Raw genomic sequence first — 56059 nt, 5'->3', positions numbered from 1 at the left:
TGGGCGCCCTGACGGAGACGGGGATGGGCTCGATCGTGTTCTCCCCCCTGGCCCAGGGCATGCTCACGGACCGGTACCTCCAGGGCATCCCGGAGGGCTCCCGGGCCGCGGCGGAGAAGTCCCTGGACCCGGAGTGGCTGACCGGCACGACCCTCGAGAAGGTCCGGGGCCTGCACGAGATCGCCGAGGCGCGCGGGCAGAGCCTGGCCCAGATGGCGATCGCGTGGGTGCTGCGGGAGCAGGCGGACGGCCAGGTCAGCACCGCGCTCGTGGGGGCCTCCTCGCCGCAGCAGCTCGAGGACAGCGTGGGCGCCGTGCACCGGCTCTCGTTCACGCCGGAGGAGCTGGAGGCCATCGACCGGCTGGCCACGGACTCCGACATCAACATCTGGGCGGGCGCCCGCGACTCCAAGACCGCGTGAGCGGCAGGGCGCGGTAGCCGTGGAGGCCTCGCAGTACCTCGCCCTCCTCGGGCTGTGGATCGCCGGGATCGTCGCCCCCGGCCCGGACGTCCTGGTCATCCTGCGCAACGCGTCCCTGGGCTCCCGGGCGGCCGGAGTGCTCACCGCCGTGGGGGTGATGACCGGCAACCTCGTGTGGATCACGCTCTCCCTCACCGGGGTGACCGTCCTGATCGGCCAGGCGGACACCGTCCAGCGGATCATCCAGGTGGCCGGGGCGCTGTTCCTCGGCTGGCTGGGCGTGAGCGGGATCCGGGCGGGGCTCGCCGCGCGGGCCGTTCCCGAGCGGGTGCCGAGCGCCGGGGCCGGCGGACGCGGGACGGTCCCGGAGGAGCCGCAGGTGCCGCCGGGCCGCACCGTCACCCCGGGGCGGGGCTTCGTGCTCGGTCTCGTCACGAACCTCTCGAACGCGAAGGCCATCATCTTCTTCGTGGCGCTCTTCGCCAACGTGGTCCCGGCGGGCGCGCTGTGGTGGGAGACGGCCCTGGTCTTCGCGCTGCTCGTGGCGGTGGGCCTCGCGTGGTTCACCGCGGTCGCGTGGGTCGGCTCGGTCCAGCGGCTGGCCGCGGGCTTCCGGCGGCACGGCGCCGCCGTGGAGCTCGCCGCCGGCGTGCTGTTCCTGGTGCTCGCCCTCGGCCTGCTCCTCAGCGCGGTGTGAGCCCGGCGGCGGGCCCGGCCCGCAGCCCGGCCGTCCCGGCCCCCGGCGGGCACTAGACTGGACCGCTGGGTCCTGCCCGGCGACGTGCCGGGAGCCCGTGCGGGTGTTCGCCCGGCCCGTGCCGGGGGCGGAACCCAGACGACCAGACAAAGGAGTCCCGTGTCCCACCATCCCATTCGCGTGGCCGTCGCCGGTGTCGGCAACTGCGCCTCCTCGCTGATCCAGGGCGTGCACTTCTACGCCGACGCCGATCCCACGGCTTCCGTGCCGGGTCTGATGCACGTGGTCTTCGGTGACTACCATGTGTCCGACATCGAGTTCGTGGCCGCCTTCGACGTCGACGCCGCCAAGGTCGGGACCGACCTGTGCGAGGCGATCGGCGCCGGCGAGAACAACACCCTGGTCTTCGCCTCCGTCCCGCACACCGGGGTGACGGTGCAGCGCGGGCCCACCCTGGACGGGCTGGGGGCCTACTACCGGGAGGCGGTCCAGGAGTCGGCGGAGCCCCCGGTGGACGTGGCCGCCGCCCTGCGCCAGGCGCAGGTGGACGTGCTGGTGTCCTATCTGCCGGTGGGCTCGGAGGCCGCCGACCGGTACTACGCCCAGGCGGCCCTGGAGGCCGGGGTGGCCTTCGTCAACGCGCTGCCGGTGTTCATCGCCTCCGACCCGGGGTGGGCGCAGAAGTTCACCGAGGCGGGGGTGCCGATCGTCGGGGACGACATCAAGTCCCAGATCGGGGCGACGATCACCCACCGGGTGCTGGCGAAGCTCATGGAGGACCGCGGCTACGTGCTGGACCGGACGTACCAGCTCAACGTGGGCGGGAACATGGACTTCATGAACATGCTGGAGCGGACCCGGCTGGAGTCGAAGAAGATCTCCAAGACCCAGGCGGTGACCTCCAACGTGGAGCGGGAGTTCGGCACGAAGGACGTGCACATCGGACCCTCGGATCACGTGCCGTGGCTGGAGGACCGGAAGTTCGCCTTCGTGCGCCTGGAGGGCCACGGCTTCGGCAACGCGCCGATCAGCCTGGAGTACAAGCTGGAGGTGTGGGACTCGCCGAACTCGGCCGGGGTGATCATCGACGCGATCCGGGCGGCGAAGATCGGGGCCGATCGCGGGGTCGGGGGTCCGTTGACCTCGGCCTCGGCGTACTTCATGAAGTCCCCGCACGTGCAGCTGCCCGACGACGTGGCGCGGGCGGACCTGGAGGCCTTCATCCGCGGCGAGCGCGAACGCTGAGCCCCGGCCGCCCGTCGCCGGCCCCCGCACCGTCCCCGGTGCGGGGGCCGGCGCCGTCCGGGGCCCTCAGACGTAGTCCGCCAGGCCGGCGCGGTGGAGCACGAACGCGGTGACGGGCTCGTAGACGCGCGGCGGGAGGTTGTCGTCGAGCGGCACGGCGACCTCGACCTGGCCCTGCGCCTCCGCCACGAACACTCCGGGGTCGTTGCAGTCCGCGACCGCGACGGTCCGCAGCCCCCGCGAGCCGGCCGCCCCGGCGAGGCCGTGGTCGGCGACCACGAGGTCGGGCGGGTTCTGCCCGTCGCGGCGCAGCTTCTCGAGGGTCAGGGACATGGGACCGGGGAAGTGGGTGTGCCGCAGCCCGCCGTACTGCTCCACCATCACCACGCTCTCGATCTGCCGGACGTCGCCGTCCTCGAAGGGGAAGCCGTCCGGGACGTGCACCACGTGCGCGCCCGCGCGGCGGACCACCCGGGCCAGCTGCGCGTAGACCGGGAACAGGCCGGCCGGGTGCCCGGTGGCGAAGAGCACGCGGCCCCCGCCGGCGACCACCTCGCCCAGGACCGCCGCGTAGCGCTCCAGCGCGGCGACGCAGAGCTCCGCGGAGATCGTGTCCTGGCCCTCGCGGTGCGCCCGGTCGGGGGAGATGCCGACCCGGTCCCGCATGAGCGCGAACACGTCCTCGAAGGTCCACTCCCGGGTGCGCAGCACCCCCATGTGCTGGTGCTGGTCGCCGTCGAGGAAGCCCTGGATGTTGCGCAGGTTCGCCTCACGGGGCGTGGCCACCGCTCCGGTGATGCGGTGGTGATCGAGGTGGCGGGCGAGGTCTGCGGGGGAGAGGGGGGGAGTCGTCACCGTTCGAGTGTATTCAGCCGCCGGCCCCTACCGTGGCGTACCCCCGCCCGGGCCCGCGTGCGGGCGTAGACCTCCGCCGTGGACCGGGCGGTGCGCTCCCAGGAGTGGCCCTGGGCGCGCCGGGCGGCCGCCGCACCCATGCGCTCCAGCGCGGCGGGGTCGGCGGCGAGCGCCAGCACGGCGCGGGCCCACGAACCGGGGTCTCGGTCGGGCACGAGCCGGCCGGTGAGCCCGTCGAGCACCGCGGTGCGCAGACCGTCGACGTCCGTGGCGAGCACCGGCGTGCCGCACGCCTGGGCCTCCAGCGCCACGAGCCCGAACGTCTCGGACGAGGACGGGACGGCCACGACGTCGGCCCGGCGCATCCGGGCCGCGAGCTGCGGGGCGGGCAGGGCGGGCCCGAAGCGCACGGCGTCCGCCAGGCCCAGCTCCCGCACGCGCTCCCGCAGCGCGGCCGTGAAGCCCCGGGTGCCGACCCCCACGACCTCCAGCTCCACGGCCACGTCCGGGGCGGTCTGCCGGATCCGTGCGAGCGCGTCGACGAGCACGTGCGGGCCCTTGAGCGCCTGCAGGCGGCCGGCGAACAGGATCCGCAGCGGGCGTCCGGGCGCACCGGGGGGCGCCCCGCCGGTGCGGCGGGGCTCCCCGGGAGCGGCGTCCGGGGTGAAGGCCGAGAGGTCGACGCCCGGGGTGATCACGGTCAGGCGTGCCGGGTCGGCGTCGTAGAGCTCGATCATCTGCAGCGCCTCGGTCCGGGTGTTCACCACCGTGGCCTCGGCCCGGGCGATCAGCCCGGCCTCGGCCTCGGCCCGGGAGGCGGGCTCGAGGCCCTCCCCGGTCCGGGTGCGCAGGTTCTTCCCGAGCGCCGTGGTGTGCAGGGTCAGCACGAGCGGGACCCCCCAGCCGTCGGCGAGCTCCCGGCCCGCGGCGCCGGAGAGCCAGTAGTGGGCGTGCACCACGTCGGGCCGGTCGGCCTCCGCGCGGAGCACGTCCGCGAAGGCGGAGGTGAACCCCGGCAGGTCCTCCTTGCTCGCCCCGGCGGCCCCGGGCAGGGCCACGGTGAGCAGCCGCAGCCCGCGGCGGATGGGGGTGGTGCGCACGCCCGCGGCGGCGGGGGCGCCGGCGCCGCGGTCGAGGGTGGCCATGTCCACGGTGTGGCCGGCGTCCACGAGGGCATCGGCGAGGTGGCGGACGTAGACGTTCATCCCGCCCGCATCCCCCGACCCCGGTTGCTCGAGGGGACAGGTGTGCAGGCTGATCAGCAGGACGTGGCGGGGCGCGGCGGACACGGCTCAACTCTAGCGTCCGGCCGCCGGGACCCCGGCGGCCCGGCCCCGGACCGGGTCCGCCCCTGCACCGGGCCCGCCCCTGCACCGGTCCGCCCCTGCGCCGGGCGCGACGGTGCCGGTGCGAGAATGGGACCCGTGAACCGTGCTGAACCCGTCCCGGCCGACCCGTCCGGCGGCGTCCTCCGCCCCCCGCCCCGCCCCGAGCGCAGCGCCGTGGTCGACCTCGCCGCGGTCCGCGCCAACGTGCGCCGGCTGCGGGCCCTCGCCGCCCCCGCCCGGCTGATGGCCGTGGTCAAGGCGGACGCCTACGGCCACGGCGCGGTCCCCGTGGCCCGCGCGGCGCTCGAGGCCGGCGCGGACGCCCTGGGCGTCGCCCACGTCGGCGAGGCCCTCGCGCTGCGGGCCGCGGGGATCGGCGCTCCCGTGCTCGCGTGGCTGCACACCGTGGACACGGACTTCGCGGCGGCGCTCGCCGCCGACGTCGAGCTGGGCGTGAGCGGGTGGGAGCTCGCCCCGATCGCGGAGGCCGCCCGCGCGCGCGGCGGCACCGCCCGCATCCACCTCAAGATCGACACCGGCCTGGGCCGCAACGGCGCGCCGGAGGCCCTCTGGCCCGCGCTCGTGCGGGCCGCCGCGCAGGCCGAGGCCGAGGGCCTCGTGCAGGTCGTGGGCGTCTTCACCCACCTGGCCGTCGCCGACGAGCCCGCCCGGCCCGAGACCCGGGAGCAGCTCGAGCGCTTCCGCGCGGCCGTGGCCACGGCCCGTGCCGCCGGGCTCCGGCCCGCCCTGCGGCACGCGGCGAACTCGCCCGGCCTGTTCGGCGCCGCCGGGCTCGAACGCCCCGGGGACATGCTCCTGGACATGGTCCGGGTGGGGGTCTGCCTCTACGGGCTCTCCCCGTTCGCCGACCGCACCCCGGAGCAGCTCGGCCTCGTGCCCGCCATGACCCTGCGCAGCACGGTCAGCGCGGTCAAGGAGGTCCCGGCGGGACAGGGCGTGTCCTACGGGCTGAGCTACGTCACCGACCGGCCCACCACCCTGGCGCTCGTCCCGCTGGGCTACGCCGACGGCGTCCCGCGCTCCGGCACCGGCGGGCCGGTGCGGATCCAGGGCCGCACCTACCCGGAGGTCGGCCGGGTCGCGATGGACCAGATCGTCGTGGACCTCGGCGCGCCGGGCCTGTCCGCCCCCGAGCACGGGCTGCTCGGGGCGGAGGCCGTGCTGTTCGGGGCGGGGGAGAACCCCTCGGCGAGCGCGTGGGCGGACGCCGCCGGCACCATCAACTACGAGATCGTCACCCGCGTCTCGCCCCGCGTGCCGCGGGTGCACCTGCACGCCGCGGAGGACCGGGGCGGCGCGGGCCCGGAGGGAGAACAGGCATGAGCGAGTGGACGCGGACCGTGACGGTGGACGGGCCCGGGCGGACCCAGGCCCTGGCCGAGCGGCTGGGCGGGCAGCTGCGCGCCGGGGACCTGCTGGTCCTCACCGGCGAGCTCGGTGCGGGCAAGACCACGTTCACCCAGGGCCTGGGACGGGGCCTGGGGGTGCGCGAGGGGATCATCTCGCCCACGTTCGTGCTGGTGCGCCGCCACCCCAGCGTCCCGGACGGGCCCCGGCCCGGCGGCCCGGACCTGGTGCACGTCGACGCCTACCGGCTGGGCTCCGCGGCGGAGGTCGACGACATCGACCTGGAGGACACCGTGGACACGGCCGTCACCGTGGTCGAGTGGGGCGCCGGGAAGGTGGAGCACCTGGCGGAGTCCCGCCTCGAGATCGTGCTGGAGCGCGCCGTGGGCGCCGACCCGCTCGGCCCCGGCGCCCCGTCCGGGACGGGTGCGGGCCCGGAGGACCCGGGCCGCACGGACGAGGACTCGGACGAGGATCCGAGCGACCCGGACGAGGACCCCGACGATGAGCCCCGCCGCATCACGCTCACCGGGATCGGCCCGCGCTGGGCGGGCGGGCCGCCGCGGCTCGACTGATCGCCCCGGCCGGCCCGGCCGGCCCGGCGGCGGACCGGGCGGGCCGGGCGGGGCAGGACGGGGCGGGCACTACACTGGTCGGGTGCTCCTCCTGTGCCTGGACTCCTCCGCCGTCGCCTCCGCCGCCCTCGTGACCGGCGCGGGCGAGGTGCTCGGCTCCTTCGCGAGCCCGGACACCCGCTCCCACGCCGAGGTCCTGGCCCCCGCGGTCCGGGACCTGCTGGCCGGCCACGGCGTTCCGGGCGGCGACCTCGACGGGATCCTCGTGGGCACCGGTCCCGGGCCGTTCACCGGCCTGCGCGCGGGGATCGCGACGGCGCGGGCCCTCGCCTTCGCGTGGGACGTCCCGCTGCACGGGCTCATGAGCCTCGAGGCCCTCGCCCAGGACGCGGCCGCGCACGCCCGGACGGCCGGGCACGAGGAGTTCCTCGTGCTCACCGACGCCCGGCGCAAGGAGGTCTACTGGGCGCGCTACACCCTGGCCGAGGACGGACCGCGGCCGGCCGGGGGCCCCGGCGTGGCCGCCGCCGAGCAGCTGCCGGCGCTGCCCGCCTACGGCCGCGGCGCGGGGATCTACGCGGACCGCCTGGCCCGTCCCGTGCCGGAGTTCGCCGCGGCGCAGCCCACGGCGTCGTCCCTGGGCCTCGCCGCCGCGCGCTGCGCAGCCCGCGGGGAGGCGCCGTCCCCGGACACGACCCCGCTGTACCTGCGCGAGTCCGACGCGAAGGTGCCCGGCCCCCGGAAGCGGGCGGGCGCGTGAGCGCCGCGCCCGGGCGCGCCCCCTGGACGCTGCGCCGGATGGTGCCCGCGGACCTCGCGGCGGTGCACGCGCTCGAGCGGCGGCTCTTCCCCGTGGACGCCTGGCCGCTGGAGATGTTCTCCGCGGAGCTGGCCCAGCCCGTGTGCTGGTACTGGGTGGCGGAGCAGGACGGCGAGATCGTCGGCTACGCAGGACTGATGTGCATCCGCCCCGTGGGCGACGTGCAGACCATCGCCGTGGTCCCCGAGCACGAGGGCCGCGGGATCGGCTCCGCCCTGCTGCGCACCCTGCACGCGCAGGCCCGGGAGCTCGGCGCCACCGAGGTGCTGCTCGAGGTCCGCGCCGACAACCCGCGCGCCCAGCGGCTCTACCGCCGCTTCGGCTACGAGCAGATCCACGTCCGCCCCCGCTACTACCGGGACGGCGCCGACGCGCTGATCATGCGGCTCGACCTCGCCGCGCCGAGCGCCCCCGGCACCCCGGGCGCACCGGACGCCCCCACGGAACCGGACACCCCCACGGAGGAGACCCCATGACCGACGGACCGCTCGTGCTGGGCATCGAGTCCTCGTGCGACGAGACCGGCGTGGGGATCGTGCGGGGGCGCACCCTGCTCGCCAACGTCGTGTCCTCCTCCATGGACGAGCACGCACGCTTCGGCGGCGTGATCCCCGAGATCGCCTCCCGCGCCCACCTCGACGCGATCGTGCCCGCCCTCCGCGAGGCCCTGGACCGGGCGGGCGTGGGCCTCGAGGACCTCGACGCCCTCGCGGTGACCTCCGGTCCCGGACTGGCCGGGGCCCTCATGGTGGGCGTGGCCGCAGCCAAGGCCCTCGCCGTGGCCACGGGCAAGCCCCTCTACGCCGTCAACCACCTCGTGGCGCACGTCAGCGTGGGCCTGCTCGAGGACGCCGGGGTCGAGGGCTTCCAGGGCGCCTTCGACGACGGCCTGCCCCGCGACCTCGGGGCGCTGCTGGTCTCCGGCGGGCACACCGAGATCCTCGCCGTCGAGGACCTCGGCCGGGACGTGCGCCTGCTCGGGGCCACGATCGACGACGCGGCCGGCGAGGCCTACGACAAGGTGGCCCGGGTCCTGGGCCTGGACTACCCCGGCGGCCCGGCCATCGACGCCGCCGCCCGGGACGGGGACCCCACCGCCTTCCGCCTGCCGCGCGGGCTCACCGCGGGCAAGTACATGGGCTCCGCCGAGCGGCCCGGGCCGCACCGCTACGACTTCTCCTTCTCCGGGCTCAAGACCGCCGTGGCCCGGGTCGTGGAGGGCTGCGAGGCCCGGGGCGAGACGGTGCCGGTGGCCGACGTCGCGGCGTCCTTCCAGGAGTCGGTGGCCGACGTCGTCACCCGCAAGGCCGTGCTCGCCTGCACCGAGCAGGGGCTCGGGACGCTGCTGCTGGGCGGGGGAGTGGCCGCGAACTCCCGGCTGCGGGAGCTCACGGCCGAGCGCTGCGCCGAGCACGGGATCGAGCTGGTGATCCCCCGGCTCCCGCTGTGCACCGACAACGGGGCCATGGTCGCGGCGCTCGCCGCCCGGGTCGTGGCCGAGGGCCGGGCGCCCTCCGGACTGGACTTCGCCGCGGACTCGTCCCTGCCGGTCACCACCGTGTCCGTGTGAGCGGGCGCGCCGGGCGGGCGCACCCGCCCGGTCAGTCGTTCTCGCGGGTGCGGCGGACGATGTCGAGGGCGACCGCGTGCAGGTCCCCGTCGTGGGCCCGGGCGACCGCGCGCTGGCGCTGGTAGCCGGCGCCCTCCTGCATGATCCGCTCCACGTCGGCGAGCTCCCGCGAGCAGCCGAGCTCCGCGGCCACGGGCTCCAGCCGGTCGAGCAGCGCGCTCAGGTCCTCGCGCAGGTCCCGCTCGATGTTGCGGGGGTCGGTGATGACCTCGGCGTCCAGGCCGTAGCGGGCCGCCCGCCACTTGTTCTCCTGGATGTGCCACGGCTTGAGCCGCACCGGAGCGCGTCCCGCCTCCACGTCCCGGGAGAGGGACTCCGCGAGGCACTGGGTCAGCGCCGTGAGCGCCCCGACCTCCCAGAGGGTCGAGAGCCCGTCGCAGAAGCGGACCTCGTCGGTGCCCAGCCGGGGCACGGGGCGCACGTCCCAGCGGGCCTCGCTCATCTCCTCGATGATGCCGGTGGCGATCATGTCGGTGATGCACTGCTCGTACGCCGTCCAGGACGGGAAGTGGTACGGCAGCCCCGCCGTGGAGAGCTGCTGGAAGATCATGGAGCGCTGCGACGCGTAGCCGGTGTCCTCACCGGCCCAGAAGGGCGAGTTCGCGGACAGCGCGAGCAGGTGGGGGTAGTAGGTCAGCAGCCCGTCGAGCACCGGGAGGGCCTTCGCCCGCGAGTCGAGGCCCACGTGGACGTGCACCCCGTAGATGACCATCTGCCGGCCCCAGTACTGGGCGCGGTCCACGAGCTTGTGGTAGCGCTGCTTGTCGGTGACCTGCTGGTCCTGCCAGCGCGCGAAGGGGTGGGTGCCCGCGGCGAAGACCTCGAGGCCCTGCGGGTCGGTGACCCGGCGGATCTCGTCCATCATGGTGGACAGCTGCTCGGTGGAGTGGGCCACGTCCCGGCACACCCCGGTCACCAGCTCGATGGTGTTGAGCAGGAACTCCCCGGTGAGGTGCGGGTGGTCGCCGTCCGTGCCCCAGTCGGGGTGGGCGTCCAGGACGGCCTCGAACGTCTCCCGGCCGCGGGGCACGAGATCCCCCGTGCTGCCGTCCACGAGGGCGATCTCCCACTCGACGCCGAGCGTCGACTGCTGGGAGCGGGCGAACGAGATCTCCACGCGGCAGGTCCTCCGTGCTCTTGAGGGCGGGCGCCCGGTCGGGGGCGGGCCGGACGGCCCGCGGAGCCCTCAGTCTACGGTTTCCACGACGATCACGACGCGCTTCTCCGCTGGGCCCGCCCCGGTCCGTCCGGGGCCGCCCGGGGCGGGGTCCGCGGCCGTCCTGGTGACCACGAGCGTGGCCCGCCCGGGGCCCTTCGGCGCGAGCCGGCGGCGCAGCTCCTCCGGGGTCACGTCCGTGCCGCGCTTCTTGATCTCGAGCGTGCCGACCTCGTGCTCCCGCACCCACCGCCTGAGCACCTTGACGGTGTGCGGCAGCACCTCCCGCACGCGGTACGCGCGGGCCAGCGGGGTGCGCACGAGCTCGTCGGAGGTGAGGTAGGCGATCCGGGGGTGGATCAGCCGCGCCCCCAGCTGCCGGGCGAGGTCCGTGACGAGGCCCGCCCGGATCACCGCGCCGTCCGGTTCGTAGAGGTAGGCGCCCATGGGCCCGACCACCGCGTCGGCGTGGGCGGGGTCGTGGTCCTCCGGGCTGACGATCTCCGCGGACCCGTGCTCGGAGAGCACGAGCGCCGCCCGCCGCACGCCGGGGCGGGCCACCGCGTTGAACCACAGCACGGCCTCGACCACGTCGCCCCGGTCGGAGACCCACTGCGCCTCGCACCCGGCGGGGACGGCCTCGTGCGGGATCCCCGGCCCCAGCTTCACCCCGACGGGCAGGCCGCGCCCGGCCAGCGCCGCCACGAAGGACAGGGGCGGGGAGAACGCCTCGGGGTCGAAGATCCGCCGGGTGCCCGACGACGACGTCGTGCGCCGCGCGGGGTCCAGCCACACCCCGTCCGGCGGCCCGGCGGGCAGGGCGGCGAGGTCCAGCGACTCGGCGTCGGCGTGCAGGACCGTGACCTCGGGGAACGGCAGGAGGTTGAGGGTGGCGACCGCGGCCGTGGTCTCGTCGAGCTCCACGGCGGTGACCCTGCGGTCGAGGGAGGCCAGCGCGAGCGCGTCCGCGCCGATGCCGCAGCCGAGGTCGGCCACGTGCTCGGCGCCCGCGCCGGCGAAGCGCCGCGCGTGCAGGGCGGCCACCCGCAGCCGGGTGGCCTGCTCGAGACCGGCCCGGGTGAAGAGCATGCGGTCGGCGAATCCGCCGAACTTCTCCCGGGCCCGGGCGCGCAGCCTGGCCTGGGTGAGCACCGCGGCGACGAGCTGCGCCTCGTGCCCCTCGGCGCGCAGGCGGGTCGCCGTGCCCAGCGCGTCCTCGGCGTCGTAGGGGCCGACCGCCTCGAGCAGGCGCTGCCCCTCGGCCGTGAGCAGGGGTGCGATGTCGGCCGCCTCGTTCTGCATCGGTCCACCCTATCCGGGTCCGCCCGCCGGGGCGGGCGCCGGTCAGTAGAAGGCGGCCAGACGGCCCCGGGGGCCGTCGATGACCTGCACCGGCGTCTCGAAGACCCGGGTGAGGACCGCGCCGTCCATGATCTCGTGCGGAACGCCGAACTCGGCGATCCGGCCGTCCTTCACGGCGCAGATCCGGTCCGCGTAGTGGCTGGCGAAGTTGATGTCGTGGAGCACGATGACGATGGTCCGGCCCATCTCGTCGCACGCCCGCCGCAGGTGCTGCATCATCGACACGGCGTGGCGCATGTCCAGGTTGTTGAGGGGCTCGTCCAGGAGCACGTGGTCGGTCTCCTGGGCCAGCACCATGGCCACGTACGCGCGCTGGCGCTGCCCGCCCGAGAGCTGGTCGAGGTAGCGGTGCTCCAGCGGTCGCAGCCCGAGGAAGTCGATGTACCGGCCGATGATCTCCTCGTCCGCGGCGTTCAGCCGGCCGCGGCTGTGCGGGAAGCGGCCGAAGCCGACCAGCTGCCGCACCGTGAGCCGGGTGACGTAGTGGTTCTCCTGGCGCAGGACGGACACGATCCGGGCCAGGTCCTTGGACCGCGTCGTGGCCACGTCGTAGCCGGCGATGTCGATGCTGCCGTCGTCGAGGCCCAGCAGCCGGCCGATCATCGTCAGGAGCGTGGACTTGCCCGCCCCGTTGGGGCCGACCAGGGCGGTCATCCCGCCCGACGGGATCTCGAGGTCGACGGGCCCGATCGTCACCTCCCCGCCGTAGTCCTTGCGCACGTTGGTGAGGGTGATCACAGCCGGCCCTTTCGGAGGATGACGTACAGGAAGACGGAGCCGCCGACGAGCTCGATGATGATCGAGACGACGCCCTGGGCGTAGAAGACGTGGTTCAGCACGAAGTAGGCGCTCGTGAGGACGAGGAAGCCGGTGAGCACCGCGACGGGGAAGACACAGCGGTGGTCGTGCGTGCCGGCGAACTGGTACGCGAGCGTCGCGACCAGGAAGCCGAGGAACGTCATCGGGCCCACCAGGGCGGTGGAGACGGCCATGAGCACGGAGACGAAGAAGAGCGTGCGCATGATCTCGGCCCGGTGCCGCACGCCGAGGTTCACGCTCACGTCCCGCCCGAGGGCGACCACGTTCAGGCGGGCGGAGCGCAGCCACAGCGCACCCCCGGCCAGCACGCACAGGGGGACGGCCACGGGGAGGTAGTCGGCGTGCGCGTTCGTCACGGAGCCGAACAGTCGGGCGGAGAGCACGTCGAACTCGCTGGGGGACAGCAGGCGCTGCATGAAGGTGGAGACGGAGCCCAGCCCCCCGCCGATGACGATGCCCACGAGCAGCATCACCTGCAGGTTCCCGTACCGGCCGGAGAGCAGCCAGCCGTAGAGGGCGAGGGAGAGGGCCACCATGAGCGCGACCTGCAGGAGGAACTGCGGCACGCCCTGGAGGACGAGGATCCCCGCGGCGCCCAGGAAGTAGACCGTGGACGTCTGGATCGCCACGTAGAGGGACTCGAAGCCCATGATCGACGGGGTGATGATGCGGTTGTTCGTGGCCGTCTGGAAGCTCACCGTGGCCACGGCCTGGCAGAAGGCCACGACCGCCATGATGACGACGCCCGTCACCCGCCGGTCCGCGATCCGCCAGAACCCGTCCGAGCCGACCGGCATCGGGTTGTCCCACGCCAGCAGGCCGAAGGCGAAGCCGGCCGAGGCGAGGGCCAGCACGGCGACGACCGTCCAGTACCGCCGCCGGGCCCGCGGCGTGGGGAACGCGCCGGTGCCGCCCCGCGCGGGGCGGGCCCCCGCCGCCGGGGTCGCGGCCGGTGCCGCGGCGGGTGTCGTCGCGGGTGTCCCGAGCACGGCCTCAGACACGTCGACGCTGCCTGAGGAGCAGGTGGACGAACACCACGGCGCCGACGATCCCGAGGATCACGGACACCGGGATCTCGAACGGCATGATGACGATCCTCCCGATCAGGTCGCACACCGTCACGATGGCGACGCCGAGCAGGCACACCCAGGGCAGGTTGCTGCGCAGGTCGTCGCCGCGGACCATCGACACGATGTTGGGCACGATCAGGCCCAGGAACGGCAGGTTGCCGACGACGACGGTGACGACCCCGGTGGCCACCGCGATCAGGCCCGTCCCGAGCAGGACGGTCCGGTGGTAGTCCAGGCCGACGTTGGTGGCGACGTCCTCGCCGAGCCCGGCGACGGTGAGCCGGTCCGCCACGAGGAACACCGCGATCCCGACCAGCAGGACGAGCCACAGCACCTCGTACTGGCCGCGCAGGACCGAGGTGAAGCTGCCGGCGAACCAGACCCCCAGGTTCTGCAGCATGTCCGTCTGCAGCGCCAGGAACGTCGAGACGGAGCCGACCACCGCGCCCAGCATGATGCCGACGATGGGGACGACGAGGGAGGAGCGCAGGGAGACGCGGCGCAGGAAGAGGAAGAAGATCATGGTCCCGACGAAGGCCGCGGTCACGGCGCCGAGCATCCGGGTGAGGATCGTGGCGCCGGGCACGAGGAGCATGACGAGCAGCAGCCCCAGCCCCGCCCACTCGGTGGTGCCCGTCGTGGTGGGCTCCACGAAGCGGTTCTGCGTGAGCAGCTGCATCACCAGCCCGGACATGGCCATGGCCGCGCCGGCGAGCACCAGGGCGATGGTGCGGGGGATCCGCGTGATGGCGAACATCGCGTCGCCGTCGGCGGCGCCGAAGACGTCGTAGACGCCGGTGAACAGGGAGACGGCCAGCAGGGCCAGGACCCCGAGCACCCCGAGGAGGAGCTTGGGGTCGAACAGCGCCCCCGGGCTCCTGGTCCTGCCCCCGGTGCGGGGTCCGGACGAGATGGTTGTCATGGATCGGCCCTTCCTTCGGCCTCGTGTCCGGCGGCAGGGGAGCGGGGCCCGTCGCGGAGGGCCCCGCTCCCGCCGTCCGTCCGACAGGTCAGTTCTGCTCGCCCATGGCGTCGGCCAGGGTGTTGAAGAACTCCGTGTAGGTCTGGATGCCCTCGTTGGTGTAGGTGTCGCGGGGCATGTAGACGACGTTGCCCTCCTGCACCGCGGTGACGTTCTGCAGGGCCTCGGCGCCCTCGATGACCTCCTGCGCCGGGGTGAACTCGGGGTCGTCGGCGCTGATCGCGGCGTCCCGGTCCAGCACGAGGATCCAGTCGGGGTCCGAGTCGGCGATCGCCTCGACCGAGATGTCGTCGCCCTGGTGGTCGTCGCTGGCGCCGTCGACCTCGAGCGCCGGCTCGAAGCCGAAGATCTCGAACAGCGGGCCCAGGGTGCGTCCCTTGTCCGGGGCGATGAAGCCGATCTCGCCGCCGGAGACGGTGACGGCCATGACCGTGTCGCCGGGCCGGTAGCCGTCGGCCACGCGCTGCATCGCCGCGTCGAAGTCGCCGTTGATCTGCTCGGCCTCGTCCTCGCGGTCGAAGATCCGGCCCAGGACGGAGGTCTGCCGCTTCAGCTCCGCGTCGAAGGCCTGGTCCTCCCGCGGGTCCAGCTCCACGACGGTGGCCTCCGGCACGAGGTCGGCGAAGTCCTCGCGGTAGTCGGCGAAGCGCTGGCCGTTGACGATGAGGTCGGGGTCCGCGGCGACGACGGCCTCGAGGTCCGGCTCGCGGTGGTTGCCGAGGTCGACGACGGACTCGTCGTCGGCGTAGGCGATGGTGTCCGGCATGAGGGCGCGCGGGGCCGCGGCCAGTTCGACGTCCCACTCGGCGAGCGTCTCGAACGTGCGGTTGTCGGTGGCGACGACGGACCGCGGCGGGACGTCGACGGTCTGCGTGCCGAAGTTGTCCTCGACCTCGACCGTGGCGGTCGAGGCGGCGGAGGTCCCGGCGGAGGCGGGCTCGTCGCCCTGGGCCGTGCCGCAGGCGGTGAGGGCGAGGACGCCGGCGACGGCCAGGAGGGCGGCCGGGTGCTTGGAGCGGTTCATGGTCTTCCTTCGTGCAGAGGACGCCGGCGCGCTCCGGGAGGGAGGGCGCCGGCGGGGTCCGATGGGCGCGACGTACCCGCACACCGGTGTGCGGGGACGACGGGGAGGGCACCGTTGCTCGGCCGAGGTAAGGGTTGCCTTACCGCTCAACCTAGAGCGTCGGACGGGCGTGAGGCAAATCATTGGGGAACACCGGTGTGACCTAATTCCTCCCATCGGGGTCCGCGGGCACCGGCGCGCTGGCACTCGCCTTGACCGACTGCCAGCCCCCTCCTACAGTTGGCCTTGGCACTCTCCGGGTGAGGGTGCTAAGGGCCAGGCGATCGATCGGCACCGCGACGACGGTTGGTGCGCCAACCGGCCCGAAGCTCGACAGCGGGCTCCGCCCGCGGTCGCCCACCGTTTTCCACCCCTACAGACAAGGAGAGATCGTGTCGGTCTCCATCAAGCCTCTCGAGGATCGCATCGTCGTTCAGCCGCTCGCCGCTGAGCAGACCACCGCGTCCGGTCTCGTCATCCCGGACACCGCCAAGGAGAAGCCCCAGGAGGGCAAGGTCCTGGCCGTCGGCCCCGGTCGGGTCGACGACTCCGGCAACCGCATCCCGGTCGACGTCAAGGAGGGCGACGTCGTGATCTTCTCCAAGTACGGCGGCACCGAGGTCAAGTACAACGGCGAGGAGTACCTGGTGCTCCCGGCCCGCGACGTGCTCGCCGTCGTCGAGAAGTAGACCGGGCGGCACAGACCCGGCGCAGACCGCGCAGTCCGGACGAAGGGTGCCCGTCGCGCACGCCCCGCGGGGCCCGCGGCGGGCACCCTTCGCCGATCCCGATCCCCGAAACCGCTGGCGACCCCAGCCACCCAGAAGGAGCCATTGCCCATGGCCAAGCAGCTGGCATTCGACGATGCCGCCCGCAAGTCCCTCGAGAACGGCGTCAACAAGCTCGCCGACACCGTCAAGGTCACCCTCGGCCCGCGCGGGCGCAACGTGGTGCTCGACAAGAAGTGGGGCGCCCCCACGATCACCAACGACGGCGTGACCATCGCCCGCGAGGTCGAGCTCGACGACCCGTACGAGAACCTCGGGGCCCAGCTCGCCAAGGAGGTGGCGACCAAGACCAACGACGTCGCCGGCGACGGCACCACCACCGCCACCGTGCTCGCCCAGGCGCTCGTCAAGGAGGGCCTGCGCAACGTGGCCGCCGGCGCCGACCCGCTGAGCCTCAAGCGCGGCATCGAGAAGGCCGTCGAGGCGGTCACCGACCGCCTGCTGGAGAACGCCCGCCCCGTGGAGGGCGCCAACGTCGCCCACGTGGCCGCCATCTCGGCGCAGGACCCGGCGATCGGCGAGCTCATCGCCCGCGCCTTCGAGACCGTCGGCAAGGACGGCGTCATCACGATCGAGGACGGCTCGAGCACCGAGGTCGAGCTCGACGTCACCGAGGGCATGCAGTTCGACAAGGGCTACCTGTCCCCGTCCTTCGTGACCGACGCCGAGCGCCAGGAAGCGGTCATGGAGAACTCCCTGGTGCTGCTGTACCAGGGCAAGATCTCCTCGGTGCCGGAGCTCATGCCCGTGCTCGAGAAGGTCCTCCAGGCCAAGAAGCCGCTGACCATCATCGCCGAGGACGTCGAGGGCGAGGCCCTCTCCACCCTCGTGGTCAACAAGCTGCGCGGCACCCTCGACGTCGTGGCCCTCAAGGCCCCCGGCTTCGGCGACCGCCGCAAGGCGATCCTGCAGGACCTCGCCGTGCTCACCGGCGGCCAGCTCATCACCACCGAGCTGGGCATCAGCCTCGACCAGGTCACCCTCGAGCAGCTGGGCACCGCCCGCCGCGTGACGGTGACCAAGAACGAGACCACCCTCGTGGACGGCGGCGGGACCGAGGCCGAGATCCAGGACCGGGTCGCCACGATCCGCGCCGAGGCCGAGCGCACCGACTCCGAGTGGGACCGCGAGAAGCTGCAGGAGCGCCTCGCCCGCCTGGCCGGCGGCGTCTCCGTGATCAAGGTCGGCGCGGCCACCGAGGTGGAGGCCAAGGAGCGCAAGCACCGCATCGAGGACGCCGTGTCCTCGACGCGCGCGGCCCTCGAGCAGGGCATCGTCTCCGGCGGCGGCACCGCGCTCGTGCAGGCCGCGAAGGTCCTCGACGAGTCCGACCTCGGGCTCACCGGTGACGCCGCGACCGCCCTGGGCATCGTCCGCCGCGCCCTGCGGCAGCCGCTGTACTGGATCGCCCAGAACGCCGGCCAGGACGGGGCCGTGGTCGCCGCCCGGGTGGCCGAGCTCGAGCCCGGCCACGGCTACGACGCCGCCACCGGCGAGTACGTCGAGATGGTCGGCGCGGGCATCATCGACCCGGTCAAGGTCACCCGCTCGGCCCTGCAGAACGCCGCCTCCATCGCGGCGCTCGTGCTGACCACCGAGACGCTCGTGACGGACAAGCCCGCCGACGACGAGGGGCACGGCCACGGCCACCAGCACTGACGGCCGGCACTGACTGCCGGCGCCGAGCCGGCTCGCCCCGCGGACCCGTCCCACCACCGGTGGGGCGGGTCCGTCGCCGTCTCCGGGGGCCGCCCCGGCGCCTCCGGTAGAGTGCGGGGGTCCGCACGACCACTGCCGCGCCCCGGCGGCACGGTGTTCCCAGGAGGAGCCCATGACGAGCCTTCGTGAGCAGGACGCGCCCGTCGGCACGGACACGGCCCGGCGGGTGGCCCGGTACGCGGGGTTCCGCCCGGAGGTGCAGGGGCTGCGGTTCGTCGCGGTGCTGCTCGTGGTCGTCTACCACGTGTTCCTCGACCGGGTCTCGGGCGGCGTGGACATCTTCCTGCTGATCTCGGCGTTCTTCCTGACCCTGTCCTTCGTGCGCAAGCTCGAGGCCGGCCTGCCCCTGGCGCTGGGACGGTACTGGCTGCACGTGTTCAAGCGGCTGCTGCCCCTCGCGGTGCTCACGATCCTCGGCACCCTGCTGCTGGCGTGGTGGTTCTTCCCGGAGGCGCGGATCGACCGCGTGCGCACGGAGGCGCTGGCCTCCGTGCTCTACGTGGAGAACTGGGCGCTGGCCCTGGCCGAGGTGGACTACTACGCGGCCGACGACTCCACGGCCTCGCCGTTCCAGCACTTCTGGTCCCTGTCGGTGCAGGGCCAGGTGTTCCTGCTGTGGCCGCTGGTGTTCGGGGCGGCGTGGCTGGTGTGCCGCCGCGGCCGGTGGCGGCCGGTGCCGGTGCTGGCGGTGGCCTTCGGGCTGATCTTCGCGGCCTCCCTGGCCTGGTCCGTGCACGCGACCGCCACGAACCAGGCCTTCGCCTACTTCGACACCCGGGCCCGGCTGTGGGAGTTCGCGCTGGGCTCGCTGCTGGCCCTGGCGGTGCCGTACCTGCACCCGCCGCGGGCCGTGCGGGTGGTGCTGGGCTGGGCGGGGATGGCCAGCATGGTCTCGGTCGGGATGCTCGTCGACGTGCAGGGCGCGTTCCCGGGGTGGATCGCGCTGTGGCCGCTGCTGTCCGCCGCGGCGGTGATCGTGGCCGGGCAGTCCGGCTCGCCCCTCGGCCTGGACCGGGTGCTGGCCTCGCGGCCGCTGGTGCGGCTGGGGGACGCCTCCTACGCGCTGTACCTGGTGCACTGGCCGCTGCTGATCACGTACCTGGTGCTGCGGGACCGGCCGGTGGCCGGTCCGCGCTCCGGGGCGGCGATCATCGTGGTCTCGCTGGTCCTGGCGGTGCTCGCCACGAAGCTGGTGGAGCGCCCCTTCCAGCGGTGGGCGTGGCCGGAGCGGGACAAGCGGCGGCTGGCGGTGTCGGTGGCGGTGAGCCTGGCGCTGGTCGTCGTGCCGGTGCTGGCCTGGCAGCAGGCCGACGCCCGCCGGGAGGAGCGGCTGGCGCAGGAGGCCGCCCGCAACAGTCCCGGGGCCGCGGTGCTGGAGCCGGGCTTCGAGTTCCGCGGGGACCCGGACGCCCCCACCCTGCCGCTGGCCTCCGCCCTGGGCGACGAGTGGGTGGGACTGCCGGAGCCCTGCTCCGGGGAGTTCGCCCCCGAGCAGGAGGTCCTCGAGCAGTACTGCCGCCAGACCCCGGCCCTGTCCGACCCCTCGCGCACCGTCGCGGTGGTCGGCAACTCCCACATGGAGCAGTTCATGGGCGCGCTGATCCCCGTGGCGGAGGAGCACGGCTGGCAGCTCGTCGCCGTGCTGCAGCCGGGCTGCGCCTTCGCGGTGCGCCCGGAGGGGGACGCCTGCCACGCGGGCAACGACGCGGCGATCGAGTACGTGGAGCGGCTCGCGCCGGACGCGGTCATGACGACCTCGACCTACGCGGCCCGCATGGACGGTTCCGCCGAGGCCCTGGTCGGCGGGTTCCCCGAGCTGGTCGAGCGGCTGACGGGCCAGGGCATCGACGTCGTCGGCTTCCGGGACAACCCCCGGTTCGACTTCAACCCCTACGAGTGCGCCCAGCGCCACGGCCAGGACGCCGACCGCTGCCGCGTGCCCGTCGAGCAGGTGCTGGCCCCCGTCAACCCGGCCGACGCCCTCGCGGACCGGGCCGGGTTCACCTCCCTCGACCTCACCGACCTCATCTGCCCGGAGGGGCTGTGCCGTCCCGTGGTGGGCAACGCGTACGTCTTCTTCGACCCGCACCACCTCACGTGGACCTACGCCCGGACGATGGCGCCGGCCGTGGAGGCGCGGCTGCCCGGCCCGCTGCTCGCCGCGACGTCCCCCTGAGCGCGGCCCGCGCCCCGCGCCCGACCCCGGGGACAGCACCCCGGCGTGCGTGCACCGGCCCGGCACCGGCCGTGCGATAGGGTCACGACGGGCGCCCCCCGCCTGCCCCCCTGCTCTTCCCCCCCCCGCTCGTCCTCCCCCGTTCCCCCCCTCCCCGGTGCCGCCCGCGGCCGCGCCGGGGCCGCCCCCTGGAGGTGCCCCCGTGGCCACCGTGCACGCCACCGCCCCGCAGCCGTCCACCGGGACCGCCGAGAGCCCGGACGCGGCGCGGCGCGGCGCCGGCCGGTACTCGGGGTTCCGCCCCGAGGTGCAGGGCCTGCGCGCGGTCGCGGTGCTGCTCGTGGTCGTCTACCACGTGTTCCTCGGCCGGGTCTCCGGGGGCGTGGACGTCTTCCTGCTGATCTCGGCGTTCTTCCTGACCCTGTCCTTCGTGCGCAAGCTCGAGGCCGGCCGGCCCCTGGCGCTGGGACGGTACTGGCTGCACGTGTTCAAGCGGCTGCTGCCCCTCGCGGTGCTCACCATCCTGGCCACCCTGGTCCTCGTGGAGCTGTTCTACCCGGCCTACGACGCCGGGCGGTGGCGGGACGAGGCGCTCGCCTCGGTGTTCTACGCGGAGAACTGGGCGCTGGCGCTGAGCGCGGTGGACTACTACGCGGCCGACCACTCGACGGCCTCCCCGTTCCAGCACTTCTGGTCCCTGTCGGTGCAGGGCCAGGTGTTCCTGCTGTGGCCGCTGGTCTTCGCCGCGGCGTGGCTGGTCTCCCGGCGGAGCCGGTGGCGGCCGGTGCCGGTGCTGGCGGTGGCCTTCGGGCTGATCCTCGCGGCCTCCCTGGCCTGGTCCGTGCACGCCACCGCCACGCAGCAGGAGTTCGCCTACTTCGACACCCGCACCCGGCTGTGGGAGTTCGCCCTCGGGTCGCTGCTGGCGCTGGCCGTGCCCCACCTGCGGCCCGGGCGCCGACTGCGCGTGGTGCTCGGCTGGGCCGGGATGGTGAGCATGGTCTCGGTGGGCGTGCTGGTCGACGTGCAGGGCGCGTTCCCCGGGTGGATCGCGCTGTGGCCGCTGCTCTCCGCGGCGGCGGTGATCGTGGCCGGGCAGTCCGGATCGCGCTTCGGCCTGGACCGGCTCCTCGCCTCCCGCCCCCTGGTGCGGCTCGGCGACTCCGCCTACGCGCTGTACCTGATCCACTGGCCGGTGCTGATCACCTACCTCGTGCTCCGGGACCGGCCCATGGCCGGGCCCCGGTCGGGGGTGGCGATCGTGCTGGTCTGCCTGGTGCTGGCGGTGCTGGCCACCCGGCTGGTCGAGGACCCGCTCAAGCGCTGGTCCTGGCCCGAGCGGAGCCGGCTGCGGCTGGCCGCCGTGATCGTGGTGTGCCTCGCCGCGGTCGCGGTGCCCGTGACCGCGGACCGCGTGGCCGAGGACCGGCGGGCCCTCGAGATCGCCGCGTCCGCCGACCGCAACAACCCGGGAGCGGCGGTCCTGCTGCCGGGCTTCCGCCACCAGGGCGACCCGGCCGCCGAGACCATCCCCGTGATCACCGGGGAGCCGTACGCGAAGCCGGGGCTCGGCGAGCCCTGTCCGCCCGCCGCGGGGGTCGGCGAACGCTTCCGGCGGTGGTGCTTCGACACCGTCCCGAACCCCGACCCCTCCGCCACGATGCTGGTGATCGGCAACAGCCACGTGCACCAGTGGATCCCGGCCGTCGAGCACCTGGCACAGCGCAACGACTGGCGCGTGGTCACCTACATCCGCGGCAACTGCCTGTACGGGCTGCCCGAGGAGCAGGTCGCCGACCACGAGCCGTGCGCCCGCTGGCTCGAGGGCACCGACCCCGTGGTGGAGGCCGTGGACCCGGACCTGGTGCTCGTCCAGGGCACCCGCAGCACGGACGAGAACGAGGAGCAGTTCACCCCCGGGATGGAGCAGCGCATCCGCGGGCTGGCGCAGCGCGGCATCCAGGTCGTCGCGCTGCGGGACAACCCCCGGTTCGACTTCGTCCCCGCGCGCTGCGCCGCGGAGCACGGGGCCGACGCCGCCGAGTGCACCGCCTCCCACACGATCCTGGGCCCGGACAGCCCGCTGGCCCCGGTGGCCGAGCTGCCGCGGGTCTCCCTGGTCGACCTCGGGGACCTCATCTGCCCGGACGGCACCTGCACCCCCGTCGTCGGCAACGTCTTCACCTACTGGGACAACAACCACCTCACCGTCGAGTACGTGCGGACGCTGGCCCCCATGTTCGCGGAGCGGGTCGAGGCGGCGCTGCTCGCGGACCGGGCCGGGTTCCCCGCCGGGCCGTGAGCACGGCCACAGCCGTCCGACGGCCGGGACCCGGCCCGTAGAATGGTCGCGACTCCCTCGAAGCTGAAAGGCCCCACCGTGTCGGATACCGCCGTCCCCACCGCCCTGTCCGAGGACCCCTTCGGGTTCACCGGCCTGACCTACGACGACGTCCTGCTGCTGCCCGGCAACACCGACGTCATCCCGTCCGAGGCGTCCACGCGCACCCGCCTGTCCCGGCGCATCGACCTGGAGGTGCCGCTGCTGTCCGCCGCCATGGACACCGTCACCGAGTCCTCGATGGCGATCGCCATGGCCCGCCAGGGCGGCATCGGCGTGATCCACCGCAACCTCTCGATCCAGGACCAGGCCGAGCACGTGGACCGGGTGAAGCGCAGCGAGTCGGGGATGATCACCGACCCCGTGACCATCTCCCCGGAGGCGACCCTCGAGGACCTGGACCGGCTGTGCGGCTACTACCGGGTCTCCGGCCTGCCCGTCGTGGACGCCGAGCAGAAGCTGCTGGGCATCATCACCAACCGCGACACCCGGTACCTGCCGGAGAGCGAGTTCCCGCGGCGACGGGTGCACGAGGTCATGACGCCCATGCCGCTGATCACCGGCAAGGTCGGGATGGCGAAGGACGACGCGCACCAGCTGCTGGCGTCCAACAAGATCGAGAAGCTGCCGCTCGTCGACGACGCGGGCCGGCTCACGGGCCTGATCACGATCAAGGACTTCACCAAGGCGGAGCAGTACCCCCACGCCACCAAGGACGACGAGGGCCGGCTGCGCGTCGGCGCCGCCGTCGGCTTCTTCGGCGACGGCTTCGAGCGGGCCATGACCCTGGTCGAGGCCGGTGTGGACGCCCTGTTCATCGACACCGCCAACGGGCACTCCCAGGGCGTGCTGGACATGATCGCCCGGCTCAAGGCGGAGACCGCCGCCGCGCACGTGGACGTCATCGGCGGGCAGGCGGCCACCCGCCACGGCGCCCAGGCCATCGTCGACGCCGGCGCGGACGCCGTGAAGGTGGGCGTGGGCCCCGGCTCGATCTGCACCACCCGCATCATCGCCGGTGTGGGCGTCCCCCAGGTCACCGCCGTCAACGAGGCGGCGAAGGCGGCGATCCCGGCGGGCGTGCCCCTGATCGCCGACGGCGGTCTGCAGTACTCCGGCGACATCGGCAAGGCCCTCGTGGCCGGGGCGGACTCCGTGATGGTCGGGTCCCTGCTCGCGGGCTGCGACGAGTCCCCGGGCGAGCTGATCTTCGTCAACGGCAAGCAGTTCAAGACCTACCGGGGGATGGGCTCGCTGGGGGCCATGCAGTCCCGCGGCAAGAACACCTCCTACTCCAAGGACCGCTACTTCCAGGCCGACGTCGCCAGCGACGAGAAGCTCATCCCCGAGGGCATCGAGGGCCAGGTCCCGTACCGCGGCCCGCTCTCGGCCGTGGTCCACCAGCTCGACGGCGGCCTGCGCCAGACCATGTTCTACGTGGGCGCCCACAGCATCGAGGAGCTCAAGCACCAGGGCCGGTTCGTGCGCATCACCCCGGCCGGGCTCAAGGAGTCCCACCCGCACGACATCACGATGACCGTCGAGGCACCCAACTACCAGCGCTGAGCGAGCGTCCGCTGCACCGTTCGGAAAGGACACCATGAGCTACGACATCGAGATCGGCCGCTCCAAACGCGCCCGCCGCACCTTCTCCCTGGACGAGATCGCCCTCGTCCCGTCGCGCCGCACGCGCGACCCCCGGGACGTGTCCACGGACTGGCAGATCGACGCCTACCGGTTCTCCATCCCGTTCCTGGGCGCCCCGATGGACTCGGCGACGTCCCCGGAGACGGCCATCGCCCTCGGCCGGGCCGGGGGACTGGGGGTGCTGGACCTCGAGGGGCTGTGGACCCGCTACGAGGACCCGCAGCCCGTGCTCGACGAGATCGCGGAGCTCTCCGGGGAGGACGCCCCGGCGTCCACGCGCCGGATGCAGGAGCTCTACGAGGCCCCCGTGCAGCCGGAGCTGATCACGGCCCGGCTCGCGCAGATCCGGGAGTCGGGGGTCATCGTCGCGGGGTCCCTGACGCCGCAGCGCACGGTGGAGCACTACCGCACCGTCCTGGACGCCGGCGTGGACGTCTTCGTGATCCGCGGCACCACGGTGTCTGCGGAGCACGTCTCCCGCAACCAGGAGCCGCTGGACCTCAAGAAGTTCATCTACGACCTCGACGTCCCGGTCATCGTGGGCGGCGCCGCGGGCTACACGCCCGCGCTGCACCTCATGCGCACGGGCGCGGCCGGGGTGCTCGTGGGCTTCGGCGGCGGCGCGTCCATGCGCATCCAGAACACCCTGGGCATCCACGCGGCCATGGCCACGGCGATCTCCGACGTCGCGGCGGCCCGCCGCGACTACCTCGACGAGTCCGGCGGGCGCTACGTCCACGTCATCGCCGACGGCGGGGTGGGGGTCTCCGGGGACATCGTCAAGGCGCTCGCCATGGGCGCGGACGCCGTGATGCTCGGCACCGCGCTGGCCCGCACCGAGGAGGCGCCCGGCCGGGGCTGGCACTGGGGCGCGGAGGCCCACCACGGGCAGCTGCCGCGCGGGCTGCGCACCCGCGTGGGCACCGTGGGGCCCCTGCAGGAGGTCCTCTTCGGGCCGTCCCGCCACGTGGACGGCACCTCCAACCTCGTGGGCGCCCTGCGCCGCTCGATGGCCACCACCGGGTATCTGGAGCTCAAGGAGTTCCAGCGCGCCGAGGTGGTCATCCGCGGCTGACCCGCGCCCCGCCGGCGGGCCCGTGCCCCGTCCCGCCGGCGGGGCCGTGCCGCGTCCCGCCGGCGGGGCAGGGGCCCGCGCGCAACTGGCGAACGCCCAGGAACGCGCACTAGCCTTGACGGGTGCTCACGACCGCCCTGCGCCCCCGTTCGATCCTCGCCCTGATCGTGAGCCTCGGGCTGGCCGTGGGGTTCGTGCTGCTGAGCCAGTGGCAGCTGGAGTCCAGCGAGCAGTCCCGCACGGTCGCGGACCCCGCCAAGGACGTGGCCGTCCCGCTCGCCGAGGCCGCCGAGGCCGGCGCCCCGGTCACCGCCGCGCAGGCCGACCAGCTCGTCACCGTCACCGGCGAGTACCGGGACGGGTCCACCGTCCTGGTCCCGGGGCGCCTGCAGGACGGCGCGGAGGGCTGGTGGGCGGTCAGCGCCCTCACCGTCCCGGGCAGCGAGGACCTGTGGCCGGACGCCGGCGGCGAGCTGACCCTCGCGGTGGCCCGCGGCTGGAGCGCCGACCCCGCCGCGGTGCCGGAGGAGCCGGAGGGCGCCGTCGACGTCGTCGGCCGGTATCTGCCCGCGGAGGGCCCGGTGCCCGGCGACGGGCTGCCCGAGGGGCAGGTGCGCACGGTGTCCCCGGCCCAGCTGAGCAACCTCTGGGACGTCCCGCTGTGGTCCGGGTACGTGGCCGCCTTCGCCGAGACCCCCGCCACCGCGCCGCCGCCGCTCGCCGCGGACGGGACCCTCGCCCCGGACGCCGCGCTGCTGAGCCCGGAGCTGTCCCGGCTCGACATCGAGCAGCAGCCCACGGACGAGTCCGTGAACCTGCTCAACGTCTTCTACGCGGTCGAGTGGGTGGTCTTCGCCGGGTTCGCCCTCTACATCTGGTGGCGGTTCGTGCGCGACGAGTGGCAGCGCGAGCAGCACCCGGAGGAGTACTTCTACTTCGAGGGCGGGGCCTCCCGCGGCGGCCGCCCCGGCGACCACCACGGCAGCGACTACTACTACGACGAGGCCAGCGGACGCTACTACTACTACGACCCCGAGGCGGGGGAGTACTACTGGTTCGACGACCAGCCCGGCGACCGGGCGCGCGAGCCCAGGACCCACGACAGGACCCAGGACAGGACCGGAGCCCACCATGACTGAACCCACGCAGCCGACCCCCTCGCCGGCACCCGTGCCGAAGGAGCGCACCGACGGGGTGCGCGTCCCCCTGCCCCCGGACGCCCGCCCCTCGGAGGCGGCGTCCCCGGGCCGGGTCCCGCGCCGGGCGGCCGCCCTGCAGCCGCGCCGCCGCTTCGGGGGCACCGAGGCCCAGATCCGCGGCGCCCTGAGCTTCTACATGGTCTGCGCCTGGATCTCCGGGACCTTCCTGCTGTTGCTCGTGGCCGAGATGATCACCCGCTACGGACTGGGCTACGACCTGATCGCGGGCGGCACCGACCGGGCCACGGGACAGACCGTGGCCCTCGGCTGGCAGGACCTCGAGCTCGAGAACCTCGCGGGCGGGGTCAACATCTCCACGTGGATCCTCATCGTCCACGGCTGGTTCTACGTGGTCTACCTCATCTCCTGCTTCCGGATCTGGACGCTCATGCGCTGGCCCTTCCCGCAGCTCGTGGTCATGGCGCTGGGCGGCGTGGTGCCGTTCCTCTCCTTCGTGGTGGAGCGCAAGATCCACGCCTCCACCACCGCGGAGCTGCGCGCCCACCCGAAGGCCGCGAAGCGGTACTGAGCCGGTCCCGCGCCTGGCCTAGGATGGAGGGCGTGACCGAAACAGCTGAGACCCGCACCGATCTGGAGCAGCGCCCGGTCCTGGTGGTCGACTACGGCGCGCAGTACGCGCAGCTGATCGCCCGCCGGGTCCGCGAGGCCAGTGTCTATTCCGAGATCGTCCCCCACACCTGGTCGACCGAGCAGATCCTCGCCAAGAACCCCGCGGCGATCATCCTCTCGGGCGGCCCCTCCTCCGTCTACGCCGAGGACGCGCCGCAGCAGGACGCGGCGCTCTTCGAGGCCGGGGTGCCCGTCCTGGGCATCTGCTACGGCTTCCAGGCCATGGCGCAGGCCCTCGGGGGGACCGTCGCCCACACCGGCGCCCGGGAGTACGGGGCGACCACCGCCACCGCCGTGGGCGGGCCCACCGCCTCCATCCTGGAGGGCTCGCCGGGCACCCAGACCGTGTGGATGAGCCACGGCGACTCGGTCGTCGAGGCCCCCGCCGGCTTCGAGGTCCTCGCCTCCACGGAGACCACCCCCGTGGCCGCCTTCGCCGACGACGCCCGCCGGCTCTACGGCGTGCAGTGGCACCCGGAGGTCAAGCACTCCGTGCACGGGCAGCAGGTGCTCGAGCACTTCCTGTTCGACGGCGCGCAGGTCGAGCCCACCTGGTCGACCGGCAACATCATCGAGGAGCACGTCCAGCGGATCCGGGAGCAGGTCGGCACCGCGTCCGTGATCTGCGGGCTCTCCGGCGGCGTGGACTCCGCCGTGGCCGCCGCCCTGGTCCAGCGGGCCGTGGGCGACCAGCTCACGTGCGTGTTCGTGGACCACGGGCTGCTGCGCGAGGGCGAGGCCGAGCAGGTCGAGAAGGACTTCGTCGCGGCGACCGGCGTCAACCTCCACGTCGCCGAGGAGAAGGAGCGCTTCCTCACCGCGCTCGCCGGCGTCACCGACCCCGAGCAGAAGCGCAAGATCATCGGCCGGGAGTTCATCCGCTCCTTCGAGGCCGCCGCCGAGGAGGTCGCCCGGAACGCCGCCCAGGAGGGCGAGCCCGTGCGCTTCCTCGTCCAGGGCACCCTCTACCCCGACGTCGTGGAGTCCGGCGGCGGGGAGGGCGCCGCCAACATCAAGAGCCACCACAACGTGGGCGGGCTGCCCGAGGACCTGCAGTTCGAGCTGGTCGAGCCGCTGCGCACGCTGTTCAAGGACGAGGTCCGCGCCGTGGGCCGCGAGCTGGGCCTGCCCCACGAGATCGTCGGCCGCCAGCCGTTCCCCGGCCCCGGGCTCGGCATCCGCATCATCGGGGAGGTCAGCGAGGCGAACCTCGCGATCCTGCGCCGGGCGGACGCCATCGCCCGCGAGGAGCTCACCCGCGCCGGGCTCGACGACGAGGTGTGGCAGATGCCGGTCGTGCTCCTGGCGGACGTGCGCTCGGTGGGCGTGCAGGGCGACGGCCGCACGTACGGGCACCCCATCGTGCTGCGCCCCGTCTCGAGCGAGGACGCGATGACCGCCGACTGGTCCCGCCTGCCCTACGACCTGCTGGCCCGTGTCTCCAACCGCATCACCAACGAGGTCGAAGAGGTCAACCGGGTGGTCCTGGACGTCACGTCCAAGCCCCCCGGAACCATCGAGTGGGAGTAGGCCCGGGGGCGGGCCCGAGGCCCGCCCCGCACGGGCGCAGCACGAGCAGCCGGGGGGGGGGGGGGGGGCCCCGCCCCCCCCCCCCCCCCCCCGGGGGGGGCCGCCCCCCCGCCGCGGGGGGGGGGGGGGGGCCCCCAGGGAACCCCACCCCCCCCCCCCCCCCCCCCGCGGGGGGCGGGGGGGGGGGGGGGGGGGGGGGGGGCCGCCCCCCCGCCCCGCCCCGCCCCCCGCCGCCGGGGGGGGGGCCGCCCCCCCCCCCCCCCCCCCCCCCCCCGTCCGTGAGCGGTGCCCGGCCCGCGGGCCGTGGCGCAGGAGGAGAACCATGTCGAACGGAGCCGACCGCACCCCCCAGGAGTCGGACCCCTCCGGGGCGCAGCCCCCGCGCGTCTCGCTGCAGCCCTGGACCCGCCAGATGGACGCCTACACCGGCCCGGACACGCTGCTGGACTTCAACCAGGTCGACAACGTGTGCATCGACCTCACCGAGGCGAACTCCTCGGGGCAGGCGCAGCTGCTCATGGGCCGCCCCACCCGCCTGTCCACGATCGTGCACGAGCCAGAGGCGTACGGGCACGCCGTGCGCGCCGCCCGGGCCCTGCGCACCAAGACCCACGAGCTGTCGGTCAACCACGGGCTGGACGCCGCGTACCTCGCCGCCGGCACCGCGTCCTGGCTCGCCCGGCCCCGGGGCTCCGACCCGACCGGCGCCGGCCAGCGCCGATGGATCGCCCCGGTCCTGCTCGCCCCCCTCGCCCTGAAGCCGCGCCCGGACCTCGACGACTTCGAGCTCCAGCTCGTCGGCCCCGCCCGGCTCAACCCCGCCATGGTCCGCCGGCTGGCGGCGGAGCACGGCGTGGACCTGACCTCCGGGGAGCTCGCCCGGCTCGCCTACGGCACCCGGCGGCTCGACCCGGCCCCCGCCCTCGAGACGCTGCGCACCCTCGCCGGGACGGTGCCCGGGATGCACGTCCAGCACAAGTTGCTCGTCTCCACGTTCGCGGACCTGCACGACCGTCCCGCCGACCTCTCCGTCGTGGCCCGCACCGCCGTCGTGCGGGACCTCGCCCGGCTCAAGGACTCCGCGGTCGGACGGGTCCCCCAGGTCGAGGAGATCGTCGACGAGGCGCCCCCGCTCGACGAGCGCGACCCCGCCGACGAGCTGCTGCTGCTCGACGCCGACGGCCCCCAGCAGGAGGTCCTCGACCTCGCCGCGCAGGGGCACTCGTTCGTGGTGACCGCCGCCCCGGGCACCGGCCAGCTGGACACCGCGGTCAACACGGTGGGCACCCTCGTGGCCGCCGGCCGGACCGTGCTGGTCCTGGGGGAGCGGCGCACCACGCTCGCCGCCTTCGGGCGGCGGATGGACGGCCTGGGCCTGGGCACCGCCGTCCTGCCGCTGTCCTCCCAGCTCAGCGACGCCGACGTGGCCCAGCAGCTCATCCGGGCGGTCGCCCGCAACGAGCGCGCCGAGCGCCCGGAGCTCACCGAGCTGCACGATACGCTGCGCACCAGCCGCGACCAGCTCGCCGAGCACGTGCGGTCCCTGCACACGGTCCGGCCGCGGTGGTCCGTCTCCCCGTACCGGGCCGTGCAGGCGCTCGCCGAGCTGACCTCCCGCCGCCCGGCGCCCGCCACGTCCGTGCGCTTCCCGCGCTCGGTGCTCGACGCCGTCGGCGACCGGGGCGACGTGGTCGCCCGGCTCGAGCGCGCCGCCGAGCTCGGGGCCTTCGACGCCGGGACCCTGGCGGGGCCCTGGACCGGGGCGCGGCTGGTCAACGAGGACGAGGCCCGCCAGGCGCACCGGCTCGCCCAGTCCCTGCTGCTGGAGCTGACCACCCTCGAGACCGGGATGCGGCACGTGCTGGCCACGAGCGGGCTGCGCGGCGGCACGACCGTCCCCGAATGGGGCCGGCAGCTGCGGCTGCTGCAGGAGGTCCAGGACTCCCTGACCCGCTTCACCCCCGACATCTACGACCGCCCCGTGACCGACCTGGTCGCCGCGACCGCGGGGTCCGGCTGGCGGCGCGAGCACGGGATCGAGATGACCGGGCTGCAGCGCTCGCGGCTGCGCAAGGCCGCGAAGGAGTACATCCGGCACGGGGTGCACCTCACGGACCTGCACAGCGCGCTGCTGCGCGTGCAGTCGGAGCGGGAGCGGTGGCGCGAGTGGGCCACGTCGTCGAAGCACCCGGTCGTCTCCGAGCGGGTCGAGGAGCTCGCGGCGGTGCAGGCCCGCTTCGTGGAGGACCTCGAGGGACTGGCCATCGCCCTCGAGGGCTCGCCCACCGGCGACGACCTCCTCGGGCAGCCCATCGACCGGCTGCGGGAGACCCTGGACCGGCTCATCAACGACGAGGAGAACCTCGCCGTGCTGCCCGAGCGCACCGTCCTGCTCGACGAGCTGCGCGGCCAGGGCCTCGGCGAGCTCGTGGACGACCTGGTCCGGCGGACCGTGCCCCGGGCGGAGGTCCCCGGGGAGTTCGACCTCGCCTGGTGGCAGTCCACGCTCGAGGCCATGATCACCGGTGACGACTTCCTGGCCATGCCCGAGGGTCGCGCCCTGCGCCGGGCGGAGTCCGTGTTCCGCCGCGCCGACGCCGCCCACGTGGCCTCCGGCGCCGGCCGCCTCCTGTGGGAGCTCGCCGACCGCTGGCAGCGCACCGTCCGGCGCTCCCCGCGGGCCGCGGCCGCCCTGCGCCGGATGCTCCGCGCCGGCGCCGCGCCGCTCGAGGAGGTCGCCGCCTCCGCGGGCGAGCTGATCGGCTCCCTGGTGCCCGTCTGGACGGCCAGCCCGCTGGTGCTCTCCGCGGCGCTGCCCGAGGACCACGAGTTCGACGCCGTGGTGGTGCTCGACGCCGAGAGCTCCCCGCTCGCGGCGGTGCTGCCGGCCCTGACCCGGTGCCGGCAGGTCATCGCGTTCGGGGACCCGCACCTGGGCCGCCCGCAGCCGTTCACGGTGGCGCCCACCGCGGTCCCCGCACCGGGCACCCAGCCGGTGGTCGAGGTGGACAGCGCCTTCGACGCCCTGTCCCGGGTGGTGCCGGAGCGGGCGCTGCGGACCGTGTACCGGTCGATGGACGAGCAGGTCTTCCGCCACCTCAACGAGCAGTTCTACGGCGGGCGCCTGAGCAGGATCCCGCACGGCGAGTCCGTCACCGGGGCCACCCCCGTCCTCGACGTCGAGTACGTCCCGGACGGGGTGGGCGCCCTGACCGCCGGGATCGAGGGCATCCAGGCGCCCGCCGCCGAGGTGCGGCGCGTCGTGGAGCTCGTCTTCGAGCACGCGGCCCGGCACCCCCGCCGCTCCCTGGCCGTGGTGACCGCCAGCGCGGTGCACGCCGCGCGGATCGCCCAGGCCGTCCGGCAGCGGATGCGCGAGGAGCCCGGTGCCGCGGACTTCTTCGCCCCGGGGCCCGAGTCCTTCCGCGTGGTGGACCTGCACCGGGCGGCCGGGATCGTGCGGGACACCGTCATCTTCTCGCTGGGCTTCGGCAAGACCGCCAACGGCCGCACCGTGCCGTACCTCGGGGCGCTGTCCGAGCGGCACGGCCGCCAGCACTTCGTGCTCGGGATGACCCGGGCCCGCCACACCACCCGCATCGTGACCTCGCTGCACCCGGGCGAGATGGAGGGCAAGGGCCTCCAGCACGGGGCGCGCGACTTCGCCCGGGTGCTCGCCGCGCACCTCGGCGGCCCGCCCCCGGGGGAGGAGGGCGCGCGGGACACCCACGACGACGCCCTGGTGGTCGACCTGGCCCGCCGCCTCACCGAGCGCGGGGCCTCCGTGCGGCTGGACTACGCGGGGGTCCTCGACCTGGTCGCGTGGGCCGCCACGGAGTCGATGTCCGCGGGCGCCGCGCTGCCGGGCCGCGCCCGCGCCGAGGACCGGCCGCTGCGGATCCCCGTGGCCGGGCAGTCCGACGGCTCGGCGGAGAACGCCGCCCTGTCCGTGCGGGAGCGGTCCCGGCTGCGGCCCCAGCAGCTCGAGCGCAGCGGCTGGAACTACCTCACGCTGTGGACCATCGAGGTCTTCACCGACCCGGACACCGTCGCCGAGCTGATCCGGCGCTATCTCGGCCTGCCCGCCGGCGACCGTCGGGGCTCCCGTGCCGGCTGAGCCGGACCCGCCGCGCGGCGACGCCGCCGGGCCGGGGGAGCCGGATCCGCCGCCGCGGCAGGACGGGTCCGCGGCGCCGCGCCCGCGCCGGCGCGGGCCGCGGCGGGCCACCGGGGGCACGTTCACCGGTGCGGAGCCGCGCCTGCCCGGCCTCGAGGTCCCGCCGCGCGGGGCGCCCGGGACCGACGGGGAGCCCGCGGGGGCGGCCGGGGAACGGGCCCACGAGGAGTGGCTCAGGGCGCAGCGGCCTCCGCACTGGGGCTGACCGGCGCCGGGACGAGGACCACGGTGGTGCGCCCGGTGCCGCCGGCGCCGGCCAGCTGCGCGGCGTCCTCGTGCGGCGCCCCCACCACCAGCAGCCCCTCCTCCTCGGGCGCCGCGGGCCCGGCCAGCAGACCGCCGTCCCCGCCGGCGCCCCCGGCGGCGACCCACAGCACGGGCAGACCCCGGCCCAGGACGTGGCGGTCGCCCGGTGCGGCGCCGTCGGGCAGGTGCACGACGTCCACGTGGTCGCCCGCGCGCACGTGCCGCAGCACCCCGGGATCGTCGATGCGCAGGGTCACCGCCGTGACCCCCCGGGCCTGCCCGGTCAGCAGTCCCGGGCCCACGAGCGCGGTCTCCGTCAGCGGCTGCCCCGGGCCCGCGGCGCCCGCGAGGACGCGCCCGGAAAGCTCCGCGGGGTCGGCGACGGCGCCCTCCGGGGCCAGCCCGCGCGGATAGGCGGCCACCGTGAGCCGCTCCGGGGAGAGCACCGAGCCCGCCGGCAGCGCCCCGGCGGCGGTGACCACTGGCACGGTCCTGGCCTGGGGCGGGCCGAGCCGCAGCACCGCCAGGCCCACGGCGAGGCCGAGGAGCAGCGCGGCCACCAGCCGGCGGCGCCGGGACACGACCGAGCGCAGGTGCAGGGACAGCGGATAGCGGCGTCTGAGGGTCCGTCGGCGTCGGCTCATGCGCCGCACCCTACGGCGCGGACGCGCCGGAACCGGTCGTGCGGAGGCCGCCCGGGGGAGGGCGGGGGGGCCTCGCAGGGCAGGCGCGCTCCGTGCAGTCCGGACGCCGGGACGGCGTCCGGGAACGCCTCAGTCGGCGGATCCGCCCGTCGACGCGGCGGCGGACGCGGTGGCGGGCGAGGACGCGCCCGCGCCCGCCGTGGCCGCCGCGGGCGCGGTCTCCGCGGAGGAGCCGGACGCGGAGGAACCGGACGCGGCGGGCGTCGAGGCGCCGGAGTCCGCGCCGCCGGAGCGCGAGTCGTTGCGGTAGAAGCCGGAGCCCTTGAACACCACGCCCACCGTGTTGAACTTCTTGCGCAGGCCTCCGGCGCACTCCGGGCAGACGGTCAGGGCGTCCTCGCTGAACGACTGGCGGATGTCGAACGCGTGGCCGCAGTCCTTGCAGGCGTAGGCGTAGACGGGCATGGGTCCTCCTGGAAAGGGTCGACGAGCGCGCTCCCTGGCACTCGAAGGGGGCGACTGCTGATTCTACCGTGTTCCCCGGCCCGGACCGGCGGGCCCGTCCAGGGGCGTGGGCCCGTTCTCCGTGAGGGCCAGCGGCACGGGGGCGTCGAACTCCTCGACGGGCAGGACCCCGTCGGGGAGGACCTCGTCGGCGAAGACGCACACGGCGGTGCGCAGCTCCGGGTGGGCCGTGCGGGGCAGCGTGGCCAGGAAGCGGTCGTAGTAGCCGCCGCCGAAGCCCAGCCGGGCGCCGCCGGGCGCCACGGCCAGGGCGGGCACGAGCAGCAGGCCCACGGAGTGCATGACCTCGGCGCCGTGGCGGGCGCCGACGGGCTCCCGCAGACCGCCGGTGCCGCCGGAGCGCTCGGGGGTGCCCGGCGACCAGCGCGCCCACGAGAGCCTGCGCCCGGGCTCGCACACGGGGACCCAGATCCGGTGGCCGCGGTGGTGGGCGGTGACCAGGGCGGGCTCGAGGGGCGGCTCGGTGGGCAGGGGCAGGTACGCGGCGACGTCGAGGTGCGGCCGGTCGGCGAGCAGCTCCGCCAGGTGCCGGTCGAAGCCGACGGCGGCGTGCTCCCGGGCGGCCCGCGGGCGCCGCGAACGAGCGGCCCGCAGCTCGCGGCGCAGCCGGGCCTTCACCTCGGCGGGGCCCCCGGGATGGGTCATCGTCGTGTCCGCTCCTGTCCGGTGCTCGGGCCGGGGAGGCGCCCGGGACGCGCCGGCCCTCCCGGGCCGGTGGTGCGAGGCTAGCCGGGGCCGCCGCGGCGGGCAACCGTGCCGTGCCGGGAATCCGCTGGCCCGCCCGCCCGATCCGTTAGCCTGAGCCCATGAGTGGAAACAGCAACCCCCGGACGGTCCGGAAGGCCGTCATCCCCGCCGCCGGGCTCGGCACCCGGTTCCTGCCCGCGACGAAGGCCATGCCCAAGGAGATGCTGCCGGTCGTGGACCGCCCGGCCATCCAGTACGTGGTCCAGGAGGCGGTCGACGCCGGTCTCCAGGACGTCCTGATGATCACCGGCCGCTCGAAGCGGGCGCTGGAGGACCACTTCGACCGCGTGCCGGCCCTGGAGCACCAGCTCGAGGAGTCCGGCAAGACGGAGCTGCTCCGCGAGGTCGAGCACGCCTCCGAGCTCGGCGAGATCCACTACCTGCGCCAGGCGGACCCCAAGGGACTGGGGCACGCGGTGCTGCGCGCCAAGATCCACATCGGCGACGAGCCCTTCGCCGTGCTGCTGGGCGACGACCTCATCGACGCCAGGGACTCCCTGCTCACCGAGATGATCGCCGTCCAGGAGCGCACCGGCGGCTCCGTGGTCGCGCTCATGGAGGTCCCGCAGGAGCAGATCAGCTCCTACGGCTGTGCCGACGTCACCGCGGTCGAGGGCGAGGACTTCGTGCGGATCAACGGGCTCGTCGAGAAGCCCTCCCCGGCGGAGGCGCCCTCCAACCTGGCCATCATCGGCCGCTACGTCCTGCACCCCGACGTCTTCGAGGTGCTCGAGAACACCGCCCCCGGGCGCGGCAACGAGATCCAGCTCACCGACGCGCTGCAGACCCTCGCCGGCCGCGAGGGCCAGGGTGGCGGGGTCTACGGCGTGGTCTTCAAGGGCCGCCGCTACGACACCGGTGACAAGCTCAGCTACCTCAAGGCCAACATCATCCTGGCCTCGGAGCGGGAGGACCTCGGGCCCGAGCTGTGCGAGTGGCTCCGGGAGTACGCCCGGTCCCTGCCGGTCGGCTGAGAGGCCGCGCTCCCGTGGCCGGGCAGCTCCGCTGGCCCGTCACCGTCTCCTGGGGAGAGCTCAGGCTGCGCCCGCTGGTCCGGGGGGACCGCCGGGAGTGGGACGCCGTGCGGGCCCGCAACCGGGACTGGCTCGATCCGTGGGAGGCCACGAACCCCGCCCCCGGGGGGAAGCCGCCCACGTTCGGGCAGTTCGTGCGGTCCCTGGACCAGCAGGCGCGGCAGGGCACGGCGCTGCCCTTCCTGATCACGGAGCGGGTTCCCGGGACGGAGGGGTTCGGCCTGGTCGGCCAGCTGACGGTCTCCGGGATCTCGTGGGGGTCGTTCCTGTCCGCGTCCCTGGGCTACTGGGTGGACCGGGACCAGGCGGGCCGCGGCGTGGCCCCCATGGCCGTGGCCATGGCCACCGACTACTGCTTCCAGGGCCTCGGGCTGCACCGGATGGAGATCAACATCCGGCCGGAGAACACCAAGTCCCTGCGGGTGGTGGAGAAGCTCGGGTTCCGGGACGAGGGGCTGCGCAAGGACTTCCTGCACATCGACGGCCGCTGGACGGACCACCGCAGCTTCGCGCTCACCGCGCCCGAGGCGCCCGAGGGACTCGTCCGCCGGTTCACGGGGTCCGACCGGCCCGCCGTGTGGCAGTGACCGGACCGGCCGCGTCCACAGGGATACCCACAGGCGCGCCCGTGCGGTAGTAGGCTGTCCCTCACGGCCCGAGCCCGGGCCCCGGACACGCCGGCGCAGCGCGCCGGCGGCTCACGTCCGCTCGATCCAGCGACCACGAAGGCAGGACCGCGACCATGATCTGGGTGAGCAGCTCGGCCGTGCTGGCCGTCGTCTGCGCGCTCTCGCTGTTCTGGGTCGTGCCCCGGCTGCAGCGCCGCCGGGAGGACGCCGAGGAGGCGCAGCCCGGCGCCGATCCCGCCCCGGACCACCTCCCCGCGCCCATCGCGCAGCCCGCACCCGCGTCCCGCCGACGAAGGAACATCATGGCGACCACCGACACCGACCCCCGTCCCGCCGACGGCGGCCCCGGCCGCTCCGGCACCGGTGCCCTGCGCATCCGGCGGGACCGCGCCGGGATCCTGCTCGCCGGATGCGCCGCCCTCCTGGGCGGGCTCCTCACCGCCGTCGTCGCACCGTTCTCCGCCGCGGTCAGCTGGCCGTGGCCGGTGTTCCTGCTGCTGCTCGCCGTCGGCTCCGTCCTGGCCCTGCGCTACCTGGCCGTCCAGGACCGGGCCGCCCGCCGCGCCGCGCGCCCGGCGGTCCGGACCCCGGAGGAGCAGGAGGAGCCGCACGCGCCGCGCGAGGACGTCGCCCTGTTCGACAACGAGCACGCCGTGGCGGAGGAGGTCCGCGAGCAGTCGCGCCGGGCCGCCGAGGACCTCGACCTGCCCGCCGCCGAGGAGCAGCCCCGCACGCCCGCCCCGCCGGCCTTCACGGTCGAGGAGCTGCGCGCCGAGGCCCTGCGGGTGGCCCGCGAGTCCGCCCCGGCGGCCCCGGGCCGGACCTGGGAGCCCGTCCCCGTGCCGCGGCCGACGTACGCCGAGGCCCCCGTGGTCCAGCGGCCGGAACCGGAGCCCCTGCCGGTCCCGGAGCAGCCCACCTCCCGCTCCACGAGCCTGAAGGACGCCGTGCGCGCGGGCGAGGAGCAGGGACGCGCCGCCCTCGACCTCGACGACGTCCTCAAGCGCCGCCGCGCCTGACCGCACGCGCCGCGCAGCCCGGTGCGCCGGGCCGCCCGAACCGCCGCACGCTCCCTCCGGGACCGTGCGGCGGTTCGCGCTTCCGGGGGTGGCGCGCCGTCCCGGTATCATCGCCGCAACGGCCGGCCGCCGGGCCCGGCGGCCGGTGGCCCCGACGAGGAGGACACCCATGACCGCCGTCGCCCACCGCGAGGTCGAGCGCAAGTACGAGTTCCCGGAGGGCGCCGAGGCCCGTGTGGACTGGAGCGGACTGGAGGGGTGGACGGTCTCGGCGGACCCCGTGGAGCACCGCATGGAGGCCGTCTACCACGACACCCAGGACATGGCCCTCGGCCGGCGGCTGGTCGCGCTGCGCCGGCGCCGGGGCGGGGCCGACGACGGATGGCACGTGAAGTTCTCCGGCCCGGGCGGGCGCCACGAGTTCCAGGTGCCGCTGCTGCGCACGCCGGACCGGATGCCGGCGTCCGTGCGGAACCTGCTCGCGGGGCTGACCGGCGGTCAGGAGCTGCGCCCGGTCGCGACGCTCCGCACGGTCCGGCAGGTGCGCACGATCAGCGACAGCACGGGGGCGGAGGTCGCCGAGCTCGCCGCGGACGTCGTCGAGGCCGTCGACGAGCGCACCGGCACGGAGCGGTCCTGGTCGGAGTGGGAGGTCGAGCTCCTCGACGGCACGGTCCCCGAGGAGCGCCAGGAGCAGATCTTCGCCGCGGTCGAGGCCGTGGTCCGCGCGGCCGGCGGGACGCCGTCCACCTCCCGGGCGAAGATCGCGCGCGCCCTCGGCGAGGAGGACGGCGGCAGCCCGGTGGCGCCCGAGCAGGAGCAGCAGGCGGAGAGCACGGGGACGAAGGGGAAGCGGAAGAAGGACACGAAGGGCAAGAACCAGGACAAGAAGGGCAAGAAGGGCCAGGGCAAGAAGGGCCAGAAGGCGGGCAAGGAGCCCGGGCCGGACGTGCTCCGGGCCGTGCTCGGGGAGCTCGCGGAGCAGCTCGTGCTCTGGGACCTGCAGGTCCGCCTCGACGTGCCGGACGCGGTGCACCAGATGCGCGTGACGTCGCGCTCCCTGCGCAGCGTCCTCAAGGCCGCCGCGCCGCTGCTCGAGGGGGACGCGGCGGAGGAGCTCGACGCCGGGCTGCGCCGGCTCGCCCGTGCCCTGTCCGAGGCGCGGGACGCGGAGGTCACCGCGGAGCTGCTGGCCGGGCGCGTGGCCGAGCTCGACGGCCGGGTGGGGCCGGCCGAGGCGGAGGCCCTGCGGCGGCGGGCGGAGGAACAGGCACGGACGGCCGCCGCGAAGGTGCGGCGGCACGTGACGGGCCGGGAGCACCTGCGGCTCCTCGCGGATGTCCAGGACGTCGCGGCGGCTCCGCCCGTGACCGAGGAGGGCACCCGGCTCTTGGCCCGCGAGGTCTCCGACGTGCTGGTGCACCGGGCGCTGAGGAAGGTGGTGCGCGTCGCCGAGCGCGTCGCCGAGGCCGAGCAGGCCGGCGGGACGCAGCAGACCGGCGGGACGGAGCAGGCCGAGGGGCAGCAGCGGCTGGAGCACCTGCACGACGTCCGCAAGGCGGTCAAGCGCGTGCGCTACGTCGACGCCGTCCTGGGCCGGACCGGGATGCGGCCCGGCAAGCAGCTGCGGCGCGCGGCCCGGGACGCCGAGGACTACCAGGACGAGCTGGGCCGGATCATGGACGCCGCGGTGCTGGAGCGGTGGCTCGCGGACACGGCGGGCGCCCTCCGGCGCACGGGGGAGGACCGCTACGCCGTGGGGGCGCTGCACGGCGCGGAGGTCGTCCGGCTGCGTGCCGGGACGGCCGGCGGTGCGGACGTGGTGGGGGTGCTCCTGTCCCAGCTGCGCGAGGACCTCGGCTGAGGAGGCCCCCGGGGACACGGGGGAGGAGGCCCGGCAACGACGAAGCGGGACATCCCGGTGGGATGTCCCGCTTCCTCGATCCGTGGAGCTAAGGGGAATCGAACCCCTGACCTTTTCATTGCGAACGAAACGCTCTACCAACTGAGCTATAGCCCCGGAGCAACCGTTCCATCCTATACATCCCGCGCCGGTTTCGCATCCCGGGCGGCCGGCGCGTCCCGGACGGCGTCCGCCGGTGGCCGGGAGCGGGCCGGGCAGTGGGTAGATTGGCCGCCATGGACGACACGCCCGGACCCCAGGACCCCGCCGCCGAGCCGGCCGCCCCGCCGGCCGAGGGGACGGCCGACCTGGTGGTCGCCTTCGTCCCCGGCGTGATGCCCGGCAAGTGGTTCTTCCGGTGGCGGGACCGCAATCCGGGCCGTCTGCTCGCCGAGCGCCCGCTGGAGGCGGACGGGTGGCAGGAGGAGCTGGCGGCGGGGCGCGCCCACGCGTGCTTCGTGCGGCTGCCCGCGCACCCGCGGGCCGGGGTCGACGACCTCACCGCGCTGCGGGAGCGGTACCGGGCGGTGGAGCTGTACGCGGAGCAGCAGGTCGTGGTGCTGCCCCGGGACCACGAGCTGACCCTGCTCGACGAGGTGCCGGTCGCGGAGCTCGTGCACGAGGTGCTGCTGCAGGACTCCGCGACCCTGCCGGAGCGGCACCGGCTGCGCTCCCCGGAGGCGGTGGCCGCCGACGCGCCGCCCCCGGTGCGCCACGCCCGGGAGGCCGTCGAGCTCGTCGCCGCGGGGCTCGGCCTGGTGGTCGTGCCCATGTCCCTCGCGCGGCTGCACCACCGCAAGGACCTCGTCCACCGGGTGGTGCCCGATGCCGCCGAGGTCCCCGTGGCGCTGGTGTGGCCGCAGGACCTGCCGGCGGAGCAGGAGGAGCTCGTGCAGGACTTCGTGGGCGTGGTCCGCGGGCGGGGGCTCAACAGCTCCCGCGGCGGGGCCGCGGCCGCGTCCCGGTCCGCCGAGGACGGGCCCGCGTCCGGCGGGAAGCAGCCGCGGGCGTCGTCGTCGCGCCGTGGGGGGCAGCCCCCGCAGGGGGCGCGACGGGCGGGCGGGCCCCGGGGAGGCGCCCGCGGGGGTCGCGGCGGGCCCCAGGGCGGCCGCCGGACCGGCGGCCGCGGCCGGCGCTGAGCGCGGGCGGCCTACGGCTGCTCGACGGCCACCGTGTAGGACCACAGCTCCGAGGAGGTGCCCACGGGACGCGGTCGCTCGCCCTCCGCGGCGCCGCCGCCGTGGGAGCGGGCGAAGTCCTGCGAGGACCGCCAGGCGTCGTAGGACTGCTCGTCGGCCCACCGGGTGAGCACGAGCCACTGCGTGCGCCCGTCCGTGGGCTGCAGCAGCTCGAAGCCCTCGAAGCCGGCGACCCCGGCCATGGACCCGCTGTGGGCGGCGAAGCGCCGGCCCAGCTCGTCGCCGGAGTCGGCGGGAACGGTGATGGCGTTGATCTTGACGATGCTCATGCGTCCGATCCTGGCACATCGCGCCGGACGGCCCGGACCTGGCCCGTCTCCGGCGGGCCGGGGGCGGCGCCGGCATCGGCCTGCCGGATCACGGTCTGGTTCAGCAGGGGCACGTGCAGGCCCTCGCGGTCGAGCATCTTCTTGATCCGCAGCCGCAGCGCCCGCGCCACGTCCCACTGCTTGAGGGGCACGGTGCGCACGGCCACGCGCACGGTGACGGACTCGCCGGTCACGGCCTCGACGCCCCACACCTCCGGGTCCTCGGTGATGTACTCGCCCACCTTCGGGTCGTCCCGCAGCAGGCCCGCCTCGTGCAGGATCAGCTCCGTCACCAGCTCGATGTTCGTGTCGTAGGGCACCGGCAGGTCCAGCACGCAGCGGGCCCAGCCCTGGGACTGGTTGCCCACGCGCAGGATCTCCCCGTTGCGCACGTGCCACAGGGTGCCGTTGACGTCCCGGACCTGGGTCACGCGCAGCCCGACGGACTCGACGGTCCCGCTCGCCTCCCCGAGGTCGACGACGTCCCCGATGCCGAGCTGGTCCTCCGCGACCATGAAGATCCCCGACAGGTAGTCCTTCACGAGCGACTGCGCCCCGAAGCTCAGGGCCACGCCGGCGATGCCGGCGGACGCCAGGACGGGGCCGATGTCGTAGTCCAGCTCCGAGATGATCATCACCAGCGCGACCGCCCAGATCACCACCGTCGCCACGGACGAGAGCACCGACCCGATGGTGTGGGCGCGCTGGGCCTGCCGGGCGCCGGCCAGGCCCGCGTCCTCGACCCAGCGGGGCCGGCCCCGCTCCATCCGGCGCACGATCCGCGACCGGCTGCCCTTCGCGATCCCCCCGGTGACCCGGCGGATCAGCAGCCGCACCACGGCGGCCAGGATCGAGGCGCCCAGCAGCACCAGCAGGATCCGCAGCGGCTTGTCGAGCCAGAACTCCCACATCGGGTCGAGGCCGGGGACGGAGGAGGACAGGGGGAGGAGGACGGGGAGGGGCATGGGGGAAGCGTAGCGAACCACATCGGCGGCCCGGCGCCCGTCCAGCCGCCCCGGGCCGGGTCGGGCACAATGGTGCTCGCACCCACCGGGCCGCCACCGCTCCCCGCCCAGCACCGAGGACCCATGACCGCACCCAGCCCCGCCCCCACCGCCCCCGCCGCCGCTCCCGGCACGGACGTCCTCGCAGCCCAGGACTCCGGCGCCGAGACGCTGGGCGGGATCTCCGACTGGGCCGTCGACGTCATGGAGGCCGTCGGGGCCCCGGGCGCCGGGCTGCTGGTCGCGCTCGAGAACCTCTTCCCCCCGCTGCCGTCCGAGGTGATCCTCCCGCTGGCGGGGTTCACCGCGAGCCAGGGCAGCTTCACGGTGGCCGGGGCGATCTTCTGGACCACGCTCGGCGCGGTGGTCGGCGCCGTGGCCCTCTACTGGATCGGCGCCGCGCTCGGCCGCCGCCGGCTGCGGGCCGTCGTGGACCGGATGCCGCTCGTCGACCTGCACGACCTCGACCGCACCGAGGCGTGGTTCGAGCGGCACGGGAAGGCCGCGGTCTTCTTCGGGCGCATGATCCCGGTCTTCCGCTCGCTGATCTCGGTCCCCGCCGGCATCGAGCGGATGTCCTTCCTCGCGTTCGTCCTGCTCACCACGGCGGGCTCGCTGATCTGGAACACCATCTTCGTGCTCGCCGGGTACTACCTCGGCGAGAACTGGCACATCGCCGAGCAGTACGCCGGCATCTTCTCCCGGGTGGTGATCGTCACCGTGGCGGTCCTCGCCGGCTGGTGGGTGCTCAAGCGGGTGCTGCGCAACCGCCGGGGCCTGTCCGACTCCGCCCGCCGCGAGCGCGGCCGGTCCTGACCGCGGCGGTCACAGCCACCGCTTGAGACGGAACACGGTGTAGAGCACCACGCCGGTCAGCAGCATCAGGACCAGGGCCATCGGATAGCCCCACACCCAGGACAGCTCCGGCATGAAGCGGAAGTTCATCCCGTACACGGAGCCGATGATCGAGGGCGCGAAGAGGATCGCCGCCCAGGACGAGATCCGCTTCATCTGCTCGTTCTGCTCGATGGCGGCCTCGTTCTGCCGGGCGGCGAGCTGGGTGGAGTCCAGCATGAGGGCGTTGGTCAGCGACGCCTGGAAGGCCTCGACCTTGTTGGTGACGAGGATGAGGTGGTCCAGGACGTCGCGGAGGCCGTGCTGCAGCTCCTGGGCCGCGCCGGCCTCGGCGAGCTCCTCGAGGAACTGCCGCAGCTCCATCTCCAGCGGGGCGACCGCCCGGTGGAACGCGCTCACCTCCCGGGTGAGCTGGTAGATGCGCCGCGAGACGAGACCGTCCCCGGAGCCGGAGAACAGGGCGTCCGAGATCTCGTCGATGTCGTTCTCGAGCCCCTCGACCACGGGGAAGTAGTCGTCCACGGTCTGGTCGAGCACGGCGTAAAGCACGGCCTCCGCGCCGGTGCCCAGCAGCGCCGGCTGCGCCTCCACCCGGGACCGGACCCGCCCGACCCGCCCGTGCTCGGACTGCCGGACAGTGAGCACGAAGCCGGGGCCCGTGACGATGTGGATCTCCCCGAAGTCGACCGTCTCGGTGGCGTCCTGGTAGACGGCCGGGCGCAGCACCGTGAACAGCATGTCCCCGTAGCGGTCGAGCTTGGGCCGCTGCTCGGCCTGCCGGATGTCCTCCACGGCGAGCTCGTGCAGCCCGAAGTGCTCGGCCAGGGAGTCGAGCTCGCTCCCGGAGGGCCGGTACAGGCCGATCCAGACGAGGAGACAGTGCTCCCCGGGCTCGGCGCAGCGGGGGTCCTCGGCCCGCAGCCGCGCGAGCAGGCGGTAGGTCTCCTCGAGCGTGGCCGGGGACGCGATGCGCTGCCCACCCCGGTAGACGGCGTTGTCGACGATGCTCACCCGGCCATTATCCCCGGGGGCGACCGCGGCGCCGCCGGCGGGCGCGCCCGGCCCGGGGCGCCGGGCCGCCCGGGGCCCGCCGCGCGCCGTCCCCCGCCCGCGCCGGACGTTCCTAGAATGGGGGCATGAGTTTCCCCATGGACACCCGCGTGGGTGCCTACGCCGTCATCGTCCAGGACGGGGCGGTGCTGCTCAGCCACTGGAATCCCCGCCACCCCACGCTGCCGGGGGCGTGGAGCCTGCCCGGCGGCGGCATGGAGATCGGGGAGCAGCCGGCGCAGACCGCGGTCCGGGAGGTCCACGAGGAGACCGGGTTCACCGTGGAGCTCGACGAGCTCCTGGGCGTGCACAGCCGGCACATGGGTCCCGACGAGCGGCTGGACGGCCGCGGCCGGCCCTTCCACGCCCTGCGCGTGATCTACCGGGCCCACATCACCGGCGGGACCCTCACCTCGGAGCTGGACGGGTCCTCCGACGAGGCCCGCTGGTTCCCCCTGTCGGAGCTGCCGCAGCTGCCCCTGGTCGGCCTCGTCCCCGTGGGCCTCGAACTGGCCGGGCTCGTCGCCGCGGGCCCCGCGGACGCGGCGGAGGGCCGGTGAGCCGCGGTCGTGCGACCGCGGGACTGCTCGCCGTCGCCGCGCTCACCGGGTGCGGCGGGGCGGGGGAGGACCCCCAGCCGCCCCCGGTCGCCGTGACGTCCCCCGCCGCGGAGCCCGTCCGGATCGCCGCGGGGCCCACCGGGCAGACGGCCGTGCTCGCCCACGTCTACGCCGGGCGGCTCCGGGAGGCGGGCTTCGACGCGAGCGTGGTCGACGCCGGGACCGAGCGCGCCGACTACCTCGGGGCCCTCGAGCGGGGGGACGTGGAGGTCGCCGCGGACTACTCCGGCAACCTGTACCTGCACCTGCGCGGCCGGGCCCCGGTGGGCCCCGCCACGGCGGCGCCCACCGACGGCTCGACGCCCACCCCCACGCCGTCCCCGGCCGCCGAGGACGGCGGGCTCGCCGAGGACCTCTCCGAGCTGCTGGGCCTGGGGGAGGAGCGCGCGGACGACGACGACGTGCTGGCCGGCGTGCGGGACGTGCTGCCCGAGGGGCTGCGGACCCTCGAGCCGGCCCCGGCGGAGAACACGGTGGCGGTCGTCGTGACCCGTCCGACCGCCGTCGAGCACGGGCTCACCGACCTGGAGGACCTGGGGCCGGTGTGCGACGAGCTGGCCCTCGGCACGGACGTCGACTTCGCGGGCCGCTCCTACGGGCCGCAGGGGCTGGCGGAGGCCTACGAGTGCGTGCCCGGCAGGTTCGTGCCGTTCGGCGCCCAGGAGGACCTCGTGGACGCGCTGCTCCAGGACCGCGTGCAGGCGGCGGCCCTGTTCACGGCCTCACCCGCGATCGAGGACAACGCCCTCGTGGTCCTGGCCGACCCGCTCAACAACTTCGTCCCGCAGCGCGTGGTCCCCGTGGCCGCCGAGGACCTGCCGGACGCGGCCGCGGACGTCGTCGACGCCGTCTCCGCGCAGATCGGCACGGACGACCTGGTGCTGATGACCCGGATGACCTCCGCCCGCGACCCGTACACCCCGGAGGACGCCGCGCGGTACTGGCTCGAGGGCGGCGACGACACCTGAGCGGCGCCCCGGGCGGCGCCCGGCCCGGGGGTAAGGTGTACCGCATGTCAGTGGTGAAGCAGTCCGACAAGCTCAAGAACGTCCTCTACGACATCCGCGGCCCCGTGCTGGAGCAGGCGGAGCACATGGAGGCGGAGGGCCACCGGATCCTCAAGCTCAACATCGGCAACCCCGCGCCGTTCGGCTTCGAGGCACCCGACGCGATCCTCGTGGACATGATCAAGAACCTGCCCAACGCCCAGGGCTACTCGGACTCCCGCGGCATCTACTCGGCGCGCACCGCCGTGGTGCAGTACTACCAGACGCGCGGGATCATGAACCTCGACACCGACGACGTCTACCTGGGCAACGGCGTCTCCGAGCTGATCACCATGACGCTGCAGGCGCTGTGCAACCCCGGCGACGAGATCCTCATCCCGTCCCCGGACTACCCGCTGTGGACGGCGTCGGTGGCCCTGTCCGGCGGCACCCCCGTGCACTACCGGTGCGACGAGGACAACGACTGGAACCCCGACCTCGAGGACCTCGCGGCGAAGATCACGCCCAGCACCAAGGGCATCGTGATCATCAACCCGAACAACCCCACCGGCGCGGTGTACTCCCGCGAGGTGCTGCAGTCCATCGTGGACCTCGCCGCCGAGCACGAGCTGATCCTGTTCTCCGACGAGATCTACGAGAAGATCACCTACGACGACGCCGAGATGGTCAACACCGCGACCCTCACCGGCGAGGACGTGCTGTGCCTGACCTTCTCCGGGCTCTCCAAGGCCTACCGGGTGGCCGGGTACCGTGCCGGGTGGCTGGCGATCACCGGCCCCAACTGGAAGGCCGAGAGCTTCATCGAGGGCATCAAGCTGCTGGCCAACATGCGGATGTGCGCCAACGTCCCGGCCCAGCACGCCATCCAGACGGCGCTGGGCGGCTACCAGTCGATCAACGACCTGATCCTGCCCGGGGGACGGCTCAAGGCCCAGCGCGACCTCGCCCACCGGAGGCTCAACGAGATCGACGGCGTGTCCTGCCGGCAGGCCGACGGCGCCCTGTACCTGTTCCCCAAGCTCGACGTGGAGAAGTTCAACATCGTCGACGACGAGAAGTTCGCCCTCGACCTGCTCAAGGAGCAGAAGATCCTCGTCAGCCACGGCCGGGCGTTCAACTGGCCGCGGCCGGACCACTTCCGGCTCGTCACCCTCCCGTCCGTGGAGATGCTGGCCACGGCGCTGGACCGGATCGAGGAGTTCCTGAGCAACTACCGCCAGTGACCGGCGGCGCCGCGCACCGCGGCCCGCCCCGCGACCCCAGGAGGTCCAGCATGCGCGCAGCCGACCGGAGCCCCGGCACCGGGTTCGTCCAGGACGTGCGGCCCCTGCTGCGCGCCCGGCCAGGACTGTCCCTGGACGCCGTGGACACCCGCTCCACCCCGGGGTTCGCGGGGGACAAGAAGGCCGGCACCACGCTGCGGGCCGCCCGGGACGCGGAGCTGTCCGAGCTGCAGCGCCAGATCTACGCCAACGCCACGGTGGGCGCCCGGCACCGGGTGCTGCTGGTGCTCCAGGGAATGGACACCTCCGGGAAGGGCGGCGTCATTCAGCACGTCCTGGGCGGGCTGAGCCCGCACGGCGTGCACACCCACGGCTTCGGCCGGCCCACCGAGGAGGAGGCCGCCCAGCACTTCCTCCAGCGGGTCCGGCGCCAGCTGCCCCGCCCCGGGGTGATCGGCGCGTTCGACCGCTCCCACTACGAGGACGTGCTCGTGCCCGTGGTGCACGACGTGCTCGACGACCGGCAGCTCGAGCGGCGCTACACCGAGATCCGCCACTTCGAGCAGGAGCTCGCCGACGACGGGGTGATCGTCGTCAAGGTGTTCCTGCACCTGGGCCTGGACGAGCAGCGCGAGAACCTCCTCGCCCGCATGGACGATCCTACGAAGCAGTGGAAGTTCGACCCCTCGGACCTCGAGGCCCGCAGCCGGTGGGACACCTACCTGGCCGCCTACGAGCGGGCCATCGACGCGACCGACGCCGACCACGCACCCTGGTACGTGGTGCCCACCGACCGGAAGTGGTACGCCCGGGCCGTGGTCCAGGACCTGCTGATCTCCGCGCTCAGGGGCCTGCGGCTCGACTGGCCGGAGCCCGGCTACGACGTCGAGGAGGCGCGCCGGCGCCTCGCCGAGCTCTGACCCCCGCCGAGCTGGCTCCTGCCGAGCTGACTCCCGTCGAGCCGGCTCCCGCCGCGCTGACCCCTGCCGAGGCCGGCACCCCGGCCAGGCCCTGACTCCGGCCAGGTCCTGATCCCTGCCGGGCTCCGGCCTCTGCCCGGCTCCGGCCGCTGCCGGGGGAGGCGGGCTCAGCCGCGCCCGGCGCCCTCCTCCTCGCCGTCGCCGTCGGTGTCCGCGCGCCGGGCACGGGCCGCGTCGAGCCGCTCGCGGGCGCCGTCGAGCCACTGCTCGCACCGGGTGGCCAGCGCCTCGCCGCGCTCCCACAGGGCGAGGGACTCCTCGAGGGACGTGCCCCCGGTCTCGAGCCGGGAGACGACCTGCACGAGCTCCTCGCGGGCCTGCTCGTAGCCCAGGCCGGGGATGTCGGACAGGTCGGGTGCTGCGGGGTGGTCGGTGCTCGCCATGGGTGGGACCTCTCGTTCGGGACGCTGGAGATGTTCGGGGCGGTCGGGATGTCGGTGCTGCGGGGGATCAGGCGGACGGGCGCTCGCCGGGGCGCCGGGCGGAGACGGACTCGGCGCGCACGCCGAGCTCGCCCGCGGCCAGGCGCACCCCCAGCGGGTCGCCGGCGCGCACGGCCGCGGCGTCGGTGACCACGGCGCCGGAGGCGTCCACGACCACGGAGTAGCCGCGCTGCAGGGTCTCCTGGGGGGACAGCGCCCGCACCCGGGCTCGCAGGTGCCGCACGGCGTCGCGCTCGCGCAGCGTGCGGGAGTCCACGGCGGACAGCGCCCGGGTGCGCCAGCGGTCCACGTCCTCCTCCCGGAGCAGGATCATGTCCTCCGGCTGGGCCAGGGCGGGCCGGGAGCGCACGGCGGCGAGGCCGGCGGACTCCCGGTCCAGGAACGCCCGCACGGCGCGGTCCAGGCCCGCCCGCGCCCGGGCCACCCCGGCGCGCTCCTCGACGACGTCGGGGACGATCCGCTTGCCGGCGTCCGTGGGGGTCGAGGCCCGCAGGTCGGCCACCCAGTCCAGCAGCGGCTGGTCGTTCTCGTGCCCGATGGCGCTGACCACCGGGGTCCGGGCCGCCGCCACGGCCCGGATCAGCGACTCGTCGCTGAAGGCCAGCAGGTCCTCGAAGGAACCGCCGCCGCGGGCGATCACGATGACGTCCACCTCGGGCATGGCGTCGAGCTCGCGCAGCGCCTGCGTCACCGCGCGCACCGCGCCGGAGCCCTGCACCGCGACCTCGCGGACCTCGAAGTCCACGGCGGGCCAGCGCAGGGACGCGTTGCGGATGACGTCCTTCTCGGCGTCCGAGCTGCGCCCCGTGACGAGGCCGACCCGGCGGGGCAGCAGCGGCAGCGGCTGCTTCCGGGCGGCGTCGAAGAGCCCCTCCTCGGCGAGGGCCCGCCGCAGCCGCTCGAGCCGCTCCAGCAGGTCCCCGAGGCCCACCGGCCGGATGCCGCGGCCCAGCATGGAGAGCCGGCCGGTCTTGGCCCAGAAGTCCGGCTTGAGCTGGGCGACCACGCGCATCCCCTTCTCCAGCGGGCGGTCCAGGTGGGCGGTCTCGTTGGCGAACAGGGTCACGGGCACCGAGATCTCGGCGTCGACGTCCCGCAGGGTCACGTAGGTGACGCGGGCGCGCCGGTTGAGCTCGATGATCTGACCCTCGACCCACGTGGGCGCGCAGCGGGCGATGTAGGCGTGCAGGTTCTCCGAGAGCATCCGCAGCGGCCACGGGTTCTCCGGCGTGGTGCGGTCCGCCCGCGACGGCAGCTCCCGCGCACTGCCCGTGGGCGCGTCCTGCTGCGGCTCCAGATACGTCATGCCTCATGCTTACCACCCGACGGGGACAGCCGTGCGCCCCGCCCGTCCTGCGTACAGTGGTCCCGTGAGCCCCTCAGCACCCCCCGCTTCCGGACCCCGCGCCCGACGACGCGCCACGACGGTCCTGCGCACCGGTCTCGGCACGGTTCTCGGCCTCGCCACCGCCTCCCTCGTGGCGCTGCTCGTGCCCCTGCACTGGGCCGAGGACACCGTGGTCTCCCGCGACGGCTTCACCCGGGTGGTGGGCACCCTCGCGGAGGACCGGGACTTCCAGGAGGAGCTGGCCCGGACCGCCGTGGGACAGGCGACCGACCGGTTCCTGGGCGAGCGGGCCACCGGGGTGCCCTTCCTGGACCGGGCCCTGGAGAACCTGACGCGCCGCGCCGCGGACGTCGCCGTCGGCCTCACGTCCGACCCGGCCTACCAGCGCGCGTGGACGCAGAGCCTGGCCCGCACGCACGCGGCGAACGTCCCCTCCGAGGGCGGGGTGGCGGAGCCGCCCCGGGACCTCGTGCTCGACCTCGGCCCGATGCTCCACGAGGTGGACGCGGCCGTGGAGCGCACCGCGGGCGTGGACGTGGGGCTCTCCGACCGGGAGGGCACCATGACCGTGCCGGGCTCCCGCACCGGGCGCCTGATCGAGGCCGGCACCCGGCTCACGGACCTCGCCGTCCCGCTCACCTGGACCGCCGCGGTGCTCGCGGTGCTCGCGCTGCTGGTGACCCGGCACCGCTTCGCCACGCTCGCCGTGATGGGGCTGGGCACGCTCGCCGGTCTGGGCGGGGTGTGGCTGCTCGTGGAGCACGGGGCGGAGCGGGCGACCGGCGTCCTGGGCTCGGACCCGGTGGTCCGGCTCGCCGTCGACCGGGTCGCCGTCCTGCTCACCGGCTCCCTCGGCGAGCAGATGGTCACGGCGGCCTGGGCCGCCGGGATCACGGGCGTGGTGGGCCTGGTCGGGGCGATCCTGGTGTCGGGTGGATCACGGCGCGGGCGCCGCCCCACCGCGTAGCATGGAGGCCATGCCGACCACCGTTGCGCTCTCCATGCCCACCGTCCCCCGTTCCCGGCGCACCCCCGGGGACGTGGCCGCCGCCGCCCCCGTGGACGGGCCCAAGAAGGTCCTGCTCGCGTCCCCCCGCGGCTACTGCGCCGGCGTGGACCGCGCGGTCATCGCCGTGGAGAAGGCGCTCGAGCACTACGGCGCTCCGGTGTACGTGCGCAAGGAGATCGTGCACAACAAGTTCGTCGTCAGCACCCTCGAGGAGCAGGGCGCCGTGTTCGTCGAGGAGACCGACGAGGTCCCGGAGGGGTCCCTGCTGATCTTCTCCGCCCACGGCGTCTCCCCGGCGGTCGTGGAGTCCGCGCGGTCCCGCGACCTGCACACCATCGACGCCACATGCCCGCTGGTGACCAAGGTGCACCGCGAGGCCGTGCGCTTCGCGAAGAGCGACTATGACATCCTGCTGATCGGCCACGACGGCCACGAGGAGGTCGAGGGCACCTCCGGCGAGGCGCCCGAGCACATCCAGGTGGTGAACAGCCCCGACGAGGTCGACCAGGTCGTGGTCCGCGACCCCGACAAGGTCGTGTGGCTGTCCCAGACCACCCTCAGCGTGGACGAGACCCTGGAGACCGTGCAGAAGCTGCGCGAGCGCTTCCCCTCCCTGCAGGACCCGCCCAGCGACGACATCTGCTACGCGACCTCCAACCGGCAGACCGCGATCAAGAAGATCGCCCCGGACGCGGACCTCGTGATCGTCGTGGGCTCGGCGAACTCCTCGAACTCCGTGCGGCTCAAGGAGGTCGCCCTCGAGTACGGCGCCCGCCGCGCCGAGCGCGTGGACTTCGCGAACCAGGTGGACGAGTCCTGGTTCGAGGGCGTCGCCACCGTGGGCGTCACCTCCGGCGCCTCCGTGCCCGAGGTGCTCGTCAAGGACGTGCTGCGCCTGCTCGCCGACTACGGCTACGGCGAGGTCGAGGAGGTCGTCACCGCCGAGGAGGACGTCCTGTTCTCCCTGCCCAAGGAGCTGCGCGCCCGGCTCACCGCCGCCGGGGACACCTCCCACCGGCTCGGCGGCCGGGGGGCCCGGCCCACCCGCTGAGGCCGGGGCGGGCCCGCCCGATCAGCCCGCCGCGCGCTCGTCGAGCCGCGCCGGCCCCCCGTCGCCCGGGTCGGTGCGGGCCGGGCGCTCCACCGGCTCCGACAGCTGCGCCGCCGCGGTGAACTCCGGGGCGGTGAGCGGGCGCGGCGCCACCACGAGGGGCCGCGTGCTGAGCCGCTCGTCCTCCGCGAGCGTGGGGTCGAGGTCGTTGATCCGCCGGGCCGTGGGGAACACCCGGGTCTCCACGGAGCCCGTGAGCCGGTTGTAGGTCTCGACCGACCTCTGCAGCGACCGGCCCATGTCGTCGAGGTGCTTGCCGACCGTGCCCAGCCGCTCGTAGAGCTGGCGGGAGAGGTCGAAGAGCTCCTTGGCGTTCTCCGTGAGCCCGTTCTGCCGCCAGGTGAAGGCCACGGCCTTGAGCGAGGCGAGCAGCGAGACCGGGGACACGAGCGCCACGTTGCGGCTCGCGGCGTGGTCCAGCAGGGTCGGGTCCGCATCCAGGGCCGCGGACAGCGCCGACTCGGCGGGCAGGAAGCACAGCACCAGCTCGGGGGAGGCGTCCCGCGCCTCCCAGTACTTCTTCGCGGCCAGCGCGTCCACGTGCCCGCGCACGGCCTTCGCGTGGCCGGCCAGCTGCGCCCGGCGCCCGGCGTCGTCCTCGGCGTCCTGGGCGCGCAGGTAGGCGGTCATGGGCGCCTTGGCGTCCAGGACGATGTCGCGGCCCCCCGGCAGGTGCACGACCATGTCCGGGCGGATCGCGCTGCGCTCGCCGTCCGCGGTGGTGCCGTTGGAGGCGACCTGCTCGCGGAAGTCGACGTGCGCGGTCATCCCCGCGGCCTCGACCACCCGGCGCAGCTGCACCTCGCCCCACGTGCCCCGCGCGGAGCCCGAGCGCAGCGCGGAGGACAGGGACGTGGTGGCGGTGCGCAGGTGGTCGCCCACCTCGCGGGTGTGGGCCAGGGCCTGGGTGATGCCGCCGTACTGCTCGGCCCGGTCCCGCTCGAGCGCGCTCACGTGCTCCTCGACCGAGCGCAGCTGGTGGGCCACCGGGGCCAGGGCCCGCAGCACGTTGTTGTCCTGCACCGAGCGGGCGTCGGCATCCCGCAGCCGGTCCTCGAGCTGGGCGCGCGCCTCGACCGCCGCGGCCCGTTCGGAGGCCAGCTCCACGAGCCGGTCCTGGACGGCGGCGAGCTCGGCCTGGAGCCCGGTCCGCTCCTCCTCCGCGGCCCGCGCGTCCCGGGCGGCACGGGCCCGGGCCGCGGCGGCGCCCAGGAGGGCGCCCACGAGCAGGGCGAGCAGGACGAGGACGACGACGAGGCTGACGGTCATGCCCAGCAGTGTGGCACGCCGGCCGGACACCGCACGGCAGCGGCGCCGACCGCCGCCCGGTCCGCGGCGCCGCCCGCCGCGCGCTCAGCGCTCAGTGCTCAGCGCCGGACCGTGGTCCGGCGCACGGCCAGCAGCACCACGGCGGCGAACACCGCAGTCCAGACCCCGGTGTTGAGCAGCAGTGCCCACAGGGGGTCCGATTCCACGGGCGGTCCGCTGGTGGCCACGACGTCGCCCTCCACGAGCGGGTACCGGGCCAGCCCGGCCAGGCCGTAGAGCGGGGTGAACCGCGCGATGTCGAGCATCACGCCGGTGAGGGGGACGAAGAGGTTGCCGAAGAAGCTGAGCACCACGAGCATCCCGGAGGCTGCCCCCACCGCGGACTCGGAGCGGAACAGCAGCCCGGCCGCCAGGCCGTAGAGGGCGAACACCGAGGAGCCGGCCACGACGATCGCGCCCGTGACGGGCCAGCGCCAGCCGCCCAGCTCGGCGCCGGTCAGGGCGCCCACCGCGTAGACCACGAGGACGGGCAGCACGGCCATGGCCAGGGCCACGGCCACCTTGGCCAGGACGTACCCGTGCCGCGGGGCCGGGGTGAGCCCGATCTGCCGGCCCCAGCCGCGGGCCTGCTCCACGGCGGCGGAGCCGGCGATCGAGGTGGTCGCGGTGACCGCCCCGTAGACCGCCATCGAGATCATGTTGTACCCACCGGCGTTGCCGTGGCCCACCGGCAGGTCCGAGAAGTCCCCCAGCGCCGTGAACATCACGTACAGCACGGCGGGCAGGACCACCACGAAGAAGGTGTTCTCGACCATGCGCACGTTGCGGCGCAGGTCGTGGGCGGCGTAGGCGATGCTCATGGCGCTGGTCCTCCGGGGACGGGTCGGGGCAGGGGGTCTCGTGGGCGGGTCAGTCGGCGGTGAGGCCCAGGAAGGCCTCCTCCAGACCGGCGTGGGTGATCTCGAGCTCGCTCGCCCCCGGGGTCGCGAGCAGCTGCCGGGCGATGGCATCGGTGTCGGGGCCCGTGAGCCGGGTGCGCCCACCGGCGGGCTCCAGCGGGGTCGCTCCCGGGACGACGACGGGCCCGGGCCCGTCCCAGCGGAAGCTGACCACCCGGTGGCCGGCCAGGGCCTGCACCTGCGCGGTGGGGGCGTCCGCGACCACCCGCCCGCCCTTGAGCACGACGGTGCGGGCGGCGAACTCCTCGGCCTCGTCGAGGTAGTGGGTCGCGAACACCACCGTCCGGCCGCGCTCCGCCTCGGCGTGCATCGCGGCCCAGAACTCCCGGCGGGCACCGACGTCCATCCCGGCGGTCGGCTCGTCCAGGAGCAGCAGGTCCGGCTCCGGCAGCAGCGCCAGCGCGAAGCGCAGCCGCTGCTGCTCCCCGCCCGAGCACTTGGAGACCTTCCGCCGCGCGAACCCGGCGGCCCCTGCCCGCTCCAGGGCCTCGTCCACGGCGAGGTGGTCCCGGTGCAGGGTGGCGACCATCGCGACCGTCTCCCGCACGGACAGGTCGTCGAGCAGCCCCCCGGTCTGCAGCACCGCGCCGATCCGGCCGGCCCGCACGCTCTCCCGCGGTGCGGCACCCAGGGTGCGCACGGTGCCGTCGTCGGGGTCGGTGAAGCCCAGCACCATGTCGAGGAGGGTGGTCTTCCCGGCGCCGTTGGGCCCGAGCAGGGCGACGACCTCGCCGCGCTGCACGCGCAGGCTCACGCCGTCCACGGCCCGGACGCGGCGCTCACCGCGTCCGAAGCCCTTCCGGACGCCGGCGACGTCGACGGCGGGGGAGCCGGTGGCGCGCGCGGGCGGCGCCGTCCTGGGGGCCGGGGAGGTTCTCATGCTCCGACTCTGCTCCACCGCGCGCCGTCCCGGAAGCCCTGCCCGCCACGACACGCCCATGAGCTGCGTCACGGGCCCCGGGCCTCGCGGGGCGTGGCGGTCCGCCCGGCCGGTAGGATGGTCTCCCGTGGCTCTTACTATCGGAATCGTCGGACTGCCCAACGTCGGCAAGTCCACCCTGTTCAACGCGCTGACCCGCAACACCGTCCTGGCGGCGAACTACCCGTTCGCGACCATCGAGCCGAACATCGGCGTGGTCAACCTGCCGGACCCGCGGCTGGACCGGCTCGCGGAGATCCACGGCTCGGACCGGATCCTGCCCGCGACCGTGTCCTTCGTGGACATCGCCGGCATCGTCAAGGGCGCCTCCGAGGGGGAGGGCCTGGGCAACCAGTTCCTCGCCAACATCCGCGAGGCCCACGCGATCGCCCAGGTGGTGCGCGCGTTCGACGACCCGGACGTCATCCACGTCGACGGCGAGGTCGACCCCGCCTCGGACATGGAGACCATCAACACCGAGCTGATCCTCGCCGACCTGCAGACCCTCGAGAACGCGATCCCGCGCCTCGAGAAGCAGGTCAAGATCAAGAAGGCCGACCCCGCCAAGCTCGCCGCGATGCAGCAGGCGCAGACGATCCTCGAGCGCGGGGACACCATCTTCGGCGCCGCCGAGCAGGAGAAGCTCGAGGTCGACCAGCTGCGCGACCTCAGCCTGCTCACCGCCAAGCCCTTCATCTACGTCTTCAACGCCGACGACGGCGTGCTCGGCGACGAGGCGAAGCAGCAGCAGCTGCGCGAGCTCGTGGCGCCCGCCGACGCCGTGTTCCTCGACGCGAAGCTCGAGGCCGAGCTCGTGGAGCTGGACGAGGAGGAGGCGAAGGAGATGCTGGAGATGTCCGGCCAGGACGAGGCCGGTCTCGACAAGCTCGCCCGCACCGGCTTCCACACCCTCGGGCTGCAGACCTACCTCACCGCCGGGCCCAAGGAGTCGCGGGCCTGGACCATCCCCGTGGGCGCCACCGCCCCGCAGGCCGCCGGCGTCATCCACACCGACTTCGAGCGCGGCTTCATCAAGGCCGAGATCGTCTCCTTCGAGGACCTCGACGCCGCCGGGTCCATGGCCGATGCCAAGGCCGCCGGCAAGGTCCGGATCGAGGGCAAGGACTACGTCATGCGCGACGGCGACGTGGTGGAGTTCCGCTTCAACGTTTGAGCGTTCATACATATGGCCTAAAAAGCCCGTGTTGCCGCCAGTCGGAGCCTCAGGAAGTACGACCGTGCACGATTCCTGCACGGTTTAGACCTGGTCTCAAAACCTGATCGGTCGTTGCCCACCTGCCTGGGAACGGTCCACAGTGCCTGCATGACGACGA

At 74.6% G+C, this 56059-nt stretch carries 50 protein-coding genes and 1 tRNA gene (1 of these 51 cut by a window edge); 31 read left to right on the top strand and 20 right to left on the bottom strand.

The genetic code is table 11. From position 1 onward, the window contains the following. From ACPYN7_RS13530 to ACPYN7_RS13520, 3 genes are all read left to right on the top strand, one after another. On the top strand, positions 1–422 hold the 3' portion of the coding sequence (locus ACPYN7_RS13530) for an aldo/keto reductase (protein WP_368825122.1). Its footprint begins 604 nt before the window's first position; only the last 422 of its 1026 coding nucleotides appear in the window; the start codon falls outside the window, past its left edge; its stop codon occupies positions 420–422. Between the two features lie 19 nt (positions 423–441). Beyond that, positions 442–1119 carry a LysE family translocator gene (locus tag ACPYN7_RS13525; protein WP_058872556.1) on the top strand — a complete coding sequence of 226 codons (678 nt, stop codon included), beginning with the start codon at positions 442–444 and terminating at the stop codon, positions 1117–1119. A 159-nt stretch (positions 1120–1278) separates the two neighbouring features. After that, positions 1279–2364: an inositol-3-phosphate synthase gene (locus ACPYN7_RS13520; protein ID WP_424347982.1), complete on the top strand. Its 1086-nt coding sequence runs from the start codon at positions 1279–1281 to the stop codon at positions 2362–2364. A 66-nt stretch (positions 2365–2430) separates the two neighbouring features. Here the strand turns inward: ACPYN7_RS13520 and ACPYN7_RS13515 are convergent, their stop codons facing one another. Both ACPYN7_RS13515 and ACPYN7_RS13510 read right to left on the bottom strand, forming a co-directional pair. Beyond that, positions 2431–3219 (bottom strand): phosphatase, encoded by a 789-nt coding sequence (locus tag ACPYN7_RS13515; protein WP_058872558.1) that lies wholly within the window; start codon positions 3217–3219, stop codon positions 2431–2433. After that, positions 3216–4508, bottom strand: a complete 1293-nt coding sequence (locus ACPYN7_RS13510; protein WP_058872559.1) for a glycosyltransferase — start codon at positions 4506–4508, stop codon at positions 3216–3218. Before ACPYN7_RS13510 ends, ACPYN7_RS13515 begins: the two co-directional genes overlap by 4 nt. A 126-nt stretch (positions 4509–4634) precedes the next feature. Here ACPYN7_RS13510 and alr point away from each other — a divergent pair, with 126 nt between their 5' ends. The 5 genes from alr (at position 4635) to tsaD (ending at position 8880) form a co-directional block, all read left to right on the top strand. Further along, complete coding sequence (alr, locus tag ACPYN7_RS13505; protein ID WP_424347981.1) at positions 4635–5891, top strand: alanine racemase; 1257 nt, start codon at positions 4635–4637, stop codon at positions 5889–5891. Beyond that, a complete protein-coding gene (gene tsaE, locus ACPYN7_RS13500) occupies positions 5888–6490 on the top strand; it encodes a tRNA (adenosine(37)-N6)-threonylcarbamoyltransferase complex ATPase subunit type 1 TsaE (RefSeq protein ID WP_424347980.1) in 603 nt (200 codons plus the stop codon). Before alr ends, tsaE begins: the two co-directional genes overlap by 4 nt. Before the next feature lie 82 nt (positions 6491–6572). Beyond that, the gene (gene tsaB / locus ACPYN7_RS13495) at positions 6573–7250 is read left to right on the top strand and encodes a tRNA (adenosine(37)-N6)-threonylcarbamoyltransferase complex dimerization subunit type 1 TsaB (protein WP_424347979.1); all 678 of its coding nucleotides are present in this window, start codon (positions 6573–6575) and stop codon (positions 7248–7250) included. 38 nt (positions 7251–7288) lie between these two features. Beyond that, positions 7289–7786 carry a ribosomal protein S18-alanine N-acetyltransferase gene (rimI, locus tag ACPYN7_RS13490; protein WP_058872562.1) on the top strand — a complete coding sequence of 166 codons (498 nt, stop codon included), beginning with the start codon at positions 7289–7291 and terminating at the stop codon, positions 7784–7786. Next, entirely contained in the window at positions 7783–8880 is a 1098-nt protein-coding gene (gene tsaD, locus ACPYN7_RS13485) for a tRNA (adenosine(37)-N6)-threonylcarbamoyltransferase complex transferase subunit TsaD (RefSeq protein ID WP_424347978.1), read from the top strand. The genes rimI and tsaD overlap by 4 nt, the downstream gene beginning before the upstream one ends. 31 nt (positions 8881–8911) lie before the next feature. On the opposite strand, the gene ACPYN7_RS13480 is transcribed toward tsaD, so the two are convergent. The 6 genes from ACPYN7_RS13480 to ACPYN7_RS13455 all read right to left on the bottom strand — a co-directional run bounded on the left by ACPYN7_RS13480 (position 8912) and on the right by ACPYN7_RS13455 (position 15353). Continuing rightward, entirely contained in the window at positions 8912–10057 is a 1146-nt protein-coding gene (locus tag ACPYN7_RS13480; RefSeq protein WP_424347977.1) for a glutamate--cysteine ligase, read from the bottom strand. A gap of 69 nt (positions 10058–10126) precedes the next feature. Beyond that, positions 10127–11398 (bottom strand): THUMP-like domain-containing protein, encoded by a 1272-nt coding sequence (locus ACPYN7_RS13475; RefSeq protein WP_424347976.1) that lies wholly within the window; start codon positions 11396–11398, stop codon positions 10127–10129. A gap of 42 nt (positions 11399–11440) precedes the next feature. Further along, positions 11441–12196, bottom strand: a complete 756-nt coding sequence (locus ACPYN7_RS13470; protein WP_058872566.1) for an ABC transporter ATP-binding protein — start codon at positions 12194–12196, stop codon at positions 11441–11443. Next, the gene (locus ACPYN7_RS13465) at positions 12193–13278 is read right to left on the bottom strand and encodes an iron chelate uptake ABC transporter family permease subunit (protein WP_424347975.1); all 1086 of its coding nucleotides are present in this window, start codon (positions 13276–13278) and stop codon (positions 12193–12195) included. The genes ACPYN7_RS13470 and ACPYN7_RS13465 overlap by 4 nt, the downstream gene beginning before the upstream one ends. Beyond that, entirely contained in the window at positions 13271–14269 is a 999-nt protein-coding gene (locus tag ACPYN7_RS13460) for an ABC transporter permease (RefSeq protein ID WP_424347974.1), read from the bottom strand. Before ACPYN7_RS13460 ends, ACPYN7_RS13465 begins: the two co-directional genes overlap by 8 nt. An 88-nt stretch (positions 14270–14357) precedes the next feature. Then, positions 14358–15353 (bottom strand): siderophore ABC transporter substrate-binding protein, encoded by a 996-nt coding sequence (locus ACPYN7_RS13455; RefSeq protein ID WP_424347973.1) that lies wholly within the window; start codon positions 15351–15353, stop codon positions 14358–14360. Between the two features lie 431 nt (positions 15354–15784). Here ACPYN7_RS13455 and groES point away from each other — a divergent pair, with 431 nt between their 5' ends. The 10 genes from groES (at position 15785) to ACPYN7_RS13405 (ending at position 32614) form a co-directional block, all read left to right on the top strand. Next, positions 15785–16081, top strand: coding sequence for a co-chaperone GroES (gene groES, locus ACPYN7_RS13450; RefSeq protein WP_047801805.1), 297 nt, complete (start codon positions 15785–15787; stop codon positions 16079–16081). 150 nt (positions 16082–16231) lie between these two features. Next, a complete protein-coding gene (gene groL, locus ACPYN7_RS13445) occupies positions 16232–17839 on the top strand; it encodes a chaperonin GroEL (protein ID WP_058872569.1) in 1608 nt (535 codons plus the stop codon). 172 nt (positions 17840–18011) lie between these two features. Then, a complete protein-coding gene (locus tag ACPYN7_RS13440) occupies positions 18012–20075 on the top strand; it encodes an acyltransferase family protein (RefSeq protein ID WP_424347972.1) in 2064 nt (687 codons plus the stop codon). 202 nt (positions 20076–20277) lie between these two features. Beyond that, a complete protein-coding gene (locus ACPYN7_RS13435) occupies positions 20278–22377 on the top strand; it encodes an acyltransferase family protein (RefSeq protein WP_424347971.1) in 2100 nt (699 codons plus the stop codon). A 42-nt stretch (positions 22378–22419) separates the two neighbouring features. Next, positions 22420–23982, top strand: a complete 1563-nt coding sequence (guaB, locus tag ACPYN7_RS13430) for an IMP dehydrogenase (protein WP_082696881.1) — start codon at positions 22420–22422, stop codon at positions 23980–23982. Between the two features lie 34 nt (positions 23983–24016). After that, positions 24017–25138 carry a GuaB3 family IMP dehydrogenase-related protein gene (locus ACPYN7_RS13425; RefSeq protein WP_424347970.1) on the top strand — a complete coding sequence of 374 codons (1122 nt, stop codon included), beginning with the start codon at positions 24017–24019 and terminating at the stop codon, positions 25136–25138. A gap of 122 nt (positions 25139–25260) precedes the next feature. Next, the gene (locus tag ACPYN7_RS13420) at positions 25261–26277 is read left to right on the top strand and encodes an SURF1 family cytochrome oxidase biogenesis protein (RefSeq protein WP_424347969.1); all 1017 of its coding nucleotides are present in this window, start codon (positions 25261–25263) and stop codon (positions 26275–26277) included. Further along, positions 26270–26866 (top strand): DUF3817 domain-containing protein, encoded by a 597-nt coding sequence (locus ACPYN7_RS13415; protein ID WP_058872574.1) that lies wholly within the window; start codon positions 26270–26272, stop codon positions 26864–26866. Before ACPYN7_RS13420 ends, ACPYN7_RS13415 begins: the two co-directional genes overlap by 8 nt. 23 nt (positions 26867–26889) lie before the next feature. Then, positions 26890–28497, top strand: coding sequence for a glutamine-hydrolyzing GMP synthase (guaA, locus tag ACPYN7_RS13410; RefSeq protein WP_368825585.1), 1608 nt, complete (start codon positions 26890–26892; stop codon positions 28495–28497). Between the two features lie 322 nt (positions 28498–28819). After that, complete coding sequence (locus ACPYN7_RS13405) at positions 28820–32614, top strand: hypothetical protein (RefSeq protein WP_424347968.1); 3795 nt, start codon at positions 28820–28822, stop codon at positions 32612–32614. Between the two features lie 233 nt (positions 32615–32847). Here ACPYN7_RS13405 and ACPYN7_RS13400 read toward each other — a convergent pair whose 3' ends face one another. The 3 genes from ACPYN7_RS13400 to ACPYN7_RS13390 form a co-directional block, all read right to left on the bottom strand. Then, positions 32848–33564, bottom strand: coding sequence for an SAF domain-containing protein (locus tag ACPYN7_RS13400; RefSeq protein ID WP_058872578.1), 717 nt, complete (start codon positions 33562–33564; stop codon positions 32848–32850). 129 nt (positions 33565–33693) lie between these two features. Next, a complete protein-coding gene (locus tag ACPYN7_RS13395; protein WP_058872579.1) occupies positions 33694–34029 on the bottom strand; it encodes an FmdB family zinc ribbon protein in 336 nt (111 codons plus the stop codon). Positions 34030–34092: 63 nt separating this feature from the next. After that, positions 34093–34734: a 5-formyltetrahydrofolate cyclo-ligase gene (locus ACPYN7_RS13390; RefSeq protein ID WP_058872580.1), complete on the bottom strand. Its 642-nt coding sequence runs from the start codon at positions 34732–34734 to the stop codon at positions 34093–34095. 161 nt (positions 34735–34895) lie between these two features. On the opposite strand from ACPYN7_RS13390, the gene galU reads away from it, so the two are divergent. The 4 genes from galU (at position 34896) to ACPYN7_RS13370 (ending at position 39382) form a co-directional block, all read left to right on the top strand. Further along, a complete protein-coding gene (gene galU, locus ACPYN7_RS13385; protein WP_058872581.1) occupies positions 34896–35810 on the top strand; it encodes a UTP--glucose-1-phosphate uridylyltransferase GalU in 915 nt (304 codons plus the stop codon). A 14-nt stretch (positions 35811–35824) separates the two neighbouring features. After that, complete coding sequence (locus tag ACPYN7_RS13380; protein WP_058872582.1) at positions 35825–36457, top strand: GNAT family N-acetyltransferase; 633 nt, start codon at positions 35825–35827, stop codon at positions 36455–36457. Between the two features lie 155 nt (positions 36458–36612). Further along, positions 36613–37518 (top strand): hypothetical protein, encoded by a 906-nt coding sequence (locus ACPYN7_RS13375; RefSeq protein ID WP_424347967.1) that lies wholly within the window; start codon positions 36613–36615, stop codon positions 37516–37518. A 169-nt stretch (positions 37519–37687) separates the two neighbouring features. Continuing rightward, positions 37688–39382: a CHAD domain-containing protein gene (locus ACPYN7_RS13370; protein ID WP_424347966.1), complete on the top strand. Its 1695-nt coding sequence runs from the start codon at positions 37688–37690 to the stop codon at positions 39380–39382. A gap of 83 nt (positions 39383–39465) precedes the next feature. On the opposite strand, the gene ACPYN7_RS13365 is transcribed toward ACPYN7_RS13370, so the two are convergent. Continuing rightward, positions 39466–39538: transfer RNA gene (locus ACPYN7_RS13365), tRNA-Ala, on the bottom strand. A gap of 119 nt (positions 39539–39657) precedes the next feature. Between ACPYN7_RS13365 and ACPYN7_RS13360 the strand changes: the two genes are divergently transcribed. Next, positions 39658–40560, top strand: coding sequence for a LysR family transcriptional regulator substrate-binding protein (locus ACPYN7_RS13360; RefSeq protein ID WP_424347965.1), 903 nt, complete (start codon positions 39658–39660; stop codon positions 40558–40560). An 11-nt stretch (positions 40561–40571) separates the two neighbouring features. Here ACPYN7_RS13360 and ACPYN7_RS13355 read toward each other — a convergent pair whose 3' ends face one another. Continuing rightward, positions 40572–40889, bottom strand: coding sequence for an antibiotic biosynthesis monooxygenase family protein (locus ACPYN7_RS13355; protein WP_424347964.1), 318 nt, complete (start codon positions 40887–40889; stop codon positions 40572–40574). Then, entirely contained in the window at positions 40886–41893 is a 1008-nt protein-coding gene (locus ACPYN7_RS13350) for a mechanosensitive ion channel family protein (RefSeq protein ID WP_424347963.1), read from the bottom strand. Before ACPYN7_RS13350 ends, ACPYN7_RS13355 begins: the two co-directional genes overlap by 4 nt. A 123-nt stretch (positions 41894–42016) precedes the next feature. Between ACPYN7_RS13350 and ACPYN7_RS13345 the strand changes: the two genes are divergently transcribed. Continuing rightward, positions 42017–42748 (top strand): DedA family protein, encoded by a 732-nt coding sequence (locus ACPYN7_RS13345; protein WP_424347962.1) that lies wholly within the window; start codon positions 42017–42019, stop codon positions 42746–42748. A 9-nt stretch (positions 42749–42757) separates the two neighbouring features. Here the strand turns inward: ACPYN7_RS13345 and corA are convergent, their stop codons facing one another. Then, positions 42758–43798, bottom strand: a complete 1041-nt coding sequence (corA, locus tag ACPYN7_RS13340; RefSeq protein ID WP_424347961.1) for a magnesium/cobalt transporter CorA — start codon at positions 43796–43798, stop codon at positions 42758–42760. Between the two features lie 125 nt (positions 43799–43923). Here corA and ACPYN7_RS13335 point away from each other — a divergent pair, with 125 nt between their 5' ends. Genes ACPYN7_RS13335 through ACPYN7_RS13320 form a run of 4 tightly spaced genes read left to right on the top strand, consistent with a single transcriptional unit; the run spans position 43924 to position 47607 of the window. Further along, a complete protein-coding gene (locus ACPYN7_RS13335) occupies positions 43924–44397 on the top strand; it encodes an NUDIX hydrolase (RefSeq protein ID WP_424347960.1) in 474 nt (157 codons plus the stop codon). Continuing rightward, the gene (locus ACPYN7_RS13330) at positions 44394–45425 is read left to right on the top strand and encodes a glycine betaine ABC transporter substrate-binding protein (RefSeq protein WP_424347959.1); all 1032 of its coding nucleotides are present in this window, start codon (positions 44394–44396) and stop codon (positions 45423–45425) included. The genes ACPYN7_RS13335 and ACPYN7_RS13330 overlap by 4 nt, the downstream gene beginning before the upstream one ends. 44 nt (positions 45426–45469) lie before the next feature. Next, positions 45470–46687 carry a pyridoxal phosphate-dependent aminotransferase gene (locus tag ACPYN7_RS13325; RefSeq protein WP_058872591.1) on the top strand — a complete coding sequence of 406 codons (1218 nt, stop codon included), beginning with the start codon at positions 45470–45472 and terminating at the stop codon, positions 46685–46687. Between the two features lie 50 nt (positions 46688–46737). Continuing rightward, complete coding sequence (locus ACPYN7_RS13320; RefSeq protein WP_424347958.1) at positions 46738–47607, top strand: PPK2 family polyphosphate kinase; 870 nt, start codon at positions 46738–46740, stop codon at positions 47605–47607. Between the two features lie 167 nt (positions 47608–47774). On the opposite strand, the gene ACPYN7_RS13315 is transcribed toward ACPYN7_RS13320, so the two are convergent. Together ACPYN7_RS13315 and xseA are read right to left on the bottom strand one after the other, a co-directional pair. After that, entirely contained in the window at positions 47775–48050 is a 276-nt protein-coding gene (locus ACPYN7_RS13315) for an exodeoxyribonuclease VII small subunit (protein WP_058872593.1), read from the bottom strand. A 67-nt stretch (positions 48051–48117) separates the two neighbouring features. Further along, a complete protein-coding gene (gene xseA, locus ACPYN7_RS13310) occupies positions 48118–49416 on the bottom strand; it encodes an exodeoxyribonuclease VII large subunit (RefSeq protein ID WP_424347957.1) in 1299 nt (432 codons plus the stop codon). Positions 49417–49480: 64 nt separating this feature from the next. On the opposite strand from xseA, the gene ACPYN7_RS13305 reads away from it, so the two are divergent. Both ACPYN7_RS13305 and ACPYN7_RS13300 read left to right on the top strand, forming a co-directional pair. Next, positions 49481–50425, top strand: a complete 945-nt coding sequence (locus tag ACPYN7_RS13305) for a hypothetical protein (RefSeq protein ID WP_424347956.1) — start codon at positions 49481–49483, stop codon at positions 50423–50425. A gap of 10 nt (positions 50426–50435) precedes the next feature. Then, on the top strand, positions 50436–51518 hold the full coding sequence (locus tag ACPYN7_RS13300) for a 4-hydroxy-3-methylbut-2-enyl diphosphate reductase (RefSeq protein ID WP_424347955.1): 1083 nt from the start codon (positions 50436–50438) through the stop codon (positions 51516–51518). A gap of 21 nt (positions 51519–51539) precedes the next feature. Here the strand turns inward: ACPYN7_RS13300 and ACPYN7_RS13295 are convergent, their stop codons facing one another. The 3 genes from ACPYN7_RS13295 to ACPYN7_RS13285 form a co-directional block, all read right to left on the bottom strand. Beyond that, on the bottom strand, positions 51540–52847 hold the full coding sequence (locus tag ACPYN7_RS13295; protein WP_424347954.1) for a DNA recombination protein RmuC: 1308 nt from the start codon (positions 52845–52847) through the stop codon (positions 51540–51542). A gap of 98 nt (positions 52848–52945) precedes the next feature. Then, a complete protein-coding gene (locus ACPYN7_RS13290; protein WP_424347953.1) occupies positions 52946–53707 on the bottom strand; it encodes an ABC transporter permease in 762 nt (253 codons plus the stop codon). 49 nt (positions 53708–53756) lie between these two features. Then, the gene (locus ACPYN7_RS13285) at positions 53757–54686 is read right to left on the bottom strand and encodes an ABC transporter ATP-binding protein (RefSeq protein ID WP_424347952.1); all 930 of its coding nucleotides are present in this window, start codon (positions 54684–54686) and stop codon (positions 53757–53759) included. Between the two features lie 127 nt (positions 54687–54813). Here ACPYN7_RS13285 and ychF point away from each other — a divergent pair, with 127 nt between their 5' ends. After that, positions 54814–55899, top strand: a complete 1086-nt coding sequence (gene ychF, locus ACPYN7_RS13280; RefSeq protein WP_424347951.1) for a redox-regulated ATPase YchF — start codon at positions 54814–54816, stop codon at positions 55897–55899. The last annotated feature ends 160 nt before the right edge of the window (positions 55900–56059 follow it).

This window comes from Kocuria sp. CH-021 (assembly GCF_049716185.1).
Taxonomy (GTDB): Bacteria; Actinomycetota; Actinomycetes; order Actinomycetales; family Micrococcaceae; genus Kocuria; species Kocuria cellulosilytica.
The sequence above is the reverse complement of the archived record's forward strand: the minus strand, read 5'-3'. Positions and strand labels throughout refer to the sequence as shown.

What these genes read in the sequence shown, in the direction of transcription:
- ACPYN7_RS13375 (WP_424347967.1), top strand. Translation starts at nt 36,613, where the DNA reads ATGATCTGGGTGAGCAGCTCGGCCGTGCTGGCCGTCGTCTGCGCGCTC.
- guaB (WP_082696881.1), top strand. Translation starts at nt 22,420, where the DNA reads ATGGTCGCGACTCCCTCGAAGCTGAAAGGCCCCACCGTGTCGGATACC.
- ACPYN7_RS13400 (WP_058872578.1), bottom strand. Translation starts at nt 33,564, where the DNA reads ATGAGCCGACGCCGACGGACCCTCAGACGCCGCTATCCGCTGTCCCTG.
- ACPYN7_RS13315 (WP_058872593.1), bottom strand. Translation starts at nt 48,050, where the DNA reads ATGGCGAGCACCGACCACCCCGCAGCACCCGACCTGTCCGACATCCCC.
- ACPYN7_RS13335 (WP_424347960.1), top strand. Translation starts at nt 43,924, where the DNA reads ATGAGTTTCCCCATGGACACCCGCGTGGGTGCCTACGCCGTCATCGTC.
- galU (WP_058872581.1), top strand. Translation starts at nt 34,896, where the DNA reads ATGAGTGGAAACAGCAACCCCCGGACGGTCCGGAAGGCCGTCATCCCC.
- ACPYN7_RS13455 (WP_424347973.1), bottom strand. Translation starts at nt 15,353, where the DNA reads ATGAACCGCTCCAAGCACCCGGCCGCCCTCCTGGCCGTCGCCGGCGTC.
- tsaD (WP_424347978.1), top strand. Translation starts at nt 7,783, where the DNA reads ATGACCGACGGACCGCTCGTGCTGGGCATCGAGTCCTCGTGCGACGAG.
- ACPYN7_RS13320 (WP_424347958.1), top strand. Translation starts at nt 46,738, where the DNA reads ATGCGCGCAGCCGACCGGAGCCCCGGCACCGGGTTCGTCCAGGACGTG.
- ACPYN7_RS13405 (WP_424347968.1), top strand. Translation starts at nt 28,820, where the DNA reads ATGTCGAACGGAGCCGACCGCACCCCCCAGGAGTCGGACCCCTCCGGG.
- ACPYN7_RS13300 (WP_424347955.1), top strand. Translation starts at nt 50,436, where the DNA reads ATGCCGACCACCGTTGCGCTCTCCATGCCCACCGTCCCCCGTTCCCGG.
- ACPYN7_RS13425 (WP_424347970.1), top strand. Translation starts at nt 24,017, where the DNA reads ATGAGCTACGACATCGAGATCGGCCGCTCCAAACGCGCCCGCCGCACC.
- ACPYN7_RS13395 (WP_058872579.1), bottom strand. Translation starts at nt 34,029, where the DNA reads ATGCCCGTCTACGCCTACGCCTGCAAGGACTGCGGCCACGCGTTCGAC.
- ACPYN7_RS13355 (WP_424347964.1), bottom strand. Translation starts at nt 40,889, where the DNA reads ATGAGCATCGTCAAGATCAACGCCATCACCGTTCCCGCCGACTCCGGC.
- ACPYN7_RS13460 (WP_424347974.1), bottom strand. Translation starts at nt 14,269, where the DNA reads ATGACAACCATCTCGTCCGGACCCCGCACCGGGGGCAGGACCAGGAGC.
- ACPYN7_RS13415 (WP_058872574.1), top strand. Translation starts at nt 26,270, where the DNA reads ATGACTGAACCCACGCAGCCGACCCCCTCGCCGGCACCCGTGCCGAAG.
- ACPYN7_RS13370 (WP_424347966.1), top strand. Translation starts at nt 37,688, where the DNA reads ATGACCGCCGTCGCCCACCGCGAGGTCGAGCGCAAGTACGAGTTCCCG.
- ACPYN7_RS13345 (WP_424347962.1), top strand. Translation starts at nt 42,017, where the DNA reads ATGACCGCACCCAGCCCCGCCCCCACCGCCCCCGCCGCCGCTCCCGGC.
- ACPYN7_RS13325 (WP_058872591.1), top strand. Translation starts at nt 45,470, where the DNA reads ATGTCAGTGGTGAAGCAGTCCGACAAGCTCAAGAACGTCCTCTACGAC.
- ACPYN7_RS13350 (WP_424347963.1), bottom strand. Translation starts at nt 41,893, where the DNA reads ATGCCCCTCCCCGTCCTCCTCCCCCTGTCCTCCTCCGTCCCCGGCCTC.
- alr (WP_424347981.1), top strand. Translation starts at nt 4,635, where the DNA reads ATGGGACCCGTGAACCGTGCTGAACCCGTCCCGGCCGACCCGTCCGGC.
- ACPYN7_RS13475 (WP_424347976.1), bottom strand. Translation starts at nt 11,398, where the DNA reads ATGCAGAACGAGGCGGCCGACATCGCACCCCTGCTCACGGCCGAGGGG.
- ACPYN7_RS13295 (WP_424347954.1), bottom strand. Translation starts at nt 52,847, where the DNA reads ATGACCGTCAGCCTCGTCGTCGTCCTCGTCCTGCTCGCCCTGCTCGTG.
- ACPYN7_RS13390 (WP_058872580.1), bottom strand. Translation starts at nt 34,734, where the DNA reads ATGACCCATCCCGGGGGCCCCGCCGAGGTGAAGGCCCGGCTGCGCCGC.
- ACPYN7_RS13440 (WP_424347972.1), top strand. Translation starts at nt 18,012, where the DNA reads ATGACGAGCCTTCGTGAGCAGGACGCGCCCGTCGGCACGGACACGGCC.
- ACPYN7_RS13285 (WP_424347952.1), bottom strand. Translation starts at nt 54,686, where the DNA reads ATGAGAACCTCCCCGGCCCCCAGGACGGCGCCGCCCGCGCGCGCCACC.
- ACPYN7_RS13290 (WP_424347953.1), bottom strand. Translation starts at nt 53,707, where the DNA reads ATGAGCATCGCCTACGCCGCCCACGACCTGCGCCGCAACGTGCGCATG.
- xseA (WP_424347957.1), bottom strand. Translation starts at nt 49,416, where the DNA reads ATGACGTATCTGGAGCCGCAGCAGGACGCGCCCACGGGCAGTGCGCGG.
- guaA (WP_368825585.1), top strand. Translation starts at nt 26,890, where the DNA reads ATGGAGGGCGTGACCGAAACAGCTGAGACCCGCACCGATCTGGAGCAG.
- ACPYN7_RS13360 (WP_424347965.1), top strand. Translation starts at nt 39,658, where the DNA reads ATGGACGACACGCCCGGACCCCAGGACCCCGCCGCCGAGCCGGCCGCC.
- groL (WP_058872569.1), top strand. Translation starts at nt 16,232, where the DNA reads ATGGCCAAGCAGCTGGCATTCGACGATGCCGCCCGCAAGTCCCTCGAG.
- tsaE (WP_424347980.1), top strand. Translation starts at nt 5,888, where the DNA reads ATGAGCGAGTGGACGCGGACCGTGACGGTGGACGGGCCCGGGCGGACC.
- rimI (WP_058872562.1), top strand. Translation starts at nt 7,289, where the DNA reads ATGGTGCCCGCGGACCTCGCGGCGGTGCACGCGCTCGAGCGGCGGCTC.